Annotated in this window: 48 protein-coding genes (2 of these 48 cut by a window edge); 38 read left to right on the top strand and 10 right to left on the bottom strand. The window is 45.4% G+C overall.

Features of this window, described 5'->3' with window-relative positions:
• The 9 genes from GJQ68_RS07320 to GJQ68_RS07360 all read left to right on the top strand — a co-directional run.
• Nucleotides 1–531, top strand: the end of a protein-coding gene (locus tag GJQ68_RS07320; RefSeq protein WP_162416655.1) for an IlvD/Edd family dehydratase. It extends 1,185 nt beyond the left edge of the window; the window shows 531 of its 1,716 coding nt (coding positions 1,186–1,716); its start codon lies beyond the left edge, outside the window; its stop codon occupies nucleotides 529–531.
• A gap of 64 nt (nucleotides 532–595) precedes the next feature.
• Complete coding sequence (locus GJQ68_RS07325; protein ID WP_162416656.1) at nucleotides 596–1,372, top strand: SDR family NAD(P)-dependent oxidoreductase; 777 nt, start codon at nucleotides 596–598, stop codon at nucleotides 1,370–1,372.
• A gap of 217 nt (nucleotides 1,373–1,589) precedes the next feature.
• A complete protein-coding gene (locus tag GJQ68_RS07330; protein ID WP_162416657.1) occupies nucleotides 1,590–3,698 on the top strand; it encodes a bifunctional aldolase/short-chain dehydrogenase in 2,109 nt (702 codons plus the stop codon).
• Nucleotides 3,699–3,707: 9 nt separating this feature from the next.
• Nucleotides 3,708–4,991 carry a TIM barrel protein gene (locus GJQ68_RS07335; protein WP_162416658.1) on the top strand — a complete coding sequence of 428 codons (1,284 nt, stop codon included), beginning with the start codon at nucleotides 3,708–3,710 and terminating at the stop codon, nucleotides 4,989–4,991.
• A gap of 41 nt (nucleotides 4,992–5,032) precedes the next feature.
• Nucleotides 5,033–6,364: an FGGY-family carbohydrate kinase gene (locus GJQ68_RS07340; protein WP_162416659.1), complete on the top strand. Its 1,332-nt coding sequence runs from the start codon at nucleotides 5,033–5,035 to the stop codon at nucleotides 6,362–6,364.
• 18 nt (nucleotides 6,365–6,382) lie between these two features.
• Nucleotides 6,383–7,306 (top strand): alpha/beta hydrolase, encoded by a 924-nt coding sequence (locus GJQ68_RS07345; protein WP_162416660.1) that lies wholly within the window; start codon nucleotides 6,383–6,385, stop codon nucleotides 7,304–7,306.
• Nucleotides 7,285–8,607, top strand: coding sequence for an apiosidase-like domain-containing protein (locus GJQ68_RS07350; RefSeq protein WP_162416661.1), 1,323 nt, complete (start codon nucleotides 7,285–7,287; stop codon nucleotides 8,605–8,607). The genes GJQ68_RS07345 and GJQ68_RS07350 overlap by 22 nt, the downstream gene beginning before the upstream one ends.
• A 198-nt stretch (nucleotides 8,608–8,805) precedes the next feature.
• Nucleotides 8,806–12,180 (top strand): isoleucine--tRNA ligase, encoded by a 3,375-nt coding sequence (gene ileS / locus GJQ68_RS07355; protein ID WP_162416662.1) that lies wholly within the window; start codon nucleotides 8,806–8,808, stop codon nucleotides 12,178–12,180.
• A 2-nt stretch (nucleotides 12,181–12,182) separates the two neighbouring features.
• Nucleotides 12,183–12,821: a lipoprotein signal peptidase gene (locus GJQ68_RS07360; RefSeq protein WP_162416663.1), complete on the top strand. Its 639-nt coding sequence runs from the start codon at nucleotides 12,183–12,185 to the stop codon at nucleotides 12,819–12,821.
• A 119-nt stretch (nucleotides 12,822–12,940) separates the two neighbouring features.
• Here the strand turns inward: GJQ68_RS07360 and GJQ68_RS07365 are convergent, their stop codons facing one another.
• The 5 genes from GJQ68_RS07365 to GJQ68_RS07385 form a co-directional block, all read right to left on the bottom strand.
• Nucleotides 12,941–13,768: a KilA-N domain-containing protein gene (locus tag GJQ68_RS07365; RefSeq protein WP_162416664.1), complete on the bottom strand. Its 828-nt coding sequence runs from the start codon at nucleotides 13,766–13,768 to the stop codon at nucleotides 12,941–12,943.
• Entirely contained in the window at nucleotides 13,768–14,028 is a 261-nt protein-coding gene (locus tag GJQ68_RS07370) for a KilA-N domain-containing protein (protein ID WP_162416665.1), read from the bottom strand. The genes GJQ68_RS07365 and GJQ68_RS07370 overlap by 1 nt, the downstream gene beginning before the upstream one ends.
• Before the next feature lie 137 nt (nucleotides 14,029–14,165).
• Nucleotides 14,166–17,654, bottom strand: a complete 3,489-nt coding sequence (locus tag GJQ68_RS07375; RefSeq protein WP_162416666.1) for a PKD domain-containing protein — start codon at nucleotides 17,652–17,654, stop codon at nucleotides 14,166–14,168.
• Nucleotides 17,655–17,738: 84 nt separating this feature from the next.
• Nucleotides 17,739–18,833 carry a DmpA family aminopeptidase gene (locus GJQ68_RS07380; protein WP_162416667.1) on the bottom strand — a complete coding sequence of 365 codons (1,095 nt, stop codon included), beginning with the start codon at nucleotides 18,831–18,833 and terminating at the stop codon, nucleotides 17,739–17,741.
• A 4-nt stretch (nucleotides 18,834–18,837) separates the two neighbouring features.
• Nucleotides 18,838–19,308, bottom strand: coding sequence for a pyrophosphohydrolase domain-containing protein (locus GJQ68_RS07385; protein ID WP_162416668.1), 471 nt, complete (start codon nucleotides 19,306–19,308; stop codon nucleotides 18,838–18,840).
• A gap of 360 nt (nucleotides 19,309–19,668) precedes the next feature.
• Here GJQ68_RS07385 and dapF point away from each other — a divergent pair, with 360 nt between their 5' ends.
• Genes dapF through GJQ68_RS07410 form a run of 5 tightly spaced genes read left to right on the top strand, consistent with a single transcriptional unit; the run spans nucleotide 19,669 to nucleotide 26,406 of the window.
• Entirely contained in the window at nucleotides 19,669–20,475 is an 807-nt protein-coding gene (gene dapF, locus GJQ68_RS07390; RefSeq protein ID WP_162416669.1) for a diaminopimelate epimerase, read from the top strand.
• 19 nt (nucleotides 20,476–20,494) lie between these two features.
• Nucleotides 20,495–23,875 carry a preprotein translocase subunit SecA gene (secA, locus tag GJQ68_RS07395; RefSeq protein ID WP_162416670.1) on the top strand — a complete coding sequence of 1,127 codons (3,381 nt, stop codon included), beginning with the start codon at nucleotides 20,495–20,497 and terminating at the stop codon, nucleotides 23,873–23,875.
• Between the two features lie 11 nt (nucleotides 23,876–23,886).
• On the top strand, nucleotides 23,887–24,438 hold the full coding sequence (locus GJQ68_RS07400) for a hypothetical protein (protein WP_162416671.1): 552 nt from the start codon (nucleotides 23,887–23,889) through the stop codon (nucleotides 24,436–24,438).
• Nucleotides 24,425–25,615: a M20 metallopeptidase family protein gene (locus GJQ68_RS07405; protein WP_162416672.1), complete on the top strand. Its 1,191-nt coding sequence runs from the start codon at nucleotides 24,425–24,427 to the stop codon at nucleotides 25,613–25,615. Before GJQ68_RS07400 ends, GJQ68_RS07405 begins: the two co-directional genes overlap by 14 nt.
• 20 nt (nucleotides 25,616–25,635) lie before the next feature.
• Nucleotides 25,636–26,406 (top strand): S1/P1 nuclease, encoded by a 771-nt coding sequence (locus GJQ68_RS07410; protein ID WP_162416673.1) that lies wholly within the window; start codon nucleotides 25,636–25,638, stop codon nucleotides 26,404–26,406.
• Nucleotides 26,407–26,410: 4 nt separating this feature from the next.
• Here GJQ68_RS07410 and GJQ68_RS07415 read toward each other — a convergent pair whose 3' ends face one another.
• Entirely contained in the window at nucleotides 26,411–27,103 is a 693-nt protein-coding gene (locus GJQ68_RS07415; protein ID WP_162416674.1) for a ComF family protein, read from the bottom strand.
• A gap of 142 nt (nucleotides 27,104–27,245) precedes the next feature.
• Here GJQ68_RS07415 and GJQ68_RS07420 point away from each other — a divergent pair, with 142 nt between their 5' ends.
• From GJQ68_RS07420 to hemH, 17 genes are all read left to right on the top strand, one after another.
• On the top strand, nucleotides 27,246–27,614 hold the full coding sequence (locus GJQ68_RS07420; protein ID WP_162416675.1) for a hypothetical protein: 369 nt from the start codon (nucleotides 27,246–27,248) through the stop codon (nucleotides 27,612–27,614).
• Nucleotides 27,611–28,378: an exodeoxyribonuclease III gene (locus tag GJQ68_RS07425; protein WP_162416676.1), complete on the top strand. Its 768-nt coding sequence runs from the start codon at nucleotides 27,611–27,613 to the stop codon at nucleotides 28,376–28,378. The genes GJQ68_RS07420 and GJQ68_RS07425 overlap by 4 nt, the downstream gene beginning before the upstream one ends.
• 30 nt (nucleotides 28,379–28,408) lie before the next feature.
• On the top strand, nucleotides 28,409–28,810 hold the full coding sequence (locus GJQ68_RS07430; RefSeq protein WP_162416677.1) for an ATP-binding protein: 402 nt from the start codon (nucleotides 28,409–28,411) through the stop codon (nucleotides 28,808–28,810).
• A 1-nt stretch (nucleotide 28,811) separates the two neighbouring features.
• On the top strand, nucleotides 28,812–29,264 hold the full coding sequence (gene ybeY / locus GJQ68_RS07435; RefSeq protein ID WP_162416678.1) for an rRNA maturation RNase YbeY: 453 nt from the start codon (nucleotides 28,812–28,814) through the stop codon (nucleotides 29,262–29,264).
• Between the two features lie 45 nt (nucleotides 29,265–29,309).
• Nucleotides 29,310–31,178, top strand: a complete 1,869-nt coding sequence (gene mnmG, locus GJQ68_RS07440; RefSeq protein WP_162416679.1) for a tRNA uridine-5-carboxymethylaminomethyl(34) synthesis enzyme MnmG — start codon at nucleotides 29,310–29,312, stop codon at nucleotides 31,176–31,178.
• 1 nt (nucleotide 31,179) lies between these two features.
• Entirely contained in the window at nucleotides 31,180–32,067 is an 888-nt protein-coding gene (locus tag GJQ68_RS07445; RefSeq protein WP_162416680.1) for a class I SAM-dependent methyltransferase, read from the top strand.
• Complete coding sequence (locus GJQ68_RS07450) at nucleotides 32,064–33,815, top strand: Ig-like domain-containing domain (RefSeq protein ID WP_162416681.1); 1,752 nt, start codon at nucleotides 32,064–32,066, stop codon at nucleotides 33,813–33,815. Before GJQ68_RS07445 ends, GJQ68_RS07450 begins: the two co-directional genes overlap by 4 nt.
• A 557-nt stretch (nucleotides 33,816–34,372) precedes the next feature.
• Nucleotides 34,373–34,804, top strand: coding sequence for a MarR family winged helix-turn-helix transcriptional regulator (locus GJQ68_RS07455; RefSeq protein WP_162416682.1), 432 nt, complete (start codon nucleotides 34,373–34,375; stop codon nucleotides 34,802–34,804).
• Nucleotides 34,805–34,846: 42 nt separating this feature from the next.
• Complete coding sequence (locus tag GJQ68_RS07460; RefSeq protein WP_162416683.1) at nucleotides 34,847–37,252, top strand: 3-hydroxyacyl-CoA dehydrogenase NAD-binding domain-containing protein; 2,406 nt, start codon at nucleotides 34,847–34,849, stop codon at nucleotides 37,250–37,252.
• 133 nt (nucleotides 37,253–37,385) lie between these two features.
• Nucleotides 37,386–38,561 carry a thiolase family protein gene (locus GJQ68_RS07465; protein ID WP_162416684.1) on the top strand — a complete coding sequence of 392 codons (1,176 nt, stop codon included), beginning with the start codon at nucleotides 37,386–37,388 and terminating at the stop codon, nucleotides 38,559–38,561.
• A 48-nt stretch (nucleotides 38,562–38,609) separates the two neighbouring features.
• Entirely contained in the window at nucleotides 38,610–40,421 is a 1,812-nt protein-coding gene (locus GJQ68_RS07470; protein ID WP_162416685.1) for an acyl-CoA dehydrogenase family protein, read from the top strand.
• A 24-nt stretch (nucleotides 40,422–40,445) separates the two neighbouring features.
• Nucleotides 40,446–40,964 carry a DinB family protein gene (locus GJQ68_RS07475; protein ID WP_162416686.1) on the top strand — a complete coding sequence of 173 codons (519 nt, stop codon included), beginning with the start codon at nucleotides 40,446–40,448 and terminating at the stop codon, nucleotides 40,962–40,964.
• A 206-nt stretch (nucleotides 40,965–41,170) separates the two neighbouring features.
• On the top strand, nucleotides 41,171–42,955 hold the full coding sequence (locus GJQ68_RS07480; protein ID WP_162416687.1) for a hypothetical protein: 1,785 nt from the start codon (nucleotides 41,171–41,173) through the stop codon (nucleotides 42,953–42,955).
• Between the two features lie 174 nt (nucleotides 42,956–43,129).
• Nucleotides 43,130–44,218: an alkaline phosphatase family protein gene (locus tag GJQ68_RS07485; RefSeq protein WP_162416688.1), complete on the top strand. Its 1,089-nt coding sequence runs from the start codon at nucleotides 43,130–43,132 to the stop codon at nucleotides 44,216–44,218.
• Entirely contained in the window at nucleotides 44,215–45,894 is a 1,680-nt protein-coding gene (locus GJQ68_RS07490) for a metallophosphoesterase family protein (protein ID WP_162416689.1), read from the top strand. Before GJQ68_RS07485 ends, GJQ68_RS07490 begins: the two co-directional genes overlap by 4 nt.
• A gap of 163 nt (nucleotides 45,895–46,057) precedes the next feature.
• Nucleotides 46,058–46,441, top strand: a complete 384-nt coding sequence (locus tag GJQ68_RS07495) for a hypothetical protein (protein WP_162416690.1) — start codon at nucleotides 46,058–46,060, stop codon at nucleotides 46,439–46,441.
• 217 nt (nucleotides 46,442–46,658) lie between these two features.
• Nucleotides 46,659–47,693, top strand: coding sequence for a ferrochelatase (hemH, locus tag GJQ68_RS07500; protein WP_162416691.1), 1,035 nt, complete (start codon nucleotides 46,659–46,661; stop codon nucleotides 47,691–47,693).
• A 20-nt stretch (nucleotides 47,694–47,713) separates the two neighbouring features.
• Here hemH and GJQ68_RS07505 read toward each other — a convergent pair whose 3' ends face one another.
• The gene (locus tag GJQ68_RS07505; protein ID WP_162416692.1) at nucleotides 47,714–48,277 is read right to left on the bottom strand and encodes a phosphonate degradation HD-domain oxygenase; all 564 of its coding nucleotides are present in this window, start codon (nucleotides 48,275–48,277) and stop codon (nucleotides 47,714–47,716) included.
• A 272-nt stretch (nucleotides 48,278–48,549) separates the two neighbouring features.
• Here GJQ68_RS07505 and GJQ68_RS07510 point away from each other — a divergent pair, with 272 nt between their 5' ends.
• On the top strand, nucleotides 48,550–49,257 hold the full coding sequence (locus GJQ68_RS07510) for an HAD-IA family hydrolase (protein ID WP_162416693.1): 708 nt from the start codon (nucleotides 48,550–48,552) through the stop codon (nucleotides 49,255–49,257).
• On the top strand, nucleotides 49,257–50,579 hold the full coding sequence (locus GJQ68_RS07515) for a DUF5690 family protein (RefSeq protein WP_162416694.1): 1,323 nt from the start codon (nucleotides 49,257–49,259) through the stop codon (nucleotides 50,577–50,579). Before GJQ68_RS07510 ends, GJQ68_RS07515 begins: the two co-directional genes overlap by 1 nt.
• Before the next feature lie 29 nt (nucleotides 50,580–50,608).
• Here the strand turns inward: GJQ68_RS07515 and GJQ68_RS07520 are convergent, their stop codons facing one another.
• Nucleotides 50,609–50,803 carry a hypothetical protein gene (locus tag GJQ68_RS07520; protein WP_162416695.1) on the bottom strand — a complete coding sequence of 65 codons (195 nt, stop codon included), beginning with the start codon at nucleotides 50,801–50,803 and terminating at the stop codon, nucleotides 50,609–50,611.
• Nucleotides 50,800–51,405 carry a methyltransferase family protein gene (locus GJQ68_RS07525; protein ID WP_235941189.1) on the bottom strand — a complete coding sequence of 202 codons (606 nt, stop codon included), beginning with the start codon at nucleotides 51,403–51,405 and terminating at the stop codon, nucleotides 50,800–50,802. Before GJQ68_RS07525 ends, GJQ68_RS07520 begins: the two co-directional genes overlap by 4 nt.
• A gap of 13 nt (nucleotides 51,406–51,418) precedes the next feature.
• On the opposite strand from GJQ68_RS07525, the gene deoC reads away from it, so the two are divergent.
• Complete coding sequence (gene deoC / locus GJQ68_RS07530; RefSeq protein WP_162416696.1) at nucleotides 51,419–52,084, top strand: deoxyribose-phosphate aldolase; 666 nt, start codon at nucleotides 51,419–51,421, stop codon at nucleotides 52,082–52,084.
• Here deoC and GJQ68_RS07535 read toward each other — a convergent pair.
• A complete protein-coding gene (locus GJQ68_RS07535; RefSeq protein WP_162416697.1) occupies nucleotides 52,053–53,255 on the bottom strand; it encodes a Na/Pi symporter in 1,203 nt (400 codons plus the stop codon). The genes deoC and GJQ68_RS07535 overlap by 32 nt on opposite strands.
• 311 nt (nucleotides 53,256–53,566) lie before the next feature.
• On the opposite strand from GJQ68_RS07535, the gene GJQ68_RS07540 reads away from it, so the two are divergent.
• The 4 genes from GJQ68_RS07540 to GJQ68_RS07555 form a co-directional block, all read left to right on the top strand.
• Complete coding sequence (locus tag GJQ68_RS07540; protein ID WP_162416698.1) at nucleotides 53,567–54,697, top strand: hypothetical protein; 1,131 nt, start codon at nucleotides 53,567–53,569, stop codon at nucleotides 54,695–54,697.
• A 10-nt stretch (nucleotides 54,698–54,707) separates the two neighbouring features.
• Entirely contained in the window at nucleotides 54,708–55,151 is a 444-nt protein-coding gene (locus GJQ68_RS07545; protein WP_202927894.1) for a nucleoside deaminase, read from the top strand.
• A gap of 116 nt (nucleotides 55,152–55,267) precedes the next feature.
• A complete protein-coding gene (locus tag GJQ68_RS07550) occupies nucleotides 55,268–55,873 on the top strand; it encodes a superoxide dismutase (RefSeq protein WP_162416699.1) in 606 nt (201 codons plus the stop codon).
• Between the two features lie 211 nt (nucleotides 55,874–56,084).
• Nucleotides 56,085–57,671: the 5' portion of an outer membrane beta-barrel protein gene (locus GJQ68_RS07555; RefSeq protein ID WP_162416700.1), read on the top strand. It continues 849 nt past the right edge of the window; the window shows 1,587 of its 2,436 coding nt (coding positions 1–1,587); it begins with the start codon at nucleotides 56,085–56,087; its stop codon lies beyond the right edge, outside the window.

Below are 57,671 nucleotides of genomic sequence, written 5' to 3' on the forward strand. Positions count from 1 at the left end.
GAGTTAATGAAGCATACTGGCAAGGCCGTGGTTTTCGAAGATATCGATGATTATAAAAACAAAATCGACGATCCAGATCTGGATATCGATGAACATTCCATCATGGTATTGAAGAATGTAGGACCTAAGGGCTACCCTGGCATGCCGGAAGTGGGAAATATGGGACTCCCTCCCAAGGTTTTGGCCAAAGGAATCAAGGACATGATCCGGATTTCTGATGGGCGAATGAGCGGAACAGGTTTCGGAACCGTCGTTCTGCATGCCACACCTGAGGCAGCGGAGGGCGGAAACTTCGCCGTGGTTCAAAATGGAGACCTGATAGAATTAGACGTGGAAAACCGAAAGCTAAATCTCCTGGTATCAAACGAAGAACTCCAGCAGCGAAAAGCCGCCTGGAAGAAACCTGCTCCAATGACTGAAAGGGGTTATGTAAGCTTATACGTCAAACATGTCGAGCAGGCTAACCTGGGAGCAGACCTGGATTTTCTGAAAGGAAATTCCGGCAGCGAGGTTACCAAAGATTCACACTAATGATCCTCTATTTCGGACGGGCGGTTATGCCCATTCTAACTAACCTACAAATCCTATATGCTAGATGAATGCGCACGAAAAATCCTCCCAACCGGTGGCGCTGGTCACCGGGGCCGGAACGGGCATAGGCTATGAAATTTGTCGCCTGCTGGCTTCCAGAGGAATCTACGTAATGCTAAATGATCTGGATCCTTCAATTACTGACAAAGCTGTAGCAAAAATCAACCGGGAATTCCCTGATTATTGCAAAGGCTTTGCTGGTGATGCGTCTGATACGGGTTTTATCACCCGGCTGATGAACGAAACCGTTTCCAAATTTGGCTCCCTGGACATAGCGATTGCCAATGCGGGCATTACCGTTTTCGGGGAGTTTTTGACGTACAGGGAGGCGGATTTTAATAAGGTACTGCAGCTCAATTTGGTGGGTAGTTTCTTTCTGGCTCAGGCAGCTTCTAAACAAATGATTGCTCAAAAGAGCGGTGGAAGTCTGCTGTTTATGTCTTCGGTTACCGGACATCAGGCACACAAAAACCTGGCGGCTTATGGGATGAGTAAAGCGGCGCTGGAAATGCTCGCTAAAACGCTGGTCCTGGAACTCTCTCCACACCGGATAAACGTAAATGCCATTGCCCCGGGAGCGACCATCACGGAGCGGACTGCCCGCGAAGAAGGGTACGAAGAAACCTGGTCTAGGATTACTCCTATGGGAAAACCCGCCCACCCGGTGGATATTGCCGAAGCCGTCGCCTTTTTGGTCTCGCCCCAGGCAAGACATATTACCGGACAAAGCCTGGTCATAGATGGGGGATGGACCGCTACCAGCCCCTCACCTTATGAATAAGGGATCTATCGGATAGAAGGTAGTCAAAAACGGCGCTGCTTATTAAAATTTTCCGTTATTCAGGTTATTTTAATGGAATTTGAATGGTTTTTGTGAATATTAAGCTATAGGTAACAGAGATTTAACCATTCAGTCAGCATAGAACAGGACAGTTAAGTATTAATAATAATTTAAATTCGCTTAATTTATCTTAAAATCAAATCTATTTTCTTAAAATATGGCAGTTACAAAAAACACTTTTAAACACGTAGATTACCTGTGGGACGATGCGAAAGCAAAAGCGTTGGGAGATGACCAAATCGCCCTTTTGCTTTACAGGTCCAATATTTTGGGTGCAGACCTTAGAATCACCAACTATGGCGGTGGCAATACCAGTTGCAAGACCGTTGAAAAAGACCCCCTAACCAAGAAAGACACGGAAGTAATGTGGATCAAAGGATCCGGTGGTGATATTGGCACCCTGAAAAGAAGCGGTTTGGCCGGATTGTATATGGACAAACTGTTGGCCCTGAAGAACGTGTATCGGGGACTGGAATTCGAAGACGAAATGGTGGCGTTATTTAACCATTGTATTTACGATCTTGACTCCAAAGCGCCTTCCATTGACACTCCTCTTCATGCGGTATTACCGTTTAAGCACATCGATCACCTGCACCCGGATGCAGCCATCGCCATCGCTGCTTCTAAAGAAGGGGAAAAGATTACGCAAGAATTATTTGAAGGCCAAATTGCCTGGGTTCCCTGGCAGCGACCGGGCTTTGATCTGGCGTTGAAACTGGATCAGGCACTGAAAGAAAACCCAGGCATCCGGGGAATCATGCTGGGTGGACACGGGCTTTTTACCTGGGGCGAAACCTCCTATGACTGCTACATTAATAGCCTGGAAGTAATTGATAAAGCTTCTCAGTTCCTCGAAGAAAACTACGGAAAGAAGCGTCCCGTATTTGGCGGACAAAAAGTAACCTCCCTTCCCGAAGCAGAAAGAAAATCCCAGGCATCAAAGATCGCACCTCATTTGAGGGGCCTTGCTTCCAGCTTTAATCGCATGGTGGGGCATTTTTCCGACGACGAGCGGGTGCTGGAATTTATCAACAGCAATGATCTCGAAAAATTAGCCCCCTTGGGAACCAGCTGCCCCGATCATTTTTTACGAACAAAGATCAGACCGCTGGTATTGGATATTCCTGCCGACAAGGATCTGACAGACATGTCGGAGGTAAAAACCTATCTGGAAAAGGAATTTGAAGAATACCGGCAATATTATACCAAGTATTACGAGGATCACAAGCGGCCCAACAGCCCTGCCATGAGAGATTCCAATCCGGTGGTCATCCTTTGGCCGGGAGTAGGGATGTTTTCCTATGCTAAAAATAAGCAGACTTCCCGTGTGGCAAGTGAGTTTTATACCAATGCCATCAACGTAATGAAGGGAGCCGAAGCTGTTTCCGAATACGTTTCCCTACCCTTACAGGAAGCTTTTGATATTGAATACTGGTTATTGGAAGAGGCCAAGTTACAGCGCATGCCCAAAGAACAGCCCATGTCCCGTAAAGTGGCCTTTGTCACTGGCGGAGCCGGAGGAATCGGAAAAGCCATTGCCGACAAACTAGCCAAAGAAGGTGCTTGTGTATTTATCACGGATATCAATAAAGATAACCTGGATCAGGCACTGGATACCTATAACAAGGACACTGGATCAGGAACCCTTATGGATGTCACCAAAATGGAGGACATCGAAGAAGCCCTTCGTGCAGCCTGCCTTAAGTTTGGGGGCGTTGATATCATTGTCAACTGTGCCGGATTGGCCATATCCAAACCGATAGAACAGACCTCCGAAAAAGATTGGGACATTCTTCAAAATGTGTTGGTGAAGGGGCAGTTTGCGGTATCAAAAGCAGGAGTAGAAATCTTACGCGCTCAGAATAAAGGAGGAGATATCATCAATATCGCCAGTAAAAATGCCTTGGTTTCCGGACCTAATAACGTCGGGTACGGAACGGCAAAAGCAGCACAGGTTCACATGAGCCGACTATTGGCCGCCGAACTTGGCAAAGATAAGATCCGGGTCAATGTGGTTAACCCTGATGCGGTGATTGAAGGCAGCAAAATTTGGGAAGGCGAGTGGGCCAAAGGCCGGGCAAAAGCCTATGGCATCACAGTGGAAGAGCTTCCAGCCTTTTATGCCAAGCGAACCATCATGAATGAAATCATCGGTGTAGAGGACATTGCTAATGGCGTTTTTGCTTTTGTAGGTGGCCATCTAAGTAAAAGTACCGGCAACATCCTGAATGTAGACGGAGGAGTTGCGGCCGCTTTTGTGAGATAAATCTGTCGTATGCAACTAGATAAAAATCAAATCCGATTACTCAATGATCAAGCTCTCCCGGAACACCGGGAGAGTTTTGAGTATCTAAGCCAACGGTTGAAAGCTCAAAACCTTGAGGCAGATAAACTGATTCGTAAAATTCAGGAATTCCAGGTGGCAATTCCCAGTTGGGCACTAGGTACTGGTGGCACCCGATTCGGCAGATTTCCCGGTGGCGGTGAGCCCCGCTCGCTGGAAGAGAAAATAACCGATGTGGGAACGCTGCATGCTTTAAATGCAGGCTCCGGAGCCATCTCTTTACACATTCCCTGGGATATACCTGAAGATGTGGCAAAAATCAAAGCACTGGCCACCGAGCACGGGCTGCTCTTTGATGCGGTCAATTCCAATACCTTTCAGGATCAGCCGGAACAGGAACGATCCTATAAATTTGGTTCGCTCTGTCATACCGATGCACGGGTTCGCCGACAAGCCGTTGACCACAACCTGGAAGTCATTCGCTACGGCGAGATGCTCGGATCCAAGTCATTAACCGTATGGCTGGCAGATGGTTCTTCTTTTCCCGGTCAAATGAATTTCCGAAAAGCCTTGCAGCGAACCTTGGAATCCCTGAAGGAAATATATGCTGGCATGCCAAAGGATTGGAAGCTATTTGTCGAATACAAGCCTTTTGAACCCAACTTTTACCATACTGTCATTCAGGACTGGGGCACTTCCCATTTACTTGCTTCTCAATTGGGTGATCGGGCATTTACCCTGGTAGACCTGGGTCACCACCTTCCAAATACCAATATAGAGCAAATTGTAGCCACACTGATGATGCAGGGAAAATTGGGCGGGTTTCATTTTAATGATTCCAAATTCGGGGACGATGACCTGACGGTCGGAGCCATGAAACCCTATCAGTTATTTTTGATCTTCAATGAACTGGTAGCCGGAATGGAGGACAATCAGTCTGCCAATCCTTCGCCAGCCTGGATGATTGATGCCAGCCATAACCTGAAAGATCCCATGGAAGACTTGCTACAATCAATAGAAGCCATTCAGCTGGCTTACGCTCAGGCATTATTGGTAGATCGGGACGCGCTGGAAAGTGCCAGGGAGGATAACGATCCTGTTTTGGCCCAGGAAATTCTTCAGGCCGCATTTCGAACAGATGCCAGACCTTTAATTGCCGAGGCACGGCTTCGGGCAGGTGCTGCCCTACAACCTGTCGCGGCATATCGAAAACTGGACCTTCGGAAAAACCTGGTGCTCGAACGCGGCAGCAAAAGCCAGGCCACCGGTCTCTAAATGAAAGCCGCTCATTTCTTCCATTCTAAATTGACTATACAATGCCCCAACCGGTAATCGCTATTTTTGACATCGGAAAAACCAATAAAAAATTCTTTCTCTTTGATGAACAGCTCAACGAGATCAATGAAACCTATGTCAAATTTCCTACCATCAAAGATGAAGATGGAGAAGAATGCGATGATTTGGATAAAATCACCCAATGGGCAAAGGATACCGTAGAAGAGCTGTGCAGGAATCCGAAATACGATGTAAAAGCACTGAATTTTTCCACCTATGGGGCTTCTTTTGTTTCTATTGGTGAAGATGGAAAGCCCGTGACACCGATTTACAATTACCTCAAGGATTTTCCGGAAGACCTGCACACCGAATTTTACGGGCGCTACCCGGAAGCCAGCATCAATCAAACTACCGCATCCCCGACCCTGGGCATGTTGAATTCGGGTTTGCAATTATATTGGTTGAAGAAGAAAAAGCCGGAAACCTTCCGGAAGATAAAATACGCCCTACATTTACCGCAGTACATTTCGTATTTATTTACCGGAGAGGCCGTTACCGAACCCACCTCCATAGGCTGCCATACAAAACTATGGGATTTTCCGAAAGGAGATTACCACGAGTGGGTCTACGAGGAGCAGATTGATAAGAAACTCCCAAAGCAAGTTCCTACGACCCACAGCTTTGAGAAAGTGATTTGTGGTAAAAAAGTACAGGTGGGGGTGGGCATCCATGACAGCTCTTCTGCCCTGGCTTCCTACCTGATCAAAATCAAGGAGCCCTTTGTCCTGATTTCTACAGGAACCTGGAGCATCACACTTAACCCTTTTCCGAAACGAGAGCTAACCACTGCAGAATTACAAAACGATTGTTTGAACTTTCTTTCCATCCACGGCAAAACGGTAAAGGCAAGCCGGTTTTTTCTGGGCTACGAACTGGATAAGCAATTGGAAAAAATAAATGGCCATTTTCAAAAAGAAGCCAAGTATTACAAAGACATTCTTCCAAATGAAGGCTTGGTACAGTCCTTACTAAGCGGTGAAACGGAGGGCACATTTTATCCAGAAACCATTGCAAAAACGCCTTTGGTGAAAGAAGTATTCCCCGAGAACCATTGGGAAATTGCAGGCTTTCCCGATTTTGAGACGGCGTATCACCATCTGGTGTTTGGTTTGGCCCGAATGCAGGTAGCCTCATTGATGATGGCCAAAGGTGCATCGGATACAAAAAAAGTGTATATTGACGGAGGCTTTGTACACAATAAGGTGTTTATCCGGTTTTTAACCGAACTTTTAGAGGACTACGAGTTGGTTTTTTCGGATTTTCCCCTGGGTTCTGCTTATGGAGCAGCCTTGATGTTAAAAGCGTTTTCCTAAAACCCATTGCAAAGGACCATGAATAAACTGACCTTAGTTGCCTTTTTGCTTATGCTTACCGGTAGTTCCCTGGCACAAACGACTCCCCTTACCCTGGATATTTATCCGGGCGAAGTGCCTTTTCAAAAAGATACGGATATTACCGAAACCGTCCAAAATAATGACATTCAGGTCATCAGCAAGGTTCAAAATCCTCAAATCCAGGTGTTTTTACCGGCAAAACGGTCGGCTACCGGCAAAGCCGTGATAATTTGCCCCGGAGGTGGATACGGTGTCCTGGCTTATGACTGGGAGGGGCTGGACATTGCCAAATGGCTAAACAGCCACGGGATTGCGGGCATCGTACTTAAATACCGCCTTCCTTCCACTGAAACACAGACCCAATCGCATATCGTACCCATGGCAGACGGGCAACGGGCCATTCGGATGGTTCGGCACCATGCAGAAGCCTGGGGAATTGACCCGGATCAAATTGGAATCATGGGCTTCTCAGCAGGCGGCCACCTGGCCTCTACTCTGGGCACCCACTTCGATTCAGGCAATCCAGGCGACGAGGATGCCATCGAGCACCAATCCAGTCGACCGGACTTTATGATTCTGGGCTATCCTGTGGTTTCATTTACGGAACACATCACCCACATCGGCTCCAGAAATAACCTGCTTGGTGAAGATCCGGACCAACAATGGGTGACCTATTTCAGTAACGAAAAGCAAGTCAGGGCTGACAGCCCGCCAACGTTTATTTTTCATTCTCAGGATGATACCGCCGTACCGGTGCAACACAGCCTGCTGATGTATGAGGGGTTGTTGGAAAAGAAAGTTCCGGTGGAAATGCATTTGTACCCTACCGGAGGGCACGGGTTCTCGCTTTCCATTAATAAAGAAGGTACCCAAAAAGGATGGATGGAAAGTTGTGTCCAATGGATACAACACTTGCCGTGAAGCCGTTAAAAATAAGTGAAAATGGGCGCTATCTGGAAAAATCCGATGGGGCTCCGTTTCTATGGTTAGGAGATACTGCCTGGGAACTACTACATCGGCTAAGCCTTGAGGAGACCGAGTTCTATTTTCAAAACCGGAAAACGATTGGTTTCACAATTATCCAAACCGTCATCCTTGCCGAATTGGATGGATTGCATTCCCCCAATGCTTCCGGGGAGACCCCCCTTCACAACGATGATCCGGAAAAACCCAACGAAGCTTATTTCAAGCACGTGGATCAGGTGGTGCGATTGGCCCATGAGATGGGCTTGTATCTGGGCTTACTCCCCACATGGGGGGATAAATTTAACAAAAAATGGGGGCTTGGACCGGAAATTTTTACCCCGGAAAATGCCCGAAAATTTGGGGAATTTTTGGGACAGCGCTATGCGGATTTCCCACATATAGTCTGGATTATGGGCGGAGACCGGGTTCCGGAAAACCCGGACCATGAAGCCATTGTTGAGCAAATGGCAGTAGGCATTCGCAGCTTTCAGCCGGATCAGCTCATGACCTACCATCCCAATGGAGGTTGCCTGGCCAGCGACTTTTTCGGGAAATCTACCTGGCTGGACTTAGACCTTTTCCAAACCCGACATCAAAAAGGATTCCGGGAGTACCGATTCACCCGCAAGGCACGAAAAAGAAGCCCTGTCAGACCGGTGATCGATGGAGAACCCGGATACGAAAACATTCCCAATCTGCTAAACAAATGGCATTTTCAGCGTCTATCAGCAGCAGACGTTCGCAGAGCAGCCTATTGGAACCTGCTGTCTGGTGCTGCCGGTCATACCTATGGGTGCAATGAAATCTGGCAAATGTACGACGGAAAGACCGATGCCAAATTTGGTGCGCAGTTTTCCTGGAAAGAAGCATTAGCCTTGCCCGGTGCCCGGCATATGGGTATCCTGTGCCAGGTACTCGAAAGTTTGCCCTGGCAACAAATGAAACCGGATGCTTCCCTGATAGCCGGAATAACCTGGAAATGGAACCCGGTAAAAATTGCCCTTTCTACTGCCGAAAGGGATTGGATCCTGATCTACAGTCCTCAAGGGAGAAATGTCAAAATCAAGTCCGGCATCCTCCGTGGTGGAAAAAAACGGGCCTACTGGCTGAACCCTGAAAACGGTGAGCAAAGTGAAATACAGGGGAAGCTGACCGCTGAGTTTACCGTTCCCAACGATCAGAAAGACTGGCTGCTGTTGATCCTGGATGAATCCAACTTTTCGAAATGGTCTTATCTCCCACCATCCACAGATTAAACGGTTTTTTTAAGTTGTGAAAACACTCGTTTGTATCTTTACTACTCAGTGGAAGATTACCTCCTGAGTAGTTTTTACACAATTGCCATACATAAACCCTAGTTTTCTATTAACTTTACGCCTCCTTTTGAGGCAGTTGTCACGTGTTGGAAAAGCAAAAAAAGGGAATACCCAAACCGAAAATAGTTTCTATTTGCAGTGAAAAAATATAAGGAGTATAAACAGGTAGCGTATCCCAAGATAGGGGAGGATATATTGGCTTTTTGGAAAAGCCACCAAATTTTTGAAAAATCAGTTGCGAACAGGGAGGGAGCCCCCAGCTACACCTTTTATGAAGGGCCCCCTTCCGCCAATGGCACCCCGGGCATTCACCATGTGATGGCCAGAGCCATCAAAGATGTCTTTTGCCGATATAAAACGCTGAAAGGGTTTCAGGTCAAACGTAAAGGGGGCTGGGATACCCATGGCCTCCCCGTGGAACTTCAGGTAGAGAAGGAGCTGGGCATTACTAAAGAGGATATCGGGAGCAAAATTTCCGTAGAGGCCTACAACCAGAAATGCCGGGAAACCGTCATGCGCTTTAAGCATGAATGGGATGATCTGACCGAAAAAATTGGGTATTGGGTAGATCTCGATGATCCGTATATCACATTCGATGCAAAATATGTCGAAACCTTATGGCACCTGCTAAAGAAATTGTACGACAAGGATCTTCTATATAAAGGCTACACCATCCAACCTTATTCTCCCGCAGCAGGAACCGGTCTTAGTTCGCACGAACTCAACCAACCCGGTTGCTACCGGGATGTGAAGGACACTTCCATCACCGCTCAATTCAAGGTTCGCGGGGAGGAAAATCTCTACATCCTTGCCTGGACCACCACCCCCTGGACCCTTCCGTCCAATTCAGCCCTGGCCATAGGGGAGAAACTGGATTATGTGAAGGTACGCACATTCAATCCCTATACCTTTGAACCCCAAACCGTAATTCTTGCGAAGGAAAGGATCCGGGCCTACTTTCATCCCGATGGATCCAAGTTGGACCTGGAAACCTACAAGCCTGGCGACAAAATTATCCCTTACCGGATCGTAGAACAGCTCAAGGGCAAGGACTTACTAGGACTGAAATACGAACAACTATTCCCCATACCGGAATTGGCCCTTCCAGACCCGGCTTTTTCGGTCATCGCCGGGGATTACGTGACCACCGAAGACGGTACCGGAGTTGTCCACCTGGCCAAAGCCTTTGGTGCCGACGATTTCAGAACCCTGACCCAGCAAAACATTCCCGGTATATTTCTCCGGGACGACCGGGATCAGGAAATTCCTGTAGTGGACAAGAAAGGGAAATTTCTCCCCGTAGTGGGCCGGTACCTGAAAGCAAAAATGGCGGAGCACGACATTCAGGCTCATAAGCCGCTGGGGGAAGATGACTTTTTTGTCAAAAATTATTCGCTGGATGACGAAAATGATAAATCTTATAAAAGTACGGATGTCATCATTTCCATTATATTAAAAAATGAAAACAAGGCGTTTAAGGTAGAAAAATACGAACACAGTTATCCCCACTGCTGGCGTACCGACATGCCAATCTTGTACTATCCACTGGAAAGCTGGTTTATCAAAACGACGGCTTATAAGGATCAGTTGGTAGCCCATAACCGAACCATCAACTGGAAACCGGAATCCACCGGAACCGGCAGGTTTGGCAACTGGCTCGAAAATCTCGTGGACTGGAATCTCAGCCGCTCCCGGTATTGGGGTACTCCTTTGCCTATCTGGAGAAACGAAGCAGGTACCCAAACCAAATGCATCGGCTCGATTGCCGAATTGGAAGCAGAAATCGAGCAGTCCATAGCTAAAGGCTACATGAAGGAATCCCCCTTTAAAGGGAAAGAGCCGGATTTGCACCGCCCCTATGTGGACGATATAGTATTGGTGGGGGAAAATGGAGACAAACTATTTCGTGAAGCTGACTTGATTGACGTTTGGTTTGACTCCGGAGCCATGCCCTATGCCCAGTGGCATTATCCTTTTGAAAACGAAGCTCAATTTAAGGCCAATTACCCGGCAGATTTTATTGCAGAAGGAGTTGACCAAACCCGGGGTTGGTTTTTTACCCTCCACACCCTGGCGGTAATGCTTTTTGACAACGTGGCTTTCAAAAATGTCATCGCCAATGGACTGGTACTGGATAAAAATGGAAACAAAATGTCCAAGCGCCTGGGTAACGCCGTGGATCCCTTTTTGACGTTAAAGGAGTTCGGTCCCGATGCCTTGCGCTGGTACATGCTTAGCAATGCCAACCCCTGGGATAACCTGAAGTTCAATCAGGAAGGAGTGGCAGAAGTCCAGAGACGGTTTTTTGGAACGCTTCAAAACACCTATAATTTCTTTGCCCTTTACGCCAACCTGGATGACTTTGTCTACCGGAAGGATACGAAGATTCCAGTAAAAAACAGACCGGAACTGGATCGATGGATCCTGTCCAAACTGCAATCACTGATCCGGGAAACCGGGGATGCGTATGAAAACTACGACGTTACACCGGCCACGCGTGCGATCATGAGCTTTACCGTGGACCAGCTGTCTAACTGGTATGTGCGGCTGGCCAGAAAACGCTTTTGGAGAGGAGACATGAATCCTGACAAACAGGCTGCTTATGAAACCCTGTACGAATGCCTGGAAATGCTGTCCAAGTTAATGGCCCCTGTGGCACCTTTTTATGCCGATTGGCTTTACCAAAACCTTACCGAAAGCCTGGATATAAGCCCCCTTTCGGTACACTTGACAGACTGGCCAACCATGGAGGATGAACTAGTCAATGAGCGATTGGAAAATAGCATGCAACTGGCTCAGGAGATCTCTTCTCTGGTACATTCACTGAGGAAAAAAGAAAAACTGAAAGTAAGGCAGCCCCTTCAAAAAATCCTCATTCCGGTGTTGCAAGCGGAAACGCAAGCCTACATCCAACATGTGGAAGAGTTGATCAAATCCGAAGTTAATGTCAAATCCATAGACTACATCGACGATACCTCTGGTATTCTGGTAAAAAGCATCAAGCCGAATTTTGCTCTTTTAGGTAAAAGATTCGGTCCGAAAATGAAACTGGTCAACCAGGCGATTCAAAAATGGGGTAAGCAAGAAATTGCCCGTATTGAAAAAGAGGGTCGGATGACAATGACCCTCGATGGCACTGAGGAAACCATTACCCTGGAAGAGGTATTGATACAATCCCAGGATATTCCCGGATGGTCGGTAGCCAGTGATAATGGACTGACCGTGGCGCTGGACGTGACGCTTACGACCGAGTTGAAAGAAGAGGGAATTGCCCGGGATTTTGTAAACCGGATCCAAAACCTGAGAAAGGACCTAGGCCTGGAAGTTCAGGATAAAATTCGTATCAAAGCGGCCGCATCCGATCAACTGGTAAGCGGTGCATTGAACCATTTTTCGGACTATATCCAAACCGAAACCCAGGCCTTAGCATTGCAAATGGAAAACGAAATAAAAAATCCAACCGTACTGGAAATGGATGAGTACACACTCTCCGTTACCATAGAGAAAGTTTAGCTATGAACTATTTGAAGTATTTTGGCATCACCCTTATTGTGATCCTCCTGGACCAGGCAGTAAAAATGTTGGTGCATAATGGTATGGATTTCGGCACCGTAGGGCAAATAAAAGTTTTTGGAGATTGGTTTAAACTGCACTATACCACCAATCCGGGCATGGCATTTGGCATGCAACTGGGCTCGGAATATGGTAAATTGATCCTCACCAGTTTTCGGTTGATTGCCATGTTTGGGATTGGCTATTACTTGTATGCCCTGATCCAAAAAAAGGCCCACCCGGGATACATCTTCTGCATATCCATGATTTTAGGTGGAGCGGTTGGAAATTTAATTGACAGTGTTTTTTATGGGGTTTGGTTGGGAAATGCGCCCTTCGATGCCCCCAGCCCCTGGTTTCACGGTCAGGTAATCGACATGTTTTACATTGATATCTGGGAAGGCTTTATTCCGGAATGGGTCCCATTGATGGGTGGAAGCTATACAGCGCTCTGGCCCATTTTTAACATTGCGGATGCCTCCATTTTCGTCGGCGTGGCGATCATTCTACTCTACCAGAAACGGTTTTTTGAAGAAAATGATGCCAACGAAGAGGAAGAAGACGAGGTGCAGCGGCAATTTATCGATGAAAAGAAAGCATAGGAACTTTTAAGGTAATTTAAGTGATTCCCAGTCAAGGTAATTCGCTGTTACAATAGTTTTGACAAAAATATAATCAAGATTGATTTCACAGTTCATTACTCAAAACCCATTATTCCTCATCACCTCAGTTTTTTTGTCTGGTCTTTATGCTTCAGCAGGGATTTTATCTGTGTAATTGCCATTTGATTGAGTTGTGTCAGCCGTTCCGGTTGTTCTATCTCCTGATGGATCAGCATGGCATTGACACTTTCCATGTTGGAGAGCACCACCAATTGCTCTAGCGAGGCATAATCTCTAATATTCCCTTTTAGATCAGGGTTTTGATCGCGCCATTGTTTAGCCGTTTTACCAAACAGGGCGACATTCAATACATCTGCTTCATTGGCATAGATGAAGGAAACCTGCTGTTTTGAGAGTTTTTCAGGAATCAGGTTTTCTTTGATAGCATCTGTGTGGATATGGTAATTTACTTTGGCTAATGTTCGTTGAAAATTCCATTCTAGTTTAAGTCGATCGCTTTCCTCTTCTTTGAGCCGCTGGAATTCATTGATTAGATAAAACTTGAATTCGGCACTGATCCAGGTGGCAAATTCGAAAGCGATATCCCGGTGAGCAAAAGTGCCACCATACCGGCCTGACTTGGAAATGATTCCGATGGCATGGGTAGCCTCTATCCATTTTTGAGGAGTAAGGGCAAAGCTGTTGGCACCTGATTGATTTTTAAAAGCATCGAATTCGATGCTTTTAAAGTCGGGATTGTTCAATTGTTCCCAAAGTCCACAAAACTCAATGGCGCTTCGGGTTCTCATCCAGTTTTGGATAATATAGTTGGTGCGTTCAGCATCCCGGTACCGGGCCATATCAGTAAGCGAAATGTAGTCATCCGCTTTTGTAGAAAAAAGGGTGATTTCCTTCCCCTTTACTTTTATAAGTTTATTTTTTGCCATCATTTAAAAATTAAATCACCAGAATTTATCCTGATCGCATTTTTAATTGTACCGAATTCGGTATAATTAAAATCTGGGTTGTAGAGTGACTCCCATTCTCCAAGATATTCAATCGTGCTCTTCAGGCTTAACCACTTGATGATGACTACATCCTTCAACTGACTTCTAGCCATATCCGTCAGGGAAATGTAGTCGTCTGCATCCTGAGATAAGACTGTGATCTCTGCTCCTTCAATCGTTATTTTCTTATTCTTTGCCATTAATCGCTCACTTTGAAAAGCTTTCAGAAATGATAATTTCAGGGTTCAATGATCTCTTCATGATCAGTACGCTTTCCTTCCCATTTGTATAAACTCTCGATGAAGGTCCAACCAAAATCGTAATGTTACTCTATTCCCTACCGTACCAGCAAAAACGATCCGGATTTCGTCTCCTGGCTGCCATCCGGTGCCGTATAGGAAAGCCGGTATACGTAGCTACCTGCCGGAGCCGCCTTGCCCTGGTAATATCCGTTCCATCCCTCGGACTGTTCGTCTGAGGTATAAAAAATCACTTCTCCCCATTTATTAAAAACCCAGAATTCAAGTCCGTCTATTTTAGCGAAAACGGGGAAGTAATGGGTATTGCTACCATCGGAAGCATCGGGAGTGAATCCATCGGGCATGCGAATCTCAAAAGCCAAAATAGAAATCTCCCGCGTAAACCCTGCGGTACAGCCATTCCCATCTACCAGCTCCAGACTGACCGTAAAAGTGCCTTTTTGCCGGTATTGATGCGTGGGGCTGGCCGCTGTGCTTTGGTTACCGTCCCCAAAGTCCCACAAAAATGCCGTTACGTTCCCGGTAAAACCAGCATCAAACTCGATTGGATCTCCTATAAAAAACTCCGAAGTGGGAGGGTTTCCGGGACCCGAAAAGTCAAAACTGGCATCCAGCACATAGGGAAGCACTTCCACTTCCTGACTGGAGGAACACCCTTTTTCATCCTGAATGGTAACCGAATAGGTTCCCGGTATGACGCTGACCATGGTGAATCCATCATCCGCTACTTCCCCTCCGGTCCATTGAATTTCAACGGCATCTGCTTCCTCCTCCAAAATCACCAAAAAGGTAGTTTCTAACCCCGGCTCACCGCAAATCACCTCCGTAGAGGAAGCGATAGTAAATTCCGGAGGCTCCGGAGACGCAATGGTAAACGTTTCTTCCCGACTGCACCCGGAACCATTGGAAATGACTACTGAATAGGACCCGGGCCCAATATTTTCAAGGTTCGGCGTGGTGGCTCCGTTAGACCAGGCATAGGTAAGCAAGGCCGGATCTCCATCCGGAAGGATCGCGATGGATGCCGTTTCCAGATTTTGGCAGCTTTGCACAGGCGTAATCTCCGAGGCATAGGAAAGCGTTTCCACCCCTGCTACCTCAAAAGAACGTTCTTGTAGGCAACCATTGGTATCCATAGCCCGAATCAGGTAACTCCCTGATTCCAAATCCCCGAAGCGAATATCTCTGCCCATCTCAAAATCCCGGTTGCTGATCCTTTCTTCCGAACCATCCCCACCAACAAGATACAGGTCAGCGCTAACGGGAGCGGTTCCACCCTGAATTTCAACCACAACCCATGCCTCGTTTGCCGGATCACATCCCAAGTCCAGATTGGAAGCCTCTGTGTCCAGAAGAATTTCTACCTGTTCTGGCTGCTCCAGTGTCACGGAACCACTTGTGGTACAATTTTGACTGTCGGTAATCATAACGGTATAAGTTCCCGAAGGAAGGTTTTCCAGACTGGGTGTAGTACTATCGGCGGTATCATCCCACTGATAGGTATAGGGTGCTGTTCCGCCTTCCACTTGCACTGAAACCGCGCCATCGGATGCACCAAAACAGGAAATAGGAAATCCTCCATAATCAGAAGTCACCGACACAGTGGCTTCCATGGTTTGGTGCACCAATGTAAAGGGCCGAAAACAAGCTGACTCATCGCCCAATACAGCGACAAATGAGCGAAGCTGCTCTGATTTAGGGAACGGGTTGGCTGCTGTGTATTCGACAGTGCCATCCGCTACAGGAAACGCATCGTAAAATCGCGCACCATCCGGGAAATATCCCACGAGCTCGGATACATCAATCGCATCTTCCCCCACATTGCAGAGTTGGATCGCAAGTGGATCTCCGACATCTGGACAGGAACCTTCGTCCACCATGACGTCAAAATAAATCGGATCAGACAGGGGGTTGAGGGTACATGTACCGTCGCTGGCAAAGCCCTGAATCACGGGGCTGGAAAAAACGATATCGGTATTGGCATTTTTCCCGGTTACTTCTCCGGAAATGTCAAAATTGCTTGTGCATTGAAATCCGTCAGGACCGGCGCAGTTATCAGGGGCTATTAACGTATACTCCACAAAACCGATCAAATCATCCGGGTCCGCCGAAACGGGCACGTCCCCGATCTCCCAAACCAGGGTTCCCCCCGAACCTAGGGAAGGTTCATAATTTATTCCACCCGGCATCGGGTTGCCATCCCACCAAATTTCGTTTACTTGCTCAAAATCAACGGATGGCGGCAGGGGAATTTCCACTCTGGCATCTTTAATCGCCTCCTGCCCCTTATTTCGGATCTCAACCCGAAATGTTAGCGGCTCCTTACCGGTCACCTGATAAACTTCATCCACCTGCGGGTTTTCTCCGGTAAACTGATGGATAGCCTCTAACTTTGTCTGCCGGGCATTAATCGAAAAGGTAATATTAAAAATGGCGTAGGTATCAATGACAGAGGCATAATTAAAACGGGTTTGGGTTTGTCCATTGGCAATGATGCGATTGTCCTCATTTGGAATCTGAAAAACGGCCAGGTCCATACCCGTATTATTAATCAATTCCGGTTTCCGGGGGTTTCCCCCAGTAGAGATACTGCTATTGAAAAAATTAAAGGTGTCGTTGCTATCGTGTTGAAGGCGTACAAATTCCCCGGAATTTACTCCTTCCTCGATTTCAAAATAATCTCCTGTGCCGCCTCTTTCGCCCTCAGCAGCCATTACCCCCAATTTCACATTTACTGGTCCGGATTCCACTGCGGAAAACCCCTGTAAATCAAGAATATTATTTTGGTTCAGATAAGACTCTACATAAGCAAAACCATCAAACACGACCACATCTCTGGCTTCCATCAGGGCATTTTCGTAGACTACTACCATTCCCCAGCCGCCGTAAAAGCCGATTGATCCACCCGTTCCCTCTTGTAATGCCAAATCCGCTATCCAATACTCTCCCGAGCCAGCAGATTTTACCATATCGGTTACATCCGCATATCCGACAAACAAACCGTCCTGTTCCAGATACGATTCAGGAAACCAGATTTCGTCATTTTGTGCTTGCACCGTAGTATACGCTGTTTGTCCCGGCACTTTTATGCTAACCTTTTTTTTATCTAAGTTTTTGGTAATTCCTGCTTTGGTAACGTCAAATTCCATGTCTTCCGAAGAACGTCCTGTCCAGTAAAGACCCGCAAACAGGACCTCGGTACAGGTGGGATCCGCCCCGTTCTCATTAGAGAAGACAAGGGTTGCAGCGGAGGAATTAAAGGTTTCCGGATCGTTGTCCTCATCCACATACACCATGGGGTAATTATTCTGTAGATCGAGACTGTAATTTTCCAGGGTCAGATTTGTGTTTCCGATAATGGTAAAATCTCCGTTAATATTATAAATATTGGTACTGGGACCATTGGGAGAGGATCGGGGCAAAAAAGGTTGTAGCACCTGAGCAGGAGCGGACGAGGCCTGAAATACCATCCACAGCAAAACGATGGCGTACATTTTTCGCCAAACTTTCTTTTGAAATTTTTGTGTCGTCACCACCTGAAATCCAATTCTCGTTCTCGCTTTCAAGTATACAAAGAAAAATTGAACGGAAACTGATTTACCTAATAAAATAAAACTTCCGCTAATTCCTGGTATACAGAAGGAAAGTACCTATTCGGAAAATAATTCCTTTACTTTTTCTTTAGGCAGTGCCTTCACCTGCCTCCCTTTTTTACCCTTCATGTCCTCGGCAGCAAACAAGGAATTGATAATGGCTTCCTCCGTCGCTTCGATGGCCGCTAAAAATAGCGGGGTAATCGCATTGTTATCCAGGGCTGCTACGTTCAAGGGGGATGTTATCAATTCTTTTGAGGTACTGAAAGCGACAACATAATCCCCACTGCCATTGGAGGCAATCCCCCCGGTTCGGGCCAGGCCCATGATGGCTCTCTTTGCGATGCGTTCCAGGTTTCGAGCGTCGACAGGTGCATTTGTCGCCACTACGATCATGCAGGAACCGTCGGCAGATTCCAGTTGGTTTTTAAAGCTATATTGTCCCAGGATTTTACCTACAGGCTGCCCTCCGATTTGTAAAACACCTCCAAAATTACTTTGCACCAGCACCCCGATCGTATAGCCACCCAGATTTTCCGGAAGCTTTCGGGAAGAGGTACCAATACCGCCTTTAAATCCAAAACAGATTGTACCGGTACCAGCACCCACATTTCCCTCCTTTACCGGGCCGGTTTTTGCTTTTTTTATCGCCTCTGTCACGTGTTCCCGCTTCACATGTCTTCCTCTGATATCATTAAGATAGCCATCGTTCGTTTCTCCCACGACCGCATTGAGCGAGCCCACTTCTTCATTGCCTTCCAAAAACAGCATGTAATCCAATATTCCCTCCATACCAGCGGCCACACTCAAGGTGTTGGTCAAAATAATCGGAGATTCCAGGTTTCCCAATTCCTGGATTTGGGTACTACCCGCCAATTTGCCAAATCCATTGGCCACGTAAACGGCTGCCGGAACTTTCTGTTGGAATAAATTGCCCGGGTGGGGCAATATGGCGGTCACTCCGGTTCTGACATCTGCCCCTTCTACCAGGGTAACCTGTCCCACGGACACACCGGGTACGTCAGTGATGGCATTCCACTTTCCCGGATTCAAAACACCCAGGGAAATCCCCTCATTCCGGGCGCTATTCTGAGCCTGAGCTGAAGAATGATAAATCAAGGCCATAGCTATCAATACAAGTGAATATCGCATGGTATCAGGAGTTTTGAAGGATGGAAGCCAAATCAGCGGGGGAATAGTGAATGGATTTCAAGGTCTTATTATCACTTGACCTGTAGACCAAAAAGACATCGTCAGCGGGAACATAATAGCAATCCGTTCCGTTGTTTTTGTAATAGCTCACCGTTTCTTTTGCCTCTTTTTCGTTTTTGCAAGCCTTGCTCATATTGGATCGCTGCACCTCCTCAAACAACGCATGAAATTTTTCTGCCAGCCCAAATTCCAATATAGCTCCGGAAAGCACGTACTGAATATCACATAGTGCATCGGCTACTTCTACCAAATCCTGCTTTTGGATCGCTTCTTCCAGTTCTTGCAGCTCTTCAGAAATCAAAGAAAGGCGTAATTGACAGCGGGATGGGGATGGGATGGCTGGATCAGGTAGGACCGGATGCTTAAATGTCTGGTGAAATCGGGCAACCGAGGATAAGCTTTGGGGATCTTTCATAAGGTAAATCAGGGTAATTCCTATCAAATAAAAAGAGCCCCAGGTTAGGAAGCAAGCTCTTTTAAAACTATTTAGGCATTGGTTGGTCAAGGGTTTAGTTAGAAGGTACAACCGGACCCGGTGCCTCCCGTATTTACTACTAAAGGTTATCGATATTAAAAGCCGGGTACCTGCGATCGCCGCAGTTTGCCCGGTAATTGCCATAGTAAATTGAATATAAGCCCGTAATTTCGAACAAGATGATTATTTTTGTAATTGCTTCAGGTATTGGTGGGGTTTTTGATACGCTAAAAGCGCAAATCCCATCATGGAAAGTGGTTTATTCGCAATCCCCTGAAGGTATAACTGGTTAAAATTCAAATGAATATAACATTTTATAAATATCAGGGAACCGGGAATGATTTTATCATGGTCGATGGGCGCGAACATTCTCTGGGAAAGGATCCGGTTCCAACGATTAAAAACCTCTGCCATAGAAAATTTGGAATTGGAGCAGACGGGCTAATCCTCCTGAAAGAGAAAGAAGGGTATGACTTTGAAATGATCTATCATAATGCAGATGGTTCTCAAAGTATGTGTGGCAATGGCGCAAGATGTGCCGTAGCTTTCGCCAGGTTTCTGGGAATGATTCGGGAAAATGCCCATTTCCTGGCCATAGATGGTCCTCATCTGGCCGAGATCAGCGGTGAGTGGGTAGCGTTGGAAATGGGAAAGGTGAATACCATACAGGGGGCAGGACGCGATTATTTTGTGAACACCGGCTCCCCGCATCACGTGAGGTTTGTCGAGGAGCTGGAAAACTACGACGTAGTGGGAACGGGACGAAAAATCCGCCATGACAAAGATAGCTATCCGGAAGGTACCAATGTAAATTTCATAAAAGCCCTGGACAAAAACCACATTGAAGTACGAACTTTTGAAAGGGGAGTGGAAGACGAAACCCTTTCATGTGGCACCGGAGTCACCGCCTGTGCATTGGTTTACGGGTCTCAGGTGGGTCCGAACAAAGTTAAAATAAGGACGCTGGGAGGAAACCTGGAAGTGACCTTTGTAAAAAGCCAAAGTGGCAGCTTTGAAAACATCATTTTGGCAGGGCCTGCCAAGCAGGTATTTTCCGGGAAGATTTCTATTGCCGAAATGGCAGGAGATAAGGTAAATTTAAGATAGTGATTAAGCAGTAACATATATGATAGAAGTAATAGCAAAAGGGTTAGCGAAGGTTTTTGGTACGAAATCAGACCGGGATATTAAAAGCCTAAGCCCGGCGGTTGGCCTGATAAATGCAGCCTACGATAAACTGGCAACGATTTCAGACGATGAACTACGAAACGAAACCACAGCCATCCGGAGCGTCATCAACGAAGACTTAAAAGAATTTGATGAACGCATCGCCCAACTAAGAAAAGAAATTGACTCGCTGAGTCCTGATCAGGTTCAGGCCAAGGATGCCTTATTTAACGATATCGACCGGGTAGAGAAAGAACGAGATGAGGCCCTGGAGGTGAGTCTGGAAAAAGTATTGCCCAGAGCCTTTGCAGTGATCAAAGAGACGGCCCGACGCCTGAAGGAAAACGAACAGCTAAAAGTAACGGCAAGAGAAGAAGACCGGGAGATGGCTGCAGCTAAATCCTACGTGGAAATAGAGGGCGATCAGGCCATTTGGCATAACCGCTGGTCAGCGGCCGGTGTCGAAGTGACCTGGGACATGTTGCATTACGATGTACAACTTTTGGGTGGGGTAGCACTTCATCGGGGAAACATTGCGGAAATGGCCACGGGTGAAGGTAAAACGCTGGTTTCCACCTTGCCCGCCTATCTCAATGCGCTCGCAGGAAGAGGTGTCCATATCGTTACGGTAAACGACTACCTCGCAAAACGGGATTCCGAATGGAACGCCCCCTTGTTTGAGTTTCACGGATTGACGGTCAACTGCATCGATAAATTCTCACCTAATTCTGAAGGCAGAAAGAAAGCTTATCAGTGTGATATCGTCTATGGCACCAACAATGAGTTTGGATTTGATTACCTCAGAGACAATATGGCCCGTGATGCCAAAGACCTGGTTCAGGGTAAGCATCATTTTGCGATGATTGATGAGGTAGATTCCGTATTGATTGATGATGCAAGGACCCCATTGATCATTTCCGGTCCGATTCCCAGAGGAGATGAACATGAGTTCTATGACATGAAGCCGCGGGTTTCCACTTTGGTGGATGAACAGCGAAAATTAGTTCAAACCTACCTCTCCGAGGCCAAAAAGCTAATCAAAGAAGGCAAGGAAAAAGAAGGAGGCCTCGCATTATTCCGGGCCTTCCGGGGGCTTCCCAAATACAAGCCATTGATCAAGTACCTTTCAGAGCCGGGAATCCGGGTCATCTTGCAGAAAACAGAAAATTTCTACCTGCAGGATAACAAGCGAAACATGCCTGAAGCGGATGAGCCTTTATTGTTTACCATCGATGAGAAATCAAATACCGTAGACCTAACCGACAATGGTATTGAAGTCATTACCAAAAAGAATGAAAACGCCAGCTTCTTTATTTTACCGGATATTGGTAGCGAAATAGCGGATTTGGAAAAAGACGAGGAGATTGATGACCGTGAAAAGCTGGTTCGAAAAGAGGAGCTTATCAAAGACTACGGGGTCAAAGCACAACGGATTCATACCGTTAACCAGCTCCTGAAAGCCTATTGCATGTTTGAAAAAGACACGGAATACATTCTGGTAGACGGAAAAGTAAAGATCGTTGACGAACAAACCGGCCGAGTCATGGAAGGACGCCGGTACTCGGATGGACTTCACCAGGCCATTGAAGCCAAGGAAAATGTAAAGGTGGAAGACGCTACCCAAACCTACGCCACCATTACCCTCCAAAATTATTTCCGGATGTACCACAAACTCTCCGGTATGACCGGTACCGCCGAAACCGAAGCAGGAGAGTTTTGGGAAATCTATAAGCTGGATGTAATCGTCATACCCACTAATAAACCCATTCAACGAAAAGACCGTGAAGATAAGGTCTATAAAACCGTAAGAGAAAAGTTCAATGCGGTAGTGGATGAAATCAATGAGTTGACCGATGCGAACAGGCCCGTATTGGTAGGTACAACTTCCGTAGAAATTTCCGAGTTACTTAGCCGGATGTTAACCATAAGGAAAATCAAACACCAGGTACTGAATGCCAAACAACACGCCCGGGAAGCAGATGTGGTAGCGGAAGCTGGAAAGCCAAAAACCGTGACCATTGCCACCAACATGGCGGGTAGGGGTACCGACATTAAATTAACTCCGGAATCCAAAAGTGCCGGGGGACTGGCCATTGTTGGTACCGAAAGACACGAATCCAGACGGGTGGACCGGCAGCTACGGGGTCGATCGGGTCGGCAGGGAGATCCGGGCTCTACCCAGTTTTTTGTTTCGCTGGAAGACAACCTGATGCGGCTGTTTGGTTCCGAACGGATCGCTAAACTAATGGATCGTATGGGTCTGGAAGAAGGAGAGGTCATTCAGCATTCCATGATTACCAAATCCATCGAAAGGGCTCAGCGGAAAGTAGAGGAAAACAACTTTGGCGTAAGAAAGCGACTTCTGGAGTATGATGATGTCATGAACAGTCAGCGAGAAGTCGTTTACCGCAGAAGAAAAAATGCCTTGATCGGAGATCGCTTGGAACTGGATATCCTGAACATCATGTACGATGTATCCGAAGACCTGATAGAAATGGCCAAATCCACTGAAGACCTGGAAAACCTTCGTATGAATATTTTCAGTTCCCTGGGAATAGATTATCAATTTTCTGAATCGGATTTGAAGGATAAGGACCTTACTACCTTAACACGAACGCTTTTCAATGCGGCGTATGAAAACTACACGAAGAAAAACCAAAGCATTTTGGAAAGGGCCATGCCCATACTTCGGGATGTTCACAAAAACCGCGGGGCAACCGTAAAAGAAATTATGGTACCCATCTCGGATGGCATCAAGCAAATCGGGGTGGTCATCAATCTGGAATCCACCCTTCAGAATGAAGGAAGGGAGCTAATCCGGGCCATCGAAAAAACGGTTACATTGGCCATCATAGATCAAAATTGGAAGGAACACCTGCGCGACATGGATGACCTGAAACAGTCCGTCCAAAATGCCGTGTACGAGCAAAAAGATCCGTTACTTATCTACAAGTTTGAAGCTTTTGAAATGTTCAAACGATTTCTCGGCAAGCTGAACGATGATATTGTTTCGTTTATTTCCAAATCCGATTTGCCCAAGCAGGATCCGGATCAGGTAAAGGCCGCCCAATCGCAGCGAAAAGCAGAACCGGCGGTAACGGCTTCTAAAGAGGAGGCAGGCAACAGTCTGGGAAACGCTTCGGGCCAACGCGCGGCACTGGCAAACAGCAGGGCACGTCCATCCCGGGAACCGGTTAAGCCTAGAAAATCCGAAAAAACCTACGGTAGAAATGACAAAGTAAGCGTAAAATATGTGGACGGAAAGGTCCGAAAAGATGTGAAATACAAAAGTGTGGAACAGGATCTTTCTGACGCGAAATGCGTGATCATAGAAAATTAAACCCCATCTTCATGGCCGGAAAAAAGAGTCTTCTCATTGTATTAAGCCTGGTGCTGTTCAGCAGCTGCGGGATAATCAATATTCGAAAAAGCGGAGGAAGCGCAGAGATGTATTCCAATTACTCGGAAGATCTGCGAAGCACCCGAATTCAATTTGAGCCTTTGCCGGATCCTGAAGATTCGGATTTTGAATCCGAAACCGATGCCGTCCCTATTGATCAGGAACTAAGCCAACGAATTGATCAAATCATCAGGGAAAATGACAAAGAAAGGTTCCTGAACGGGTTCACGATCCTCATTTACAGTGGGGTAGGCAGAGAAGCTGCCTTTGAGTTACGAAATGAGGTTTATTCCGAATTTCCGGATATCCAAACCTATATGGAATACGAACAACCCCGATACCTGGTAAAAGTAGGCCGGTATATCAACAAAATTGAAGCCCTTGCTACTTACGAAAAATTGAAATCCCTTTTCCCGGATTCCCGCATCATCTCTGACCGCTTTCTGAAAGATCAGGACCAGCAGCGAGAAGAAGAAGAAAAAATAGAAAATGCTGAAAGATAAGATCCAAAAACTAGCGACCACGTACAAGGAAGACACAATCAAGCTGAGAAGGCACTTACATGCCCATCCGGAATTGTCTTTTCAAGAGAAAAATACCGTGGCTTTTGTAGAAGAAAATTTACGCTCCATGGGTATCGATAAAATTGATCCCAAAGCAAACACCGGCCTGGTAGCACTGATTGAAGGTAAAAACCCTTCCAAAAAGGTCATTTCCCTGAGAGCAGATATGGATGCCTTGCCGATTACCGAGGCAAATGACGTCCCTTATAAGTCTACCAATCCCGGGGTGATGCACGCTTGTGGACATGATGTACACACGTCCTCCCTGCTTGGAACGGCACGTATCTTAAACGAAATCAAAGATGATTTTGAAGGGACCATCAAATTACTGTTCCAACCAGGAGAAGAAAAAGTTCCCGGAGGAGCGTCCATGATGATTGATGATAAAGCCCTTGACAACCCCAGCCCTTCGGCCATCATGGGACAGCATGTCATGCCTTTAATTCCTGTGGGAAAAGTCGGTTTTCGCAAAGGTATGTATATGGCAAGTGCTGACGAGCTGTACTTAACTGTAAAGGGAAAAGGGGGCCACGGCGCCATGCCCGAATCCTTGGTGGACCCGGTGCTGATCAGTGCGCATATACTGGTGGCCCTGCAACAGGTGGTAAGCAGAAAGGCAGATCCCAAAACACCTTCGGTGCTTTCTTTTGGGAAAGTCCAGGCCGACGGGGCTACCAATGTCATTCCGGATGAGGTAACGATCGAAGGTACCTTTCGTACCTTGGATGAAGATTGGAGGAAAAAAGCACATGAGCAGATGATCCGGATAGCGAAAGGAATCGCTGAAGGAATGGGTGGATCGGTTGATTTTGAAGTTCGCAAAGGATATCCCTTTCTTAAAAACGAACCCCTACTTACAGAGCGATGTATACAGGCAGCAAAAGCCTATCTGGGGGATGAAAACGTGGTGGACCTGGATATCTGGATGGCGGCAGAGGATTTTTCCTATTACACCCAGGAAATTGATGGGTGTTTTTACCGACTTGGTACCCGGAATGATGCCAGGGGCATCGTTTCTGGTGTCCATACGCCTACTTTTGATATAGATGAGGATGCCCTGGGGCTAAGTACTGGCTTAATGGCCTGGCTGGCACTTGAGGAATTACAGTTCCGTTAATTTTTATCTCTTACTGAAAAATGAAAAAAACAGGTTTTTCATTCCTTTTAGCAATAGGAATGGTATTGAACAGCTTTGGTTGGGGTCAAAATGGTCACAGAGTAGTGGGGCAGATTGCTAGTTGGCACCTCAATAAGAAGGCAGCAAAGGCTATGGAACGAATTCTTGGTTCGGAGTCTCTTGCCATGTCCGCCAACTGGATGGATGAAATAAAATCCGATCCTGAATACCGGTACCTAAACCCCTGGCATTATCTCACCGTCAAAACCGGAAAAGGCTATGACCCGGGTATTCAGGAAGATGGGGGAGATGCTTTCAGCAAAACCAACATGATCATCGCAGCCCTTCGCGATGGAAAGCTGGATGCTGAGACAAAAGCTGTTTATCTTAAAATGCTCGTTCATTTGGTGGGTGATTTACATCAGCCTCTACATGTAGGCACGGGAGAAGATCGGGGAGGAAACGACGTTAAGGTATTTTATTTCAATCAAAGTACCAATCTACATGCCGTATGGGATACCCAAATCATAGAAGGAAAGAACCTAAGCTATACGGAACTGGCGGAACACCTTAACAGACGTGCCAATAAGTCGCTGGTTCGAAAATACCAAGGTGATCCCCTGGAAAAATGGCTAGAGGAAGCAGTCGCATTGCGCCCCATTATCTATAATTTGCCCGAAAACAACCGACTATCTTACGAGTATGGATACCATACCTTTCCGATTATAGAAGAGCGTTTACTGGCAGGTGGCATTCGACTGGCGGGAATCTTAAATGAGATTTTTGGTTAAAACACTATTTTCCAGCGGCTAAAACCAACAGGTCAATCTGCTTGGGTTGAAAAGCCTGTAGGGTCTGCGCACAAGCGGCCAAGGTGGCACCGGTGGTCATTACATCGTCAATGACTAGAATTTTTTTATCTTTCACCTGCTCAGGAGCGATAACATCAAAAACATCGCTGACGTTATTCCAGCGTTCTATCCTGCTTTTATTCGTTTGGGTTTGAGTAGGTACCAGCCTTACCATTAGGTTGGCCAGGGTAACCCCTAACTTTGAAGCGAGGCCCTTTGCCAGTTCTTCGCTCTGATTATATCCTCTCAGTCTGTATTTTTTACCATGCAGGGGAACCGGTACAATCAAGTCCCAGGTTTCCGCGTAACCGTGCTCCTTCAATAAACCACCATACATTTGCCCTAAAAGCCTCGCCAGGGCCGGTTTATTCTTATATTTTATTTGATGAAGTAACTTTTGACTCATTCCACTTTTCGAAAACCGCAAATAAGCCAATACCTTTTCGGCAGGGGCTAATCCCATAATTTTGATTTTCAGATCATTGTTTTCCGGCATCAAATGATAATCCGTTACCGGTAATCGGGAAATACAGATTTTACACAGCTGATCTTCGAAGGGAAATAGGCTTCGTTTACACAGGCAACAGGTTTGAGGAAAAACCAAGGAGAGAAAATCCTGCCAATAATTGAAACGCATACCTAAAATGGGTTGTTAATAATTGTTGAGCCGTTTTACCTGTTATATTTGTAAGTGCTTACTGGAAATGAATTTACCTAAAATTCACAGTGAAAAAAAGGTTTTGCCGGTACAAGTACAAAACCAAGAAAATTAACGAATCATGGCATTAGTCAAAAAGGACCTTGATCTGGAAAAAAGATGGGGCAAATTATTAGAAGGATTACAACAGCTCCTCGGAAAAAAACCTACAGACATGAATGCCGTATTGTTTATCATCGGTGTTCATGAATTGGGCAAGGGACCCATGCATTTTTCCAAAGAGGAGAAGCAGGATCTAATGCATATTGCCACATGCAAAGTGCTGAGTTTATCCGGCTTTTATTCCCTGGATTTTATAGACCAGGATGGATGGCCGCATTGGAAATTAGAAAAATCCTTGCCCCATTTGGACAGTACGGAACAGGAAAAGATGCTAAAACTTCATGTTTTGGAGTATTTTGAAGAAGAATTTGAAATAGATATACAATGAAAATTGTTTCCTACAATGTGAATGGCATTCGGGCAGCTTTAAAAAAAGGCTTTCTGGAATGGCTCAAAGCTACCGATCCGGATATTGTCGGTCTTCAGGAGATTAAATCCCTGGAAAACCAGATCGACACCTCTCTATTCAAAGACCTTGGCTATGAAGTGTATTGGTACCCGGCCGTAAAGAAAGGATATAGCGGTGTTGCCATCTTGACCAAGCACACTCCGAATCAGGTAACGTATGGCATGGGCGTGGATGCTTACGATGATGAGGGACGCATCATCCGGGCGGATTTTGGTGACTTCTCATTTATCAGTGCCTATTTTCCCTCAGGTACTACTGGAGACATTCGTCAAGATTTCAAGTACCGTTTTCTTGACGATATTTATGGGTACAGTCAAGATTTACTCCGGGAGCTACCAAACTTGATCGTAAGTGGTGATTACAATATTTGTCACAAAGCAATCGATATTCACAATCCGGTAGCCAACAAGAACACCTCCGGTTTCTTGCCGGATGAGCGGGCATGGATGGATAAATTCACCAACACCGGATTTAAGGACAGTTTCCGTCTGATGAATCAATCGACGGATCAATATACCTGGTGGAGTTACCGGGCCAATGCAAGGGCTAATAATAAGGGGTGGCGTATTGATTACCACATGACGAGTCCCGAAATCAGTAAGCGTGTTACCCATGCTGAAATTCTATCGAACGTACATCATTCCGATCACTGCCCCATACTATTGGAGTTAGCTTCAAATTAAATAAAATCATGATTAAAGGATAAAAAATCAATGAAATCAATAAAAATAGCAATTCCTTCTTTGATTGAAAATATTACGATCATTGAAAGTTTCATTGATAATGCCCGCGAAAAGTTTCACATCAACGATGACATTTACGGCAATATCATGATTTCAGTAACGGAATGCGTCAGCAATGCCATTATGCATGGCAACAGGGAGGATAAGAAAAAATCGGTACGGCTGGAACTACGTTTTCTAGACGATCAAATAAAGTTCATTATCGAGGACGAAGGGGATGGATACGATTACCAACATTTAAATGACCCCACTTCACCTGAAAACTTAGAAAAATCAGGTGGGAGAGGAGTATTTATTATGAAGCACCTTTGCGATGAAATTCAGTTCGAGAACCAGGGAAGTAGAATCACCCTTACTTTTTACATGAATTGACATGGCCATCTATTTCTTTGAAGAAGAAACGCAAGCAAAGCTAAAGCAAAAAAGGATCGTCAAGAGGTGGATACAAGAAACTGCGATCAAGAAGGGGTTTCGTATTCAGTCTCTGAATTACATCTTCTGCACAGATCCTTACCTGTTAGCCATTAACATTAGTTACCTAAACCACGATACCTACACCGACATCATCACGTTTGATCAATCAGAAACCATAGGAGAAATTGAAGCTGATATTTTCATTAGCACTGAAAGGGTAAAGGAAAACGCCTCTCAACAGGATTCCGATTACCAGACCGAATTACTAAGGGTGATGATTCATGGCGTTTTGCATTTGTGCGGACACAAGGACAGTTCGCCTAAGGAAAAGAGCCAAATGCGTAAAGAAGAAACCGAAGCATTACAATCATTTCAAGGTTTAAGTGTTCCACGTGGAACACCAAAACCATAAGAATTACCATTTACCTGTTCCACGTGGAACACCAAAAGAAAAATTATGTTTCCAACATACGACGTGATAGTAGTAGGAGCCGGTCATGCAGGATGTGAGGCGGCACATGCTGCTGCCAAAATGGGTTCAACGGTACTGTTGTGTACCATGAATATGAATACCATTGCCCAGATGTCTTGTAATCCGGCCATGGGTGGAGTTGCAAAAGGACAAATTATCAGAGAAATCGACGCACTGGGCGGAATGTCTGGAGTCATTTCAGATAAATCGATGATTCAATTCCGAATGCTAAATCGATCAAAAGGACCGGCCATGTGGTCACCCAGGTCTCAAAATGACCGAATGCGTTTCGCTGAAGAATGGCGGCTAACGTTGGAGGCAACACCCGGAGTAGATTTTTGGCAGGAAATGATTACGGGTTTGATCGTAAAAGATAATCGCATCCAAGGAGTCAAAACCAGTTTAGGTTTAGAGATCAAATCCCGATCCGTTGTCCTTACTAACGGAACTTTCTTAAATGGAATCATCCATATCGGGGAGAAACAAATAGGAGGGGGAAGAACCGGAGAACGGGCTGCTAAAGGTATAACCGAAGAGTTAACTGCTCTTGGTTTCGAGTCGGGTAGAATGAAAACCGGAACACCCCCAAGGGTCGATGGACGAAGTTTGAATTATGGACTAATGGAAGTTCAGGAGGGTGACGAGTTTCCTGAAAAATTCTCCTATTCTCCTGATACCGCCCCTCCATCCACCCAACGCAACTGCTGGATCACTTATACCAATAAAGACGTTCACCAAGCGCTTGAAACCGGTTTTGACCGATCCCCCATGTTTAATGGGCGGATTCAAGGCCTGGGTCCCAGGTATTGCCCGAGCATAGAAGATAAGATTAACCGCTTTGCTGAAAGGGACAGGCACCAGATTTTTGTTGAGCCAGAAGGGTGGAATACCGTAGAAATATATGTAAATGGTTTTTCTACCTCCTTACCAGAGGACATTCAGTACAAAGCCCTGCGAAAGATACAAGGATTCGAACAAGCAAAAATGTTCAGACCCGGGTATGCAATCGAGTATGATTTTTTCCCACCCACTCAATTGAAACAAACCCTCGAGACCAAATTAGTTGCCAACCTATTCTTTGCCGGTCAAATCAATGGTACTACTGGATATGAGGAAGCAGCGTCTCAAGGGTTGATTGCCGGTATGAATGCACACAATGCCGTCCATGAAAAAGAAGGTCTAGTGCTAAAACGATCCGAAGCATATATTGGGGTTTTGATCGATGACTTAATAAATAAAGGAACAGAAGAGCCTTACCGCATGTTTACCTCCCGGGCAGAATACCGGTTATTACTCCGACAGGATAATGCCGATTTGCGTCTGACAGCCTTAGGCTACGAACAAGGCCTGGCGACAGAGAAATCATTCAATTTAATGAAGGAAAAAGAAACGAAAACAAGGGAGTTAATCAACGAACTAGAGAAATTACGCTTTCCTCCAGATACCATTAACCCCCAATTAGAAGCCCTTCAAACGGCAACTATCAAAGAAAATACCACCGCTGCCAAACTCCTTAAACGACCTCACATAGGAATAAAAGAATTGATAAAAATTAGCCCATCACCTATCAACGAAATGATAGGTAATTACCCTAAAACCACATTGGAGCAAGCTGAAATCCAAATCAAATACCAATCCTATATTGAAAAAGAACGATTAATGGTTGAAAAGATGAACCATTTAGAAAACCTCTCGATTCCTAATCATATGGATTATGCCGGTATTAAAGCATTATCCGCAGAAGGGCGGCAAAAACTCAACCGTATAAAGCCAGCTACCCTGGGACAAGCATCCCGCATAAGTGGGGTTTCCCCTGCTGATATGTCCATTTTAACCATCTATCTAGGAAGATAATATGTACGAACGATTAACCAAATGTCCCCTATGTAAAAGCGGGCTTTTTATTAATCAACTGGTCGTAGAAGACAAGGCTATTAGTAAGGAATCCTTTATTATATGTGCCTGTAAAAATTGTGATTTATGGTTTACGAATCCACGTCCAAACGAAGAAAATATCGGATCCTATTATGAATCGCCCAACTACCGCTCTCATCAAGACAAAACCAGCAGCATAACCGATTTCCTATACCAGATCGTCCGAAAATATACCCTTCGACAGAAACTAAAATGGATCAATTCCCGCTATCCAAAAAAAGGTAAAATACTCGATTATGGTTGTGGTATGGGGCTATTTGTTAAAACATGCCAGGCCAATGGATGGGAGGCCTATGGACTGGAACCTAATGCCAATGCCGCTCATATTGCCCAGTCTAAACATCAATTGACGTTAATACCAAACCTGGAAGCCCTTCATAAACATAAAAAGTTCGATATTATTACCTTATTCCATGTATTGGAACACGTACATTTGTTAAACAAAACGATAAAGATCCTTCTAGGAAGATTAAAAAAACGCGGCTTACTATTCATTGCTGTCCCCAACAGGGAGGCGCCGGATGCCAAAAGTTTCGGAGAAAATTGGGCCGCCTGGGACATACCCCGTCACCTCTATCATTTCAATGTCAAATCCATGCAGTATTTGGCAGAGAAACATGATTGCCGGATTGTGGAAACCATTCCAATGAGATTTGACAGTTATTACGTTTCTCTACTGAGCCACCAATACAAAGGCTCTAAAAACAAGTTTATTAAAGCTTTTAAATCTGGATATTCCTCAAACAAAGAAGCTAGTAAAACTGCTAAAAATCATTCCAGCCTACTTTTTATCTTGAAGAAGAAATGAAATCATTATCCCTAGCTCTATTACTATTAGTAGCCGTCCTATTCCTCAATTCATGCGCCAAGCAAAGTTCTCCTATGGGAGGGCCACAAGACGAAGATCCACCCATATTACTAAGTTCTTCACCAGAAAACGAAAGCATCAACGTAAAACCGGAAGTCATATCACTGGAATTTAATGAATATGTCCAACTGGAAAACCCCAATCAAACCATCATTATCACCCCTAAGTTAGAAACCAGCGAAATCGAATACTTGGCCATTAAGAATCGCATTACCATTACTCTAAACCAGGAACTCGAAGACAGCACCACCTACCTTTTCAATTTCCAAAATAGCATTCAAGACATCACCGAAAACAACCCAGCGGAACGACTTAGATTAGTCTTTTCAACGGGAACTACCATCGATAGCTTAAGTGTATCCGGAACAGTAGATTTTATCCACCCCTACGACAAACCTGATCTGGAAGATGTCATTATCGGATTATACCAGGATTCGGATACCACCGACCTCTTCACTTCAGCTCCCTATTACATCACACAAGCTGATTCCGCTGGAAGCTTTGAAATTACAAACATTAAGGAAGGAACATTTCGTGCATACGCCTGGTACGACGAAAACAATTCCCTAAAGGCAGAATTCAGAAATGAAGCATATGGGTATTTATCAGAACCTTTGGAAATCACAAAAAACCTATCAAACCTGCACATTAACCTGGCAAGAGCAGATCTATCGCCATTAAAAATAAGTCGTTCCGTTAGCACCGGATCAAACTTCGATATAGTGCTAAGCAAAGCTCCTGCTGACTTCGAAATCAAACACCCAGCTAAAAACAAAGATCTATTTTATCGATTGGACAATAATACCATTCGCCTATATCACCGAAACCTAACTAACGATAGTACCGAAATCGAGTTACAAATCCGCGATTCCGTTGGCCTCCAACTAGACACCTTACTAATGGCTGTTTTTCTAGAAAGCGAACGATCCAAACAAGACCTGGAAATAACGACTAATTCCAATCTAAATTTCATAGACGAAATCAACGCTGAGTTGATCTTTAACAAACCACTCTACGAAATCAATTATGACTCTCTATACTTTTCCTATGATTCAGCATCCATCATACCCATTACTCCGGACATGGTATCTTTCCCGGATAGCAGCCACCTAAGAACCAAAATAAAAATAATAACTCAGATACCTGATTCTATAGCGCAAAGTAAATTCACCCTATACGCTTCAGATTCTACTTTCCAGGATACAGAGGACATCTGGAACGAAGAAGAAATCAACACTACCTTTACACGCCTAAAAACCGATAATCTGGCCGACGGTATCTATGGAAATATCAATACTTCCAAAACACCCATACTAGTACAGTTACTGTCAAGCCAAAATGAAGTCATAAGGGAACAGTACCTTACCGACACCACCTATTTTGAATTTACCAAATTAGAAGCCGCTACCTATAGAATACAAGCCATTATAGATACTAATGGTAATCGACGATGGGACCCAGGGAACTACAACAAAAATATTCAACCAGAACCAATTTTCTACTACATGGATGAAGACAGCGGAAATGACAAACTAATTTTAAGAGGAGGATGGACCCTGGAAGATCAAAACATTCAACCCAGAAGAACTTCAGGTTTTGAAACCAATAACAACACAGTTAATGAATATGACCTGATTCAAATACCCCTAGAAATGATCAAAATTTCTGAAAATGACTTAACTTATTGACAAACAAATAGTTACAAAAAGAACACTAGTCAAATAAAAATGTGTATAACCTTGTTTGAAACGGGTACAAATGTACTAAAAGGCAATTCCATCAACAACCGAAAGCCTGTTTCGCTCATAAGCACTAAACCCCATTCACAGCCTGGGGATAAATCACTATTTATTCACAGGTTCCCACTTCATTGCCAACAGCTAACTTATACAGCTATCAATTTAAACAGTTATCCACCATCTATTTAGTATTTTCAATATCCCATTCAATTTCAACGGTTTACGAGAAAAAATCTTGTGAATTGCTTGTGGACTAACCCTTTTTTACACACTTACTCGGTTACTAACTTTTATACGGATCACTTACCCACATATCCACTCTATAATAATAAAGACTATTTTTTTATAAATTAATTTTTCTTAAAATTATAACGGTGTGGATAGCCAATTTCGAACACCAATGATTTGTTCTTATCCGTTTCTGACAAATGTGAAGCATTCCGAAAAAACGCAATTTATTATGCATGCATAATTATTTTTTGTAAATTGAAGGGAGTAAGAAGTAAATGAGGAAAGAAGAGACGATAGATTATCATATCAAGTCCTGTTGGCATTCGATTTCGAGGATTTATAATCAAAAAGCACAAATCGAAGGGATAACCGGATCTATGGGCTTTGTATTGATTAACATAAACTCTTCAGAAGGTACTGCTGCTACCAAGATTGCGCCGATGATGGGCTTGGAATCGCGTAGTTTGACCAGGATACTAAAAGCAATGGAGCAAAAGCAGTTGATCGAAAAGCATCCAGACACCAAGGATGGCCGCTCGGTAAGAATCTTTTTGACACCAGCCGGAAGGGAAAAGAAAATGGTAGCGGTAAAAACCATTAAGGAATTCAACGAAAAGATTCGAGATGCGTTAACAGACGAGGAGATCAATAGTTTCTTTAGACTGTTTGAAAAAATACACTCCGTCATAGAGAAAATCGAAAAATAATTTAACCGGAACAAAGGTAGCCAGCTGAAATCAACACTTTCCATGAAACGAACGATAAAGAAAATAGCCGTTTTAGGATCCGGAATAATGGGGTCTAGAATAGCCTGTCATTTTGCCAATATAGGTGTAGAGGTATTACTTCTAGATATTATACCTAAAAGTCTAACTGAAAAGGAAGCGCAAAAAGGCCTCACACTGGAAGATGAGGTAGTAAGGAATCGTATCGTCAATGAGGCCTTGGACAGCGCACTTAAATCCAAGCCATCGCCCATTTATTCGACCAATTTTGCAAAGCGCATTGCTACAGGAAATTTTGAGGATGATCTTCCAAAGATTGCGTCATGTGATTGGATCATTGAAGTAATTATTGAGAACCTGGAAATTAAACAGGGGCTTTTTGAAAAGGTAGAACAGTTCAGAAAGAAAGGCACACTCATTACTTCTAATACATCTGGTATTCCAATACACCTGATGGCGGATTCCCGATCGACTGATTTTCAGGAATGCTTTGCCGGAACTCATTTTTTCAATCCTCCCCGGTATTTACGTTTACTGGAGATAATTCCCGGGCCAAATACCCTGCCCGAACATGTGGATTTTTTGATGGAATATGGAGACCGGTTTTTAGGAAAAGAAACGGTCCTCTGTAAAGACACACCTGCATTCATTGCTAATCGAATAGGGGTTTATGCGATCATGGCGGCCATTCATACAATAGAGAAAATGGGACTGGGCGTATCCGAAGTAGATAAAATGACCGGAACGGTTATCGGCCGCGCCAAATCGGCCACTTTCAGAACCCTCGATGTGGTAGGATTAGATACCACGGTTCACGTAGCTAATAACCTGTACAAGGTATTGGAGCATGATGAATCCAGGGATACTTTCAAACTTCCAAAAAGCGTACAGGTATTAAGTGATAATGAATGGTATGGTGATAAAAGTGGAAAGGGTTTTTTCCACATGATCCGGCATGAAAATGGAAAGAAGGAATTAAAGGAAATCGATTTTGAGACATACGAATACAAACCGGCTGAGAAGCCAAAGATCAAAGCCCTTGAAAAGGCAAAAGGCATCGATAATCTAAAGGAACGGATTCGTTTTCTGGTAAATTTTGAAGATGCTGCCGGAGAATTTTACAGGGCCACGTTTTACGATCTTTTCCGCTATTGTTCTTTCCGAATCCCTGAAATATCCGACGAGCTGTATCGGATTGATCAGGCGGTAAGTGCTGGCTTTGGTTGGGAGTACGGACCCTTTGAAAATTGGGACATCCTGGGAGTGAAGGAAACAGTTGCCAATATGGAAAAGGCAGGCGAGAAACCGGCACCCTGGGTTTATGAAATGCTGGAAGCCGGAATTGCTTCTTTTTACACTGTAAAAAACGGAAAGCGGCATTATTACGATATTTCGGATAAAGCCTATAAAGAAGTACCCGGTCTGGAACCGTTCATTTTACTTGATACCTTAAAAGCTGCTGACCGTAAGGTTTGGTCAAATGAAGGAGCCAGTATTTACGACATTGGAAATGATGTTTTAGGACTGGAGTTTCATACAAAAATGAATTCGTTAGGCCAAGAGGTAGTAGAAGGAATCAATACCGCTATTTCTATGGCTGAAAAATCCTATAAAGGTTTGGTGATCGGAAATGAAGGGGCGAATTTTTCGGCTGGAGCCAACCTGGCTATGTTATACATGTTTGCCGGGGATAGGGATTTTGATGAGATCGATGTGATGATTGCGCAATTTCAAAATACCATGATGCGGGCGAGGTACTCCTCCGTTCCGGTGGTGGTGGCTCCTCATAATATGGCATTGGGAGGAGGTTGTGAACTTTCCTTACATGCGGATAAGGTGCAGGCTCATGCTGAGTTGTACATGGGTCTGGTAGAAGTCGGAGTCGGACTGATTCCTGCTGGCGGCGGTACCAAGGAAATGGTTTTGAGATTTTCGAAAAACCTGGTGTCAGGAGATGTGGAATTAAACCGGCTTCAGGAATCATTTATGAATATTGCCATGGCGAAGGTTTCTACCTCAGCGGAGGAGGGCAAAGAATTGGGATACCTGGAGCCAAAGGATGCTGTTTCCCTAAACCGTAAACGGCAATTGGCCGAAGCAAAGCAGCAAGTTTTGATGCTGTTTGATAGCGGTTATTCACAGCCCATAGAAAGAAAGGATATCCGCGTTCTTGGGAAGACCTCCCTAGCTCTTTTCGAAGCAGGAATCACCGGAATGCAGTATGGTAGCTACATTTCGGATCACGATGCAAAAATTGCACGAAAATTAGCCTGGGTAATGAGTGGGGGAGATCTATCGGCACCAACTGAGGTCAGTGAACGATTTTTGCTGGAATTGGAAAGAGAGGCTTTTCTAAGTCTGACAGGCGAACAGAAAACCCTGGAAAGGATTCATAGCATATTATTTAAAGGCAAACCGTTAAGAAATTAATCCGAATAATTAATTAGCTGTTGAGATGATTAATGTGGCAATCAACCCAATCGAAGGATCTGCCGAAAATTAGTTTATTCAGCAGCATACTTGAGTGTAAAGAGGTATACGCAAATTCGTAAAGGAAATAATAATGGATGCATACATAATCAATGGATACCGGTCGGCAGTAGGAAAAGCAAAGAAAGGAAGTTTCCGTTTCTACCGTCCCGATGACCTGGCTGCAGATGTAATCAAATACCTGGTGGCACATACCCCCGGATTGGAAAATAAAAGGGTAGATGACTTGATCGTAGGAAACGCCATACCGGAAGCTGAGCAAGGAATGCAAATGGGAAGGATGATTTCGCTTCTGGCCCTTGGAGAGGAAAATCCTGGTTTTATAGTCAATCGCTACTGTGGTTCGGGATTGGAGGCCATTGCCCTGGCAACCGCAAAAATTAATATGGGGATGGCCGATTGCATTATTGCCGGAGGAACGGAGTCCATGTCCTTATTGCCGATGATGGGTCACAAGACGGCATTGAACTGGGATATTGCATCCAATAACCCCGACTATTACCTGAGTATGGGATTAACGGCCGAAGAATTGGCCAAAGATTACAAAGTAAGCCGTGAGGATGCCGACCAATTTGCTGTCAAGTCTCACGAAAAGGCATTAAGTGCGATTAAGGAAGGCCGTTTCAAGGATGAGATTGTACCGGTGGAAGTGGAAGAAACCTATTTGGACGAAAATCAAAAACGAAAAACCAGAAAAAATACGGTGGACACGGATGAGGGACCCCGTCCGGGCACCAGCATGGAAGTACTATCTAAATTGAAACCTGTATTCAAACAGGGAGGGCAGGTGACCGCAGGCAATTCCTCGCAAACATCGGATGGTGCCGCTTTTGTAGTAGTTATGTCCGAGAGAATGATGAAGGAGCTAGCCTTGGAACCCATGGCCCGACTACTATCGTATGCTGTGGCTGGCGTTGAACCCAGAATAATGGGAATAGGTCCTAAATATGCCGTTCCCAAAGCATTAAAACAAGCGGGTCTATCCCTGAATGACATCGATCTGATAGAGTTAAACGAAGCTTTCGCTACCCAAGCGCTGGCTGTAATCCGATCTCTGGATTTTAATCCCGATATCGTAAATGTAAACGGAGGTGCCGTGGCCTTGGGGCATCCTCTTGGTTGCACTGGAGCCAAACTTTCCGTGCAAATTATCAATGAGCTGAAAAAACGACAAGGAAAATATGGGCTGGTGACTGCCTGCGTAGGAGGCGGGCAGGGAGTGGCTGGTGTAATCGAGCTATTGCATTAGTCGTTCGGTGGATCTCAATGTAATCACGCTTTCGTAAATGAATGGTATATGGAAAAATTACGTAAAAAAAACAGCTTAAACGGAGGGGCGTTTCTAATTCAGGAAACAGACTTTTCGGATATTTTTATTCCCGAGGCCTTCAGCGAAGAACAAATGATGATGGCTCAGGCCTGCCAGGAATTTATGGACAAGGAAATCCTGTCCCGGATGGAAGAAATAGACAGCATGAAACATCCAGACCTGGTACCTTCCATACTGAAAAAAGCAGGTGATCTGGGATTGCTGGCCATTTCCGTCCCCGAATCTTATGGTGGGCTGGGAATGAGCTTCAATACCTCTATGTTGATAGCCGATATCATCGGTGCAGCAGGTTCATTTTCTACGACCTACGGTGCACACACCGGCATTGGAATCTTACCCGTATTGTATTACGGAAACAAAGAACAGAAAGAAAAATACTTGCCCAAACTATCCAACGCTGAATGGGCTGCCTGCTATTGCCTTACGGAACCCGATGCCGGCTCGGATGCGAATAGCGGCAAAACCAAAGCAATCCTGAATCCTGAAAAAACGCATTACCTCATCAACGGGCAAAAAATGTGGATTTCGAATGCCGGCTTTGCTGATTTTTTTATTGTTTTTGCGAAAATAGATGATGATGCGAACCTTTCGGCCTTTTTAGTGGAAAAAGGTTTTGGTGGCATCAGCATGAATGAGGAAGAACATAAGATGGGCATTAAGGGTAGTTCCACCCGACAAGTTTTCTTCAACGATTGTCCGGTACCAGTAGAAAACATGCTCTCCGAACGGGGTAATGGTTTTAAGATCGCGGTTAATATTTTGAATATCGGACGGATCAAATTAGGAGCTGGTGTTTTGGGCGGATGTCGTCGGGTTTTGGGTCTAGCCATTCAATATGCGGCACAACGAAAGCAATTTGGCGTTTCCATTGATTCTTTTGGAGCCATGCAAGCCAAACTTGCGGAAATGGCGATTCGAACCTTTGCATGCGAGTCCCTTTGCTACCGGGCAGGACAAGATGTGGAAGACCGAATAGAAGCACTGGAGGCCGAGGGAATGGAACCAGCCAAGGCCAGGTTAAAAGGAGTAGAACAATTTGCCATCGAATGTGCGATAGCCAAAGTCCATGGTTCGGAAGTCTTGGACTATGTAGTAGACCAGGGAGTTCAAATTTACGGAGGTATGGGATATTCGGCTGATGCGCCCATGGAGCGGGCCTATCGGGATGCCCGAATATCCAGGATTTACGAAGGAACCAATGAAATCAACCGCATGCTAATGGTCGGCATGCTGCTCAAGCGAGCAATGAAAGGCGAGTTGGACATTGCCGGTGCCGCCAGGCAGGTGTCCGAAGAATTGAAGTCAGTTCCGGATTTTTCTGATAAAGACTACTCTCATCCCCTTTCCGGCGAAAAATACGCTTTGAAGAACCTCAAGAAACTTTTTTTGATGATTGGTGGACAAGCGGCCAATACGCTGGGAGAAAAACTGGAGGAAGAACAAGAAATCATGATGAACCTGGCCGATATCATGATAGAAATATATGCCGCTGAATCAACTTTATTGCGAGCTGAGAAGCTTTATGAACAAAAAGGAGAGCAGGCTTCGAAACATCAGCTTTCCATAAGCAAAGTTTACTTGTATGAAGCCGAAGAGAAAATTCGTAGTGTAGGCAAAGAGGCCATACTTTCTTTTACCTCCGGCGAGGAGCAAAAATTCCTGCTAATGGGCCTAAAAAGGTTTACCCGTTATGGGGAAACCATCAATCCAAAGGAATTACGAAGGGAAATTGCGGCGGCATTAATCGAGCAGGGAAAATACTTCTTTTTTCATGCCTAATTTATAGAGCGGAACCCTAAAACGATGAAGCAACCGGAAGTATGGCTAAGAGGACCTGTTCCTGGTATCCCTTTTTGCTTGCAGCCTGCAGCCCATGCATTGTTACAGACCCAGGAAGAACTGGAACGGTGCATGCGGGACGTTCCGGAGACGTGGCTGTGGAAAACGGTAGCAGGACGAGCCTCGGTTGGTTTTCACTTGCGTCATTTGACGGGAGTGCTTGACCGATTGCTTACCTATGCCGAAGGAAAGGAATTGAGTTTAGCTCAGCTGGAATATCTGAAAAATGAAACCATTGCTGATTCTACAGGGAGTGAAGCATTGGTGAAGCTCTTTCGGATAAAGGTGAGTGAAGCGCTGGATATTTTCAAAGAAACTCCGGAAGAAAAATTGCGGGAGTCCCGGACGGTTGGAAGGAAAAAGCTACCGAGCAGCGTTATGGGACTTTATTTCCATGCTGCCGAACATAGCCAACGGCATTTGGGGCAATTGCTAGTTACCTGCAGTTTTATAAACAAAATGGCGGATACCTCAGCCGGATAATCAAAAAGTCTAATGTTCTTTTAGTTAGACCTGCTGTTCCTACGAAGCCATCAAAACGAAGCTAGCAGACTGCACTTAAATTAGCTAGCAATTTCCAGGGAACAGATGTTTGGCGGAGGCAAAATTTATTAGAGGCCTTTCTTTGTGGGAGGTCTCTTTCTTTTTAATCCAATGCGTATTTTGCAAATGTAAACCCCGGCAAGTAAATGAGGAAAATAACCAGAAACACGTTCCTGAAACAGTCCATTAGTTTAGCTGCTTCCCTCTACAGCCTGCCCAATATAGGATTTGCGGGGCATTTACCAATTGTACGGGCAAATTCGTTCTCCGAACTCTGGGAGAAAATGGTTGCTGCAAATGATGCACACGTTAAATCCCTCTTGGAAAGGTGTGATGCTGCCAACAGGCATGGAGGGAGAAGTTTTGGCTATAATTTTGCCTTTCTGGCAGCAGCTTTTGCCTGCAAAGATTCTAGGTTTCATCAAGACAACAGGTTGATTTCACTGTTGCATACTACTGCAGATAAATTAATTGGTAGCCAAAGACCCGATGGTACCATTAATGCCGGCAACCTGGAGTCACCTCCGGATACAGCCTTTATTATGGAGCCCCTCTGTGCAGGCGTCTATATCCTTAGCAAACGTAAGGATGGAAACCTGAAACCGGTAATGACTAAAATCGAAGCTTTTATCAAAAAGGCTGGCGAAGCATTGGTAATAGGAGGGGTACACACGCCTAATCATCGTTGGGTAGTATGCCATGCCCTGGCCCGTATCAACCAATTATATCCGGATGCGAAGTACCTGGAGCGCATTGACGAATGGTTAAGCGAGGGGATTTACCTGGATGAAGACGGACATTACCCGGAAAGAAGCATGAATTATTCCGATGTGGAAAACAATGCTTTTATTACCCTGGGCCGAATATTAAACAGACCTGAACTATTTGAAGCTCCCCGAAAATCCCTGGAAATGACCTACTATTATATGGAACCTAACGGAGACCTGGTCACGTTTGATTCCAGAAGGCAGGATCAGTATTCCGCTCGAAGCATTGTGGTTCAGTATTTGCATTACCGTTTTCTGGCCATTTACGATCAGGATGGTGCCTTTGCGTCTATCGTCAACATGATAGAGAGCTTTCCTGGCTTTGACCGTATGATTACCCGGGAGGCTTTGTTCTATTTTATGGAAAACGAATGGTTGCAAAAGGAATTACCCGATCCCGAACCTGTTCCAACCAATTTCGAAAAAGTTTTCCCTACCAGCAGCCTGCTTCGGATCAGACGTGAAAATACTACCGCTACCCTATTTGGGGGGGTGGATTGGCCCCTGATTATCGCCTCTGGCCGATCGGTTAGCCCCAATTTTTTCGCTTTTAGAAAAGGCAGTGCCATCTTGAAATACATGCGGATGTCGGCAAGCTTTTTCAGCATGGGGTATTTTAGAAGTGAAGGTTTGTGGCAGGAAAGAGACCAGTACGTGCTTTATCAGAAATTAGAGGCACCCTACTACCAGCCTTTACCGGATCACCTTAAAAATGAAAATGGAGACTACGAATTGACACCCAGTGTAGATGGTCGGTTTTGGAGCAAAATGGCTTTTGATAAAAGGCCTGTAAGTAATGTAAAAACCCTGGAAAGTAAGGTGACCCTTTCCGAAGAAGGAGGAAAAGCTTCCTTGCTTTTTGAAGTGAAGGGCTTGGAAGGCGTGGCGGTTACCATCGAAATGTGCTTTGATGAATCCGGAAAACTTAGCGGAGTGATTCCTTCCGATACCGAAAAAAACAACCATTTTCTTCCGGAGGGATATGGCACCTTTGAAAAAGCTGGGGATGTCCTCACCTTTGGTCCCGGAATACAAGAACATCAGCGTATCAGCCGGTTGGCCGGTGAGCAGTATAGTGTGCATTTTGGATCGCTTAGGACAGAAGGGAATCACGTTTACATGACCGGATATACCCCATTTAGTCATCGGATCACATTTGAGTAGGAAAGGACAAACCTAGTAAAGGCAAATTTTCAAGGAACCAAAAAAATACATGAGCCCGTTGTGACCCCTTTAGGAATCTTAAATAGAAAACCAGCAGGTTGAATTAAGATTAATTGACGGAAAAAGCCCTGTCAGGAAAGGAATGAAAAACGGAAATCCGTTATCTTTATTCCTATGAAAAAAATAGCTTTCCTTCTGATCGCCATGGGGCTTTCTTACAATACGTTACGAGCCCAGAAAACAACCCAAACAGAGAATATTTTTCTCATCACCGTGGATGGCCTTCGATGGCAGGAATTATTCCAGGGGGCAGACTCTCTTTTTGTTGACGATACGGGTATGATGGAAAATCCAGGTTCGCTTTTGGAAACATTTTGGGATCCGAATCCCCTGAAGCGTCGTCAAATGTTGATGCCTTTTACCTGGTCTACACTTGCCAAACAGGGACAACTTCATGGAAACCGCGCCTTTCGCAACCAGGTAGACATGCGAAACAACATGCTTTTTTCTTACCCGGGATACAACGAGATATTAACCGGAGTACCGGACGACGAACGGATCAATTCCAATTCAAAAACCAACAATCCCAACACTACCCTGCTGGAACACCTGCAGGGTTTACCCGAATACACAGGAAAAGTATTTGCCTTTGGGAGTTGGGACGTTTTTCCCTATATCGTTAACGAAGACCGGAGTGGTATTCCGGTGAATGCCGGATTTGATAGGGCAAAAGGGCCTAACCTCAGTGAATCGGAGCGGATTATCAATAGGCTACAGCAAGAGATCCGTGGTCCCTGGGAAGGGGTACGGTTGGATCCCTTTACCCATCATTATGCCCTGGAGGCGGTAAAAAGGCAAGCTCCAAAAGTTGTTTTCATCGCTTATGGTGAACCCGACGATTGGGCGCACGATAATCGCTACGACGAATACCTCCATTCCATCAAACAGTTCGACGCCTACCTGAAGGAATTGTGGGATTACATTCAATCCACCCCTGCTTACCGGGATAAAACCACTATGATTGTTACCACCGATCACGGCCGGGGAATCGACAAGTCTACCTGGACCGGACACGGATCGGGAATTCCCCGGTCCAGGGAAGCCTGGATAGCAGCCATTGGTCCCGACAGTCAGGCACTGGGGGAGGTAAAAGAAGCTGGGCAACTGTATCCGGCCATGATTGCACGGACCATTTTCCAATTGTTGGGTTTACCCTATCCCGATGAACAGGCGGATACGGCTATAGCGGAAATACTGCCATGAGATTCCGGGACGGCTTAGCATGGACGGTTCTTATTTTCTCGGCTTGCCAGTCTGAGCCTGCTTTGCCCACTTATCGTGAGCCGTTTCTGGCGAATGAGCAAAAGGTAGCTGGCATGTTTCCAAACGAATTTCCGAAAGAGCCGCTGAGGGAACTGGATTCCGGCTGGGTATTTCTTGGTCGGGATTCCATTGCCGGAATTTACCGGGACTGGCAGGATCCGTTTCCCCAGGCCGAAAGCGTTTCCCTGCCCCACCGCCTGCCCTTGCCGAATCATTCCCTGTGGTATTCCTGGAAGGGAATACTGGAACCAGGCATTTTGCTCGTAGACGCAGATGACGGAGTGCAGTGTTGGGTAAACGAAAAGCGGACTCCCAGGTCCGTTGATGGGGATTTTTTTGAAGTGGAAGTGAGTGGAGAAACCGAACTGAATCTTCGCGTGGTTAATAATGCCATGGCCGGAGGTCTACGTGGCGTACAGTTCTTCGCAAAGGAAGCTTACCAATTCTGGAAGGTCAGAAAAGACCAAATCATAGCGGGCATATTGGTGGACCGAAAGCTGGAATTACTGCAGGATACCGATCTTAAAGAGGAATGGGACGGCATGTCCTATCCCGAGTTGAAAGCATTGTTGGCCGATTATCCGATTCTTTTTACGCCGCCGGTATTGATTTGGAGCACGGACGGCGGTCCCTTTGTCCGCTGGGTGAGCGAATCCGCGGGTACCGCCATCCTGCGCCAGAAACGGGGAGAAGAAGTCCGAATTGAATCCACCAATGGCATTTTTACGCATAAAATGGAAAGGGAATCCAGTATTTCGTTTGATTTATATCAGGGAAAATCCTTTCAGGGTAGCTTTTCAGTAGAGGCCACCCCTGTTGCAGATAGCATTAAAATAGCACTTTGGGGAGACTCCCAGGGAGGCTGGGAAACCTTTCGGGAAGTGGCCGAGGCCATAGGCGCGCACCAGGTAGATTTAAGTGTTGGAGCTGGCGATTTGGTTAATAATGGTTCAGAAGACTGGGCTTACCCGCGGTTTTTACAACTGCTCTCCCGCATGCAGGCACCCCAACTTTTGGTTCCCGGCAATCACGATTACGATGGCTATTACGACGATTTACATGCCGTTCAGATGAATGACTACCTGTTTCAGCCGGAGGTGCCTACTTATGGACTGCAGCAATTTGGCCCAGTTGCGATCCTTAGCTTGGATCCAAATCTGAATTTCCCGGTATCGGTTCCAGAAGGTACGCTGCAGAGGGAATGGCTATCGGAGCAATTGGAATCCGATACCTGGAATAATGCGCCTTGGAAAATCATTGTATTGCATCAGCCTCCCTATTCTCAGGGTTGGCCGGGGTATCAGGGAGAGCGGACGATGCGTCAACTCCTTGAACCTTACTTTCATCGTGGAAAGGTAGATCTGGTGGTCGCCGGGCACACCCATGATTACGAGCGGCTTTCCCGGAAATTTTCGGGCCACCCCGTTCAATTTCTGGTAGTTGGGGGGGCTGGTGGTGGCTTGGAGCCAGAAGGACTGCAATCGGATATTCCCCAAATGGACCGACTTATCAAAAAGCACCACTACGGAATCCTTGAGGCCGATGATAATCAGATGCGCTTTAAAGCGTACGACCTGGAAGGCAATACCATGGATGAATTAACGGTAAGAAAATGACTGCTTTAGTTAGCTGCAGAAGAACGAAAAGTGAGTTAGGCGATGGATGATGCGTGCAGGGTAGGCGATGACTAAAATTCTTGCTAACTTGTTATGGAAATGGGGCACTGTCCTTGATTTGTGCTATTATTTGAATTCTTTTAAACCTAAAAATAATACAGCAATGTTTTTACGACTATTGATTGTTTTCCTCTTTTCGTTTTCAGTGCTGCGGGCGCAAGAAGATCCCAATTTTGACCTGGAAGCGTATGAAGTACATCTGGATGCGGAAAAGGAAGGCCAACGGGTATTTCGATATGCCATCAAAAATACCGGATCCACCACTGCTCCAGCGGAAAGTTACCGGGTCTTCTTTAAGGTAAATGGAAAAATGATGAGTTTCGATACTAAAACGAATGCTATCAAACCCGGGCAAACCATTGTGTATACCTCACCCGAAAAGATCCCAGCCAATCAGCCGGGAAAAAAACTTAAGTACCACCTTATTATTCATACGCGGGATGCCGATTCCTCTAATAATAAAAAGAAGGGGGAGATTATCCTATAATTCAATACTGGCTTTTTGGTCCATTTGAAGAAAATACCAGCCGGGGAAATACCGAAATCAGCATTACGGAGGGTTCATTCAAAATGAAACTTATCCAAAACTCCATGCAAGAATAGTGGAGCCAGCACTACCTGGCTGCGGAAAATAAAAAAACACCATTGGGTTTTGTTAACATTTGCTTCTATTTTTGGTTTAGGAAAGGCAAAAACAAAAACCAATGAGTCAAAATAAAGCCAAAACAGGGATATTACTGGTGAATCTGGGCACGCCGGACAGTACCGCTACCGGAGATGTCCGAAAATACCTGCGTGAATTTTTAATGGATGGCAGGGTGATTGACATTCCGCTGATTCCCCGGTGGTTGTTGGTGAACCTGATCATTGCGCCTTTCCGGGCGCCCAAATCCGCAGGAGAATACCGGAAACTTTGGACGGATCGGGGTTCTCCCCTGCTTTTCCATACCATGGATCTAAAAGAAAAGCTATTGCCGCTGATCGACCAATCCCGTTTCCAGTTGGAAGTTGCCATGCGATACCAATCTCCCGGCATCGAAGAAGGGCTGAAAGCACTTAACAAGTCCAATGTAAAAGAGATCGTGGTATTGCCGCTATTTCCCCAGTACGCCTCGGCCACCAATGGTTCGGTGATCGAACGGGTTATGGAACTGGCTACCAGATGGCAAATCATTCCCAGTATTCGCTTCATCAGCAATTTTATCGAACACCCCCTCTTTTTAGAGGCCTGGGCAGAGCTGGGTCAGGAGATGATGGCAGGCCAGGAGTATGACCGCTACCTTTTTTCCTACCATGGTTTGCCGGAAAGGCAAATTCGGAAAGGATCTGTGGACGGGTACTGTCGCCTGAGTGACACCTGCTGTGCACGGTATACCAAAAAGAATCAGTTTTGCTACCGGGCTCAATGCTTTCACACCACCCGTTTGATTGCCAAAAAGCTCCAACTGCCCGAGGAAAAAGTAGTCACCTGTTTTCAGTCCCGACTCGGAAAGGATCCCTGGATCAAGCCTTACACGGAAGATTTGGTTCGGGAAATGGCGGGTAATGGGATCAAAAAAGTGCTGGTATTTTCTCCTGCTTTTGTCGCCGACTGCCTGGAAACTACGGTGGAAGTTGGTGAGGAGTACAAGGAGCAGTTTTTAGAACAGGGGGGTGAACGTTGGGACCTGGTTCCCAGCCTGAATTCCAGGGATACCTGGGTAGATTGTGTGAAAGATCTTGTCACCTCCAAGCCCTGAATGGAAAGGACGCCGGGGATTTAATCCAGCAGGTCTTTTGCCATTTTTTTGTACTTGTCAAGGGAGGGAACCGGTACCTGCGTTTCCTTGGCTTTTTCATCCCATTCCCGCATCTTTAATATCAGGGAGTGGTTTTCATCCGCTTCAAATGCACTTGCTTCCTCCGGGCTCATCACTCCTCCCTGGTAGCGGAGCGTCTGCTTGCTGGCCTCAGATAAGCGGTTAAAATAATCCGGGTTTTTATAGGTCAGGTATCTTTTGGCTTCTACATGGCTTTCCACCAAGCGAGCAACCAGTTCCGGAAAACCCAATTTCCGCAGGTAGTCGGCACCCAGTTTTTCGTGGTCCATTACCCCAAACCCCCCCATCTGATCGACTGCTTCCCGTTGGGCAAAGAGGTGTCCCAGGTCATGGAAAAAAGCGGCCAAAATCACCTCAGGTGAATAACCTTCCGATTCAGCTAACTGTGCGGCCTGACTCATATGTTCCAACTGAGAAACAGGCTCGCCGATATAATCTGCATCGCCAAAAGAGGCGTAAAGGGTAAAAATTTCATCTATAATGTCCTGGGTAGTCCTTTTCATAACTATGCTATTTTGTTTTGAAAATACCGATATTCAGTAGAAAAGCCAAACCTTATTCATCTGTTTATAATTTTTTTTAGCGGTCAGATGGAATCTCGCATGATTTATAATCATCCCACTGTGTGACGATCTCGTCATGCCTGCCTGTCCGGTAGGCAGGCTCGATTTCACGATTAATTAACCGAAGGATGATTGGGTTTGGTTTTCTTCTATTATTTTTTTTGCCTATTTTGATCCCGTAATTAATAGCACTTATCAGGATTCGCAAACGTATGAAAAACCCCATCAAATTGGCTGTTTTTGACATGGCCGGCACCACCATCAAAGATCAAAGCAATGTGGCAGCGGCTTTTGTCACTGCTTTTTCAAGTAATGGTTACGGACAGGTAAGCTTGGAGGAAGCCAACGAAAAAATGGGCTATCCCAAACCACTTGCCATCCGGGAAATGCTGCAAGCCCATTCCGAAAAGGTGACGGATGAAGAAGTGACTAAAATCCACGCTAGTTTTGTGGAGGAAATGATGCGATTTTACCGGGAAAGTCCGGACATTGCTCCGATGGACGATGCGCTGGAAGTATTTGAATCCTTGCAGCAAATGGGAATAAAAGTGGGATTGGACACGGGCTTTAGCAGGGATATTGCCGATGTCATCCTCGAGCGCATTGGCTGGAAAAATCATCCGCTGATAGATATCATCGTGTGTAGCGATGAAGTTAAAAAAGGCCGGCCACACCCGGACATGATTTTGAAAATGATGGCGGCGTTGGGCATTGGTAGTCCATTGGAAGTAATCAAGATCGGGGACACCGAAGTAGATATCCATGAAGGACTGAATGCGGGCTGTCTGATGAGTCTGGCCGTGACCACGGGTGCTTACACCGAAGCAGCACTAAGACCCCACAAACCTACCCACATCGTTCACCGGCTATTGGAAATTTTGCCTTTGGTAGCCAAAGAAATTGGTGAGCCCGTGCAGTAATGTTTATCATTCCCTCCTTTACCAAAAAACTAGCTGCTGCTCCACCATTGCTCATGAGCCTTTTTGCCGGGGTCATGGCATTTCTAACCTACAGTTGCATGTATGCTTTTCGGAAGCCATTTGCTTCCGCAACGTTTGACGGGGAAGAATGGTGGGGGCTCGACCTGAAAGTCTGGCTGATTTTGATGCAGACCCTAGGGTACATGGCCAGTAAGTTTTACGGGATTAAAGTCATTTCTGAATTGAAAGCTTCTGACAGGGCCCGACTTACGCTGAGCCTAATCGGAGTTTCCTGGTTGGGATTATTGGGCTTTGCCCTGCTACCTGCCCCCTGGAATATTTTATGCTTTCTGATCAATGGTTTTCCACTTGGCTTGATTTGGGGGTTGGTTTTCCACTACCTTGAAGGCAGGCGATTTACCGAAATGATGGGTAGCATTTTGGCGGTGAGTTTTGTGTTTTCGTCGGGATTTGTAAAGACAGTAGGCCGCTATCTATTGGTTGACCTGGAAGTGGACCCGTATTGGATGCCCTTTTTGACCGGTGCCATTTTTATTCCAGTATTGTTGGCAAGTGTTTTTCTTTTGAACCATACACCTTCTCCCAGTACCGGGGACATTGCTCTGAAAACGGAACGAAAATCCATGCATCAGGCCGATCGTAGCGCTTTTTTCCGGCAGTTTCGCACTGGCGTGATTATCCTTATATTGGTCTATATGGTCCTGACAGCCTTTCGGGATATTCGCGATAATTTTGTGGTAGAGATATGGAAAGATCTGAGGGTGACCGTGCCCCCCGAACTGCTGACACAAACCGAGATTCCCATCACCCTTATCCTGTTACTGATGATGGGGCTGCTGGTACTGGTGAAAAATAATTTCAAAGCCTTGTTTATCTACCATTTGATTATCATCTCAGGGTTATTACTGGCGCTAGCGGCTACGCTGGCCATGCTAAATGGCTGGCTATCGCCTTTATATTGGATGGTGGCAACCGGTACAGGTACTTACATGGCGTATATTCCCTTCAATTGCCTGCTTTTTGATCGTTTGCTGGCATCTTTTAAATACGCGGGTAATGTAGGTTTCCTGATGTACCTGGTCGATAGTTTTGGTTACCTGGGTTCTACCGGAATCCTCGTTTTTAAACAATTTGGAGACTATGAACGCATGAGTTGGCTGTCTTTTTATTCCCAGGGCTTGATTTTACTGATGGGTCTTAGTGTGCTCCTTATGGCGGTTAGTGGGGTTTATTTTTTCAGGAAACTTCAAGCCTATCAGCTGCTCTCTGACCGGAAGCATTTGCCTGGAATGATTCCCTAATTTGGTTTTCTACCATCTGAATAGAAAAATCAGGAATCATCCTGTTGCCGTTTGTAGCGAAACCAATAATAAGCTGGAAATACAAGTGCTTTCAGACGCCAATCATTTTTTTCATGAAAGGACAGCCAGGGATTGTTATTAATATGACGGTAGAAAAGGCTGGCCATCAGCAGGTGGGCCAAAACCAGCAATAAAGCGGCAGTGTACAGTATTAGTTCAGTCATTTTCCAAAACGGGGTATGATGGCGGGAATCTCTTTTTGATACCTGGCGTAGCGCCTGCCATATAGGGTTAGTAGCTTTTTTTCTTCAAAATAAATGCCTACCGGTAAGTATAGCAAAAGGGCCGCTAGATGAAATAGCGAAGAAAGATTGGGCACGTATAAGAAATACCCCATAAAAATCAAGATTAAACCGGCATAGAGGGGATGCCGCATGTATCCATACCAACCGTCTGTAACCAGTGGTTCGTTCTCAGAAAGGTCATCTTGCGGGCGAAGGCCTAGGAATCGGCTGACCGAAACATCCCGCATGCTTTTTACGCAAATGATGGTACCAAACGTAGCGAGCATAAAGCCCAGGTAGGTGCTGCCCGGACCGGAAGCAAAAAGCCAGATGGGAGGAATACTGCCTGCATAAAGGAACAAGGCTAAAAAGAAGAGGCTTGAAAACAAGCTATACGCCAGACGGTACCATTTATATTGTCCTTTAAGCAAGGACCTGATTTTTCTTTTTATATTGAGTGTGGCGAGGAACGTGTGGCTGCTGTAGAATAGCACCCAGCCAAGTCCCAAAATGAGGTAGTCCATAAACACCCAAATATCCATATTTTGATTGATTATGAAAAATTTACACCGCTATATTGAACACAGTGCCTTGCATCCTGCAGTGGATGACAAAGCGATTCGGTTGTTGATCAGCCAGGCTGTCATATACCATTTTCGTGCCGTATGCGTTCCTCCGTTCTGGGTGAAAAAAGTCAAAAGAGAGTTGGCTGAAGAAGACATACAGGTAGTTACCGTAGTTGGTTTTCCGTTCGGCTACAACATGAGCCAGACCAAGCTTGCCGAATGCAATCAAGCGATGGATGACGGAGCAGATGAACTGGATGTGGTCTGGTCCTTATCCGCCTTCAAATCGAAAATGAATTGGCCCAAAATAGAATTGGCGCAGCTAGCCAATCGAATCCACGATAGGGAAAAAATGCTGAAAGTGATCGTCGAAACGGCCTATCTTAACAAGGAAGAATTGGAACAAGCCTGTGGCATTTGCAGGGATGCCGGTGCTGATTTTGTTAAAACGTCCACCGGATATGCACCAAGGGGAGCAGAAGCCGGGACGGTTCGGGAGATGCGCCGGCTCCTTCCAAGCCAAATCGGGATCAAGGCCAGTGGAGGCATAAAAACGATGGACCAAACCCTGGAAATGATCCATGCTGGGGCTGACCGGATTGGGACCAGTAGCGGCCCGCAAATCATGGATGCTTTTCTCCGGAACCAATCCTGATATCACCGACTTCCTCCGTTTTGGGAAGAGTAGGTGCTGTGTCTGTGCCGGACTCTCCATCGGACTGATTGAAATAAATCAGAAAAAAGGGGATGATAAAAAAGGTTAGAAGAATATAAGCGAATCCAACGAAACGGGTATTGGCCGTTTTTTTTCCAAAATTCCGCGCAAATTTTACGGGAATCTCACGTAATGCAGGAAAGGGAAGGAAAAGCAACGCTCCGATAAGGTTAAACAGAACATGAACAATCGCCACGCTAATGGCCGCTTCGGTTTTATAAAGGGCAGCAATTACTGCTGTAATGGTGGTTCCCAGATTAGCTCCCATAATAAAGGGGAACACTTTTCTCAAGGCAACCTTGCCGGTGGCAACTGCGGTCACCATCAGGGAGGTAGTGACGGTGCTGGACTGAACGGCCGCTGTAAAAAACATCCCATAGGCAAAAGAGCGATAGGGAAAGTTAAAAATATGTTTTCGGATTTTTTTAAAGTTTGGGGTAATCAGGGAGCGATAGGCCAGGGCAGAGAGGATTTTGATGGACCCTACCAGAAGCACAATCCCCACAAGCAGACCAAAAAGCGGCCAATGGAGCCATTCTGCCAGGTAATAACTCAGGGGTCGGAGAAAAAAACCCTGATAGCTCAAATCGCCTTCGAAAATAGTGCTTCCGGCCCCAAGCCCACGAGTAATCCAGGCGGCCATTTTACTTAGGAGACCAAAATACACCTCGAGGGGGAGTAAGAGAATGACCGAAATGATATTGAAAAGATCGTGCAAAACACCAGCTGAAAGGGCCTTGCGGAAGGATTTTTTTTTCATAATGTAGCCAAAAGCTACCAGTGTACTCGTGAGGGTCGTTCCAATATTTGCCCCCATAATCAGGGGAACAGCCTGTGCCAGGCTCAGGTTACCGGAGGCGACCAGGACCACGACCATGGCCGATACCGTAGAGCTGGATTGGATAAGGGCGGTAGTCAACAAGCCTATAAACAGTCCTACAAATGGGTTACTGGTGGCCATAAACAGCGTATTGGCTACTTCATTGTTTAATTTAGCCAGAGAATAGGTCAAAAAATCAATCGAAAACATGAACAGCAGTAAACCAAAAATCACGGTAACTGCCAAAATCAGATTCTTTTTATAGGTTTTACCCGCAGAAGTAGTGGTCATTCAAAAATCAAATTAGAAATAGCTTCTTTCAATTTGCAAAATACGTATACACCCTATAGAAATACACACTTTTCGCATAAAACTTATGTTAAAATTAGTAGTACCCCATTTGTTTGGGAAGAAACGATTTAAATTTCAAAAGGGGCTGGGAAGAAATAAAATCTTTCTATTTTTGAACAAAAGAGGTTTGCCCGGGCATTCACTCAAAATTCTCGGTTTTCGCCCTTTTACAGGGACTTAACAATTTGGTAACATTATCCTTAATAATTCTTGTTTAATTTGCGTCCGTATTTCCAAGCCGAAACCAGCTTATGGCCAAACTGAAAGATCAAAACATTAACCAGGATGCGCTATCCAAAGCCGCCTATTCACTTTTTGATTTTACAAAAAAAGAAAAGTCCTTTCTTTTAATCATTTGCATCTTGATATCCGTTGCAGGTATCATTACTCCCTATACCTATGCTGCCATGTGGTTTGGGTTTATGCTTGCTGCTTATTCGGCTATTGCCAACGATAGCATACAGACGATTGGGACCTTTATTGCCTCCAACAAGAACAGGAAATGGTATTATTTGTGGCTTTTTATGGGGCTGATTTTTGTCGGTACCGTTACCTATAGCTGGTACACGTATAATGGGGATGTTAGTTACCAGCGATTGCAGGTCGATGGTCTGGATCAGGCTCCACAGAGTTTTGTCTTTTTGCAAATTGCGGCGCCGATCGTTTTGCTGGTTATGACCCGTCTACGGATGCCGGTTTCGACTACCTTTCTGTTACTAAATGTTTTTACCTACAAAGCGGGCACTATTATAGGAGTCATGCAAAAAAGTTTCGTCGGGTACTTTTTAGCGTTTTTTGCTGCCATTGTGGTATGGTATATATTGGAAAAGTTTGTCACTAGCTATCTGAAGGGAAAACCCGGAAACTACTGGTATTTCCTTCAATGGATTACCTCGGGCAGTTTGTGGGCGGTGTGGGTTATGCAAGATGCGGCCAATATAGCCGTTTTCCTTCCACGACAATTAAATGTCTGGGAATTTTCTGCGTTTACCGGCTTTGTATTTTTTGGTCTAGGTGTGCTTTTTTACATGAAAGGAGATAAGATTCAAGGGATCGTGAATGAAAAGACCAGCGTCACGGATGTGCGGGCAGCGACTATTGTCGACTTGGTGTACGCTGTTATCCTGTTTTATTTCAAGTCTTACAGTAACATGCCCATGAGTACCACCTGGGTTTTTATTGGACTTTTGGGAGGCAGGGAGTTGTCCATCGCTCTGGCGAAATCAAAGAAGCTGAAGAAACGTAAAGCTCGTCTGGTAAGGGCGTATCGATTGGCGAAAAATGATTTCGTTAAAGCAGGTATCGGCTTGATTGTGTCGCTTATCCTTGCACTGATCATCAACGAAGGGGTAAGAAAAGAAATTTTTGACTTGATTTTCTAAAGCAGTATACTTGGAAATTTACTCAGATGAATATTGGATGAATGAAGCGCTGAAGCAGGCAGAAATCGCCTTCGATGATGGGGAGATTCCCGTAGGAGCGGTGATTGTCGTCAGAAACAGGGTCATCGCCCGGGCCTATAACCAGACGGAAAAGCTTACCGATGTGACCGCTCATGCCGAAATCCTGGCCATAACGGCGGCTTCCCATGCCCTGGGCGCCAAGTACCTACCGGAATGCAAACTGTACGTGACGCTGGAGCCCTGTATCATGTGTGCCGGGGCTAGCTTTTGGGCACAACTGGGAGAAATACACTTTGCCAGTAGCGACCCACAAAGAGGGTATTCCCGTATACCTCAACCCCTTCTCCATCCCAAAACCAAAGTCTCCAGCGGCCTGATGGAGGATAAATCAAAGAATTTGTTGCAGGCATTTTTTAAAAATCTCAGAAATTAGAGATTCGACGGAATAAAAGAACCATTTTTCAAGTTACTTGGTTTGTACTAGTAGGTTTTTTAATACGAACCTGCACCATCAACTCAATTTTATGTTTCACTAAAAATAAAAAACGAATGGCTTTTGAACTTCCAAGTTTACCCTACGAAAAGAATGCATTGGAGCCTCATATTGATGCGAAAACCATGGAAATCCACCATGGTAAACACCACAATGCGTATGTGACCAAGTTAAACGGTGCTGTCGAAGGTACCGACCTGGCTTCGAAGAGCATTGAAGAAATAATGAAGGGGATTTCCTCTGCACCAACAGCCGTTAGAAATAACGGCGGTGGTCATTACAACCACTCCCTTTTCTGGACGATCTTATCTCCCAAAGGTGGTGGAGCTCCGAGCGGGGAACTGGCAGCAGCCATCGACAAAAAATTTGGTTCTTTCGATAAATTCAAGGAAGAATTTGCAAACGCCGCCGCTACCCGATTTGGTTCCGGATGGGCCTGGCTAAGTGTTCATAACGGTGAACTACAGGTAAGCTCCACCCCAAATCAGGATAATCCATTGATGGATATTGCCGAAACCAAAGGAACACCCATCTTAGGATTGGACGTTTGGGAGCATGCCTATTACCTCAATTACCAAAACAGGAGACCGGATTATATATCCGCTTTCTGGAATGTGGTTAATTGGGACGAGGTGGCTAAAAAATACGCTGCTGCCAAATAATTGCAGCAAGATCATTTCATTGACGAATCCCTCCGGAAATTCCGGAGGGATTTTTTTGTCCGGTAACCGTACAACAAATGTGTACGATATTGAGACAGCTACTTTATTTCTAATTTTTTTAAAACACTGAAAAACAGCAATTTAATAGTATTTTTTTCGTTTGGCACTTTTTTCCCATGGCAAGGTATGAAACCATTAATTGTGTACAGCCATGAATGTTACCAGGTATATTTTTGCCACCGTATTCTTTTATTTATTGGGTTTGAGCCATCTGGCCGCTCAGGACCAATCGGCTCAGGTAGCAGGTTCCGTTTTGGATGAAAACGAAGCACCTATGCCCTTTGCCAACGTGTTTTTACTCGATGCCACCGATGGCGAGTTGATAACGGGTGCCATTACCGATGAGGCAGGGAATTTTTACCTTCCTGCTACCACTAAGCTACCCTTGACTCTGGGCGTTTCCACCATTGGATACGATACCTACACGAGCGAACCATTTCAATTGAAACCTGGGGAGCAAAAGCATGTTGGAACCATCCGGTTAACCGTGCAGGTATCCGCTCTGGATGAAGTAACGGTCAAAGCAGCACGCCCGGATGTGCTGATTCAGGCTGATAAAACCGTGGTAAACGTGGAGGGCACGGTTATGGCAGAGGGAAATAGCGCATTGGATGTCATTGGCCGTTCCCCGGGAGTATTTGTAGACGCGGATGGAAATATCAATTTAAACGGCCGCACAGGCGTAATCGTGCTGGTCGATGACCGACAGACCTACATGAGTGCCGAAGACCTGGCCAATTTTCTTCGGGCCATGCCGGCAGACAACATCCGAAGTATTGAAGTAATCCAGAACCCTCCCGCCAAATACGATGCCGAAGGGGCGGCAGGTGTAATCAACTTGGTTTTGAAGAAAAACAATCTGAACGGTACCAATGGAAATATACATGTCGGCAGTCAGTATAATGGCTTGCACACGCCATCGGCCGGTGCCACTCTGAATGTCAAAAATAATAAATGGACCTCCAATATCAGCCTGAATTACAACCAATTCGGGCGCTTCCTTGACCTGGATATCTTTCGCAGGTTTCAATTGGATAATGGCCTCTCGGAGTTTGATCAAGAGGCACGCTTGAAATTGCTGAGTAAGAATTTGTTTTTCTCAGGGGGAACCGACTATCAAATCAATGACCGTCATTCACTGGGAATCAACCTACAGGCATCTACCCGAAAAGGGACAGAGGATGGCAACTCGCTGACTGCCATTTCCAATCCGGAAAATACAGACCGGAATTATCTGAATGCGTTGAACGATGGCGAATCGGATAATCTCCGGATGTTTGGCAACTTTCACTATATCGGTAAACTAGATACCTTGGGGACAAAGCTGTCGGCAGACATCGACTATACCCACATGGATGCCGGAAGCCTGAGTTTGCTGGATAACCAATATTGGCTTAATGAAAACCTGACGGACGGGACTTCGGACAAGATTCGGACAGGAAACGAGATGGCCTATTCTATTTTTACAGCAAAAGCAGATTTCACCAAGCCTCTTGGCAATGAAAAGGTCCTGGAAACCGGTATCAAAGGGAGTTGGGTGACTTCTGACAACCTATTGGAAATAACGAAAAGTGTGGAAGAGGGGCCTTTTACTCCCGACCCCAATAGCAACCACTTCCTCTATAAGGAAAATGTGTTGGCAGCTTATGCTTCCTACAAGGCACCAATAAGCGAAAAGCTGAGTTTTCAGGCCGGATTGCGGACTGAGTACGCCGCAATAGAGGGGAATTCGCTTACC

This window comes from Cyclobacterium roseum (assembly GCF_010119225.1).
Classification (GTDB): Bacteria; Bacteroidota; Bacteroidia; order Cytophagales; family Cyclobacteriaceae; genus Cyclobacterium; species Cyclobacterium roseum.

Bases quoted from the DNA above. Each gene is read 5' to 3' on its own strand.
- GJQ68_RS07325 (WP_162416656.1), top strand. From the start codon at position 596: ATGAATGCGCACGAAAAATCCTCCCAACCGGTGGCGCTGGTCACCGGG.
- secA (WP_162416670.1), top strand. From the start codon at position 20,495: ATGATAGAAGTAATAGCAAAAGGGTTAGCGAAGGTTTTTGGTACGAAA.
- GJQ68_RS07370 (WP_162416665.1), bottom strand. From the start codon at position 14,028: ATGGCAAAGAATAAGAAAATAACGATTGAAGGAGCAGAGATCACAGTC.
- GJQ68_RS07400 (WP_162416671.1), top strand. From the start codon at position 23,887: ATGGCCGGAAAAAAGAGTCTTCTCATTGTATTAAGCCTGGTGCTGTTC.
- GJQ68_RS07380 (WP_162416667.1), bottom strand. From the start codon at position 18,833: ATGCGATATTCACTTGTATTGATAGCTATGGCCTTGATTTATCATTCT.
- GJQ68_RS07345 (WP_162416660.1), top strand. From the start codon at position 6,383: ATGAATAAACTGACCTTAGTTGCCTTTTTGCTTATGCTTACCGGTAGT.
- GJQ68_RS07420 (WP_162416675.1), top strand. From the start codon at position 27,246: ATGGCATTAGTCAAAAAGGACCTTGATCTGGAAAAAAGATGGGGCAAA.
- GJQ68_RS07520 (WP_162416695.1), bottom strand. From the start codon at position 50,803: ATGACTGAACTAATACTGTACACTGCCGCTTTATTGCTGGTTTTGGCC.
- GJQ68_RS07505 (WP_162416692.1), bottom strand. From the start codon at position 48,277: ATGAAAAGGACTACCCAGGACATTATAGATGAAATTTTTACCCTTTAC.
- GJQ68_RS07540 (WP_162416698.1), top strand. From the start codon at position 53,567: ATGGCCAAACTGAAAGATCAAAACATTAACCAGGATGCGCTATCCAAA.
- GJQ68_RS07425 (WP_162416676.1), top strand. From the start codon at position 27,611: ATGAAAATTGTTTCCTACAATGTGAATGGCATTCGGGCAGCTTTAAAA.
- GJQ68_RS07460 (WP_162416683.1), top strand. From the start codon at position 34,847: ATGAAACGAACGATAAAGAAAATAGCCGTTTTAGGATCCGGAATAATG.
- dapF (WP_162416669.1), top strand. From the start codon at position 19,669: ATGAATATAACATTTTATAAATATCAGGGAACCGGGAATGATTTTATC.
- GJQ68_RS07340 (WP_162416659.1), top strand. From the start codon at position 5,033: ATGCCCCAACCGGTAATCGCTATTTTTGACATCGGAAAAACCAATAAA.
- GJQ68_RS07495 (WP_162416690.1), top strand. From the start codon at position 46,058: ATGTTTTTACGACTATTGATTGTTTTCCTCTTTTCGTTTTCAGTGCTG.
- ybeY (WP_162416678.1), top strand. From the start codon at position 28,812: ATGGCCATCTATTTCTTTGAAGAAGAAACGCAAGCAAAGCTAAAGCAA.
- GJQ68_RS07550 (WP_162416699.1), top strand. From the start codon at position 55,268: ATGGCTTTTGAACTTCCAAGTTTACCCTACGAAAAGAATGCATTGGAG.
- GJQ68_RS07480 (WP_162416687.1), top strand. From the start codon at position 41,171: ATGAGGAAAATAACCAGAAACACGTTCCTGAAACAGTCCATTAGTTTA.
- deoC (WP_162416696.1), top strand. From the start codon at position 51,419: ATGAAAAATTTACACCGCTATATTGAACACAGTGCCTTGCATCCTGCA.
- GJQ68_RS07470 (WP_162416685.1), top strand. From the start codon at position 38,610: ATGGAAAAATTACGTAAAAAAAACAGCTTAAACGGAGGGGCGTTTCTA.
- GJQ68_RS07445 (WP_162416680.1), top strand. From the start codon at position 31,180: ATGTACGAACGATTAACCAAATGTCCCCTATGTAAAAGCGGGCTTTTT.
- hemH (WP_162416691.1), top strand. From the start codon at position 46,659: ATGAGTCAAAATAAAGCCAAAACAGGGATATTACTGGTGAATCTGGGC.
- GJQ68_RS07360 (WP_162416663.1), top strand. From the start codon at position 12,183: ATGAACTATTTGAAGTATTTTGGCATCACCCTTATTGTGATCCTCCTG.
- GJQ68_RS07385 (WP_162416668.1), bottom strand. From the start codon at position 19,308: ATGAAAGATCCCCAAAGCTTATCCTCGGTTGCCCGATTTCACCAGACA.
- GJQ68_RS07410 (WP_162416673.1), top strand. From the start codon at position 25,636: ATGAAAAAAACAGGTTTTTCATTCCTTTTAGCAATAGGAATGGTATTG.
- GJQ68_RS07450 (WP_162416681.1), top strand. From the start codon at position 32,064: ATGAAATCATTATCCCTAGCTCTATTACTATTAGTAGCCGTCCTATTC.
- GJQ68_RS07415 (WP_162416674.1), bottom strand. From the start codon at position 27,103: ATGCGTTTCAATTATTGGCAGGATTTTCTCTCCTTGGTTTTTCCTCAA.
- mnmG (WP_162416679.1), top strand. From the start codon at position 29,310: ATGTTTCCAACATACGACGTGATAGTAGTAGGAGCCGGTCATGCAGGA.
- GJQ68_RS07365 (WP_162416664.1), bottom strand. From the start codon at position 13,768: ATGGCAAAAAATAAACTTATAAAAGTAAAGGGGAAGGAAATCACCCTT.
- GJQ68_RS07490 (WP_162416689.1), top strand. From the start codon at position 44,215: ATGAGATTCCGGGACGGCTTAGCATGGACGGTTCTTATTTTCTCGGCT.
- GJQ68_RS07525 (WP_235941189.1), bottom strand. From the start codon at position 51,405: ATGGATATTTGGGTGTTTATGGACTACCTCATTTTGGGACTTGGCTGG.
- GJQ68_RS07515 (WP_162416694.1), top strand. From the start codon at position 49,257: ATGTTTATCATTCCCTCCTTTACCAAAAAACTAGCTGCTGCTCCACCA.
- GJQ68_RS07535 (WP_162416697.1), bottom strand. From the start codon at position 53,255: ATGACCACTACTTCTGCGGGTAAAACCTATAAAAAGAATCTGATTTTG.
- GJQ68_RS07405 (WP_162416672.1), top strand. From the start codon at position 24,425: ATGCTGAAAGATAAGATCCAAAAACTAGCGACCACGTACAAGGAAGAC.
- GJQ68_RS07465 (WP_162416684.1), top strand. From the start codon at position 37,386: ATGGATGCATACATAATCAATGGATACCGGTCGGCAGTAGGAAAAGCA.
- GJQ68_RS07510 (WP_162416693.1), top strand. From the start codon at position 48,550: ATGAAAAACCCCATCAAATTGGCTGTTTTTGACATGGCCGGCACCACC.
- GJQ68_RS07430 (WP_162416677.1), top strand. From the start codon at position 28,409: ATGAAATCAATAAAAATAGCAATTCCTTCTTTGATTGAAAATATTACG.
- GJQ68_RS07485 (WP_162416688.1), top strand. From the start codon at position 43,130: ATGAAAAAAATAGCTTTCCTTCTGATCGCCATGGGGCTTTCTTACAAT.
- GJQ68_RS07350 (WP_162416661.1), top strand. From the start codon at position 7,285: ATGGATACAACACTTGCCGTGAAGCCGTTAAAAATAAGTGAAAATGGG.
- GJQ68_RS07455 (WP_162416682.1), top strand. From the start codon at position 34,373: ATGAGGAAAGAAGAGACGATAGATTATCATATCAAGTCCTGTTGGCAT.
- GJQ68_RS07330 (WP_162416657.1), top strand. From the start codon at position 1,590: ATGGCAGTTACAAAAAACACTTTTAAACACGTAGATTACCTGTGGGAC.
- GJQ68_RS07335 (WP_162416658.1), top strand. From the start codon at position 3,708: ATGCAACTAGATAAAAATCAAATCCGATTACTCAATGATCAAGCTCTC.
- GJQ68_RS07475 (WP_162416686.1), top strand. From the start codon at position 40,446: ATGAAGCAACCGGAAGTATGGCTAAGAGGACCTGTTCCTGGTATCCCT.